62 protein-coding genes and 1 other annotated feature (2 of these 63 cut by a window edge) are annotated in these 56,393 nt (G+C 48.6%); of the genes, 49 read left to right on the forward strand and 13 right to left on the reverse strand.

Going from position 1 to position 56,393, the window contains the following annotated elements; genetic code table 11:
- The 3 genes from thiD to ACKTR5_RS00550 all read left to right on the forward strand — a co-directional run.
- Positions 1-73, forward strand: the 3' portion of a protein-coding gene (thiD, locus tag ACKTR5_RS00540) for a bifunctional hydroxymethylpyrimidine kinase/phosphomethylpyrimidine kinase (protein WP_407878282.1). It extends 719 nt beyond the left edge of the window; the window shows 73 of its 792 coding nt (coding positions 720-792); the start codon falls outside the window, past its left edge; the stop codon is at positions 71-73.
- Between the two features lie 235 nt (positions 74-308).
- Positions 309-530, forward strand: coding sequence for a hypothetical protein (locus ACKTR5_RS00545; protein WP_407878283.1), 222 nt, complete (start codon positions 309-311; stop codon positions 528-530).
- Positions 531-542: 12 nt separating this feature from the next.
- Positions 543-785, forward strand: a complete 243-nt coding sequence (locus tag ACKTR5_RS00550; RefSeq protein ID WP_407878284.1) for a hypothetical protein — start codon at positions 543-545, stop codon at positions 783-785.
- A 122-nt stretch (positions 786-907) separates the two neighbouring features.
- Here the strand turns inward: ACKTR5_RS00550 and ACKTR5_RS00555 are convergent, their stop codons facing one another.
- Positions 908-1,957, reverse strand: a complete 1,050-nt coding sequence (locus ACKTR5_RS00555; RefSeq protein WP_407878285.1) for a hypothetical protein — start codon at positions 1,955-1,957, stop codon at positions 908-910.
- 378 nt (positions 1,958-2,335) lie between these two features.
- Here ACKTR5_RS00555 and ACKTR5_RS00560 point away from each other — a divergent pair, with 378 nt between their 5' ends.
- The 4 genes from ACKTR5_RS00560 (at position 2,336) to ACKTR5_RS00575 (ending at position 5,857) form a co-directional block, all read left to right on the forward strand.
- The gene (locus tag ACKTR5_RS00560) at positions 2,336-3,289 is read left to right on the forward strand and encodes an alpha/beta hydrolase (RefSeq protein ID WP_407878286.1); all 954 of its coding nucleotides are present in this window, start codon (positions 2,336-2,338) and stop codon (positions 3,287-3,289) included.
- A gap of 156 nt (positions 3,290-3,445) precedes the next feature.
- The gene (locus tag ACKTR5_RS00565) at positions 3,446-3,667 is read left to right on the forward strand and encodes a hypothetical protein (RefSeq protein ID WP_407878287.1); all 222 of its coding nucleotides are present in this window, start codon (positions 3,446-3,448) and stop codon (positions 3,665-3,667) included.
- A gap of 291 nt (positions 3,668-3,958) precedes the next feature.
- Positions 3,959-5,146 carry an MFS transporter gene (locus ACKTR5_RS00570; RefSeq protein ID WP_407878289.1) on the forward strand — a complete coding sequence of 396 codons (1,188 nt, stop codon included), beginning with the start codon at positions 3,959-3,961 and terminating at the stop codon, positions 5,144-5,146.
- A 207-nt stretch (positions 5,147-5,353) separates the two neighbouring features.
- Entirely contained in the window at positions 5,354-5,857 is a 504-nt protein-coding gene (locus ACKTR5_RS00575) for a hypothetical protein (protein ID WP_407878291.1), read from the forward strand.
- An 86-nt stretch (positions 5,858-5,943) separates the two neighbouring features.
- Here ACKTR5_RS00575 and ACKTR5_RS00580 read toward each other — a convergent pair whose 3' ends face one another.
- Positions 5,944-6,690 (reverse strand): glucose 1-dehydrogenase, encoded by a 747-nt coding sequence (locus tag ACKTR5_RS00580; RefSeq protein ID WP_407878292.1) that lies wholly within the window; start codon positions 6,688-6,690, stop codon positions 5,944-5,946.
- A gap of 195 nt (positions 6,691-6,885) precedes the next feature.
- Here ACKTR5_RS00580 and ACKTR5_RS00585 point away from each other — a divergent pair, with 195 nt between their 5' ends.
- Positions 6,886-7,488: a nitroreductase family protein gene (locus tag ACKTR5_RS00585; RefSeq protein ID WP_407878293.1), complete on the forward strand. Its 603-nt coding sequence runs from the start codon at positions 6,886-6,888 to the stop codon at positions 7,486-7,488.
- Positions 7,489-7,761: 273 nt separating this feature from the next.
- On the forward strand, positions 7,762-8,298 hold the full coding sequence (locus tag ACKTR5_RS00590; RefSeq protein WP_407878294.1) for a hypothetical protein: 537 nt from the start codon (positions 7,762-7,764) through the stop codon (positions 8,296-8,298).
- A 71-nt stretch (positions 8,299-8,369) separates the two neighbouring features.
- Here the strand turns inward: ACKTR5_RS00590 and ACKTR5_RS00595 are convergent, their stop codons facing one another.
- The 4 genes from ACKTR5_RS00595 to ACKTR5_RS00610 all read right to left on the reverse strand — a co-directional run bounded on the left by ACKTR5_RS00595 (position 8,370) and on the right by ACKTR5_RS00610 (position 10,570).
- Complete coding sequence (locus ACKTR5_RS00595; protein ID WP_407878295.1) at positions 8,370-8,555, reverse strand: hypothetical protein; 186 nt, start codon at positions 8,553-8,555, stop codon at positions 8,370-8,372.
- A gap of 342 nt (positions 8,556-8,897) precedes the next feature.
- Positions 8,898-9,146, reverse strand: coding sequence for a DUF2922 domain-containing protein (locus tag ACKTR5_RS00600; RefSeq protein ID WP_407878296.1), 249 nt, complete (start codon positions 9,144-9,146; stop codon positions 8,898-8,900).
- A 34-nt stretch (positions 9,147-9,180) separates the two neighbouring features.
- Complete coding sequence (locus ACKTR5_RS00605) at positions 9,181-9,384, reverse strand: DUF1659 domain-containing protein (protein WP_407878297.1); 204 nt, start codon at positions 9,382-9,384, stop codon at positions 9,181-9,183.
- 148 nt (positions 9,385-9,532) lie between these two features.
- Positions 9,533-10,570: a DUF3114 domain-containing protein gene (locus ACKTR5_RS00610; protein ID WP_407878298.1), complete on the reverse strand. Its 1,038-nt coding sequence runs from the start codon at positions 10,568-10,570 to the stop codon at positions 9,533-9,535.
- Positions 10,571-10,697: 127 nt separating this feature from the next.
- On the opposite strand from ACKTR5_RS00610, the gene ACKTR5_RS00615 reads away from it, so the two are divergent.
- The 18 genes from ACKTR5_RS00615 (at position 10,698) to recN (ending at position 23,918) form a co-directional block, all read left to right on the forward strand.
- Positions 10,698-11,033 carry a thioredoxin family protein gene (locus ACKTR5_RS00615; RefSeq protein ID WP_407878300.1) on the forward strand — a complete coding sequence of 112 codons (336 nt, stop codon included), beginning with the start codon at positions 10,698-10,700 and terminating at the stop codon, positions 11,031-11,033.
- Between the two features lie 101 nt (positions 11,034-11,134).
- Positions 11,135-11,920 carry an alpha/beta fold hydrolase gene (locus tag ACKTR5_RS00620; RefSeq protein WP_407878301.1) on the forward strand — a complete coding sequence of 262 codons (786 nt, stop codon included), beginning with the start codon at positions 11,135-11,137 and terminating at the stop codon, positions 11,918-11,920.
- A gap of 657 nt (positions 11,921-12,577) precedes the next feature.
- Positions 12,578-13,087 carry a hypothetical protein gene (locus tag ACKTR5_RS00625; protein WP_407878303.1) on the forward strand — a complete coding sequence of 170 codons (510 nt, stop codon included), beginning with the start codon at positions 12,578-12,580 and terminating at the stop codon, positions 13,085-13,087.
- 138 nt (positions 13,088-13,225) lie between these two features.
- Positions 13,226-13,369: a hypothetical protein gene (locus ACKTR5_RS00630; RefSeq protein WP_407878304.1), complete on the forward strand. Its 144-nt coding sequence runs from the start codon at positions 13,226-13,228 to the stop codon at positions 13,367-13,369.
- A gap of 175 nt (positions 13,370-13,544) precedes the next feature.
- Positions 13,545-13,630, forward strand: a sequence feature (ribosomal protein L21 leader region).
- Positions 13,631-13,648: 18 nt separating this feature from the next.
- On the forward strand, positions 13,649-13,972 hold the full coding sequence (gene rplU / locus ACKTR5_RS00635) for a 50S ribosomal protein L21 (protein WP_407878305.1): 324 nt from the start codon (positions 13,649-13,651) through the stop codon (positions 13,970-13,972).
- Between the two features lie 45 nt (positions 13,973-14,017).
- The gene (locus ACKTR5_RS00640) at positions 14,018-14,347 is read left to right on the forward strand and encodes a ribosomal-processing cysteine protease Prp (RefSeq protein WP_407878306.1); all 330 of its coding nucleotides are present in this window, start codon (positions 14,018-14,020) and stop codon (positions 14,345-14,347) included.
- 15 nt (positions 14,348-14,362) lie between these two features.
- Complete coding sequence (gene rpmA / locus ACKTR5_RS00645) at positions 14,363-14,656, forward strand: 50S ribosomal protein L27 (RefSeq protein ID WP_407878308.1); 294 nt, start codon at positions 14,363-14,365, stop codon at positions 14,654-14,656.
- A gap of 80 nt (positions 14,657-14,736) precedes the next feature.
- Positions 14,737-15,807: a M24 family metallopeptidase gene (locus ACKTR5_RS00650; protein WP_407878311.1), complete on the forward strand. Its 1,071-nt coding sequence runs from the start codon at positions 14,737-14,739 to the stop codon at positions 15,805-15,807.
- A gap of 79 nt (positions 15,808-15,886) precedes the next feature.
- Positions 15,887-16,447, forward strand: a complete 561-nt coding sequence (gene efp / locus ACKTR5_RS00655) for an elongation factor P (protein ID WP_407878313.1) — start codon at positions 15,887-15,889, stop codon at positions 16,445-16,447.
- An 18-nt stretch (positions 16,448-16,465) separates the two neighbouring features.
- Positions 16,466-16,933, forward strand: coding sequence for an Asp23/Gls24 family envelope stress response protein (locus tag ACKTR5_RS00660; RefSeq protein WP_407878314.1), 468 nt, complete (start codon positions 16,466-16,468; stop codon positions 16,931-16,933).
- Positions 16,933-17,361, forward strand: a complete 429-nt coding sequence (gene nusB, locus ACKTR5_RS00665) for a transcription antitermination factor NusB (protein ID WP_407878316.1) — start codon at positions 16,933-16,935, stop codon at positions 17,359-17,361. Before ACKTR5_RS00660 ends, nusB begins: the two co-directional genes overlap by 1 nt.
- 187 nt (positions 17,362-17,548) lie before the next feature.
- A complete protein-coding gene (locus ACKTR5_RS00670) occupies positions 17,549-18,418 on the forward strand; it encodes a bifunctional 5,10-methylenetetrahydrofolate dehydrogenase/5,10-methenyltetrahydrofolate cyclohydrolase (protein WP_407878318.1) in 870 nt (289 codons plus the stop codon).
- Positions 18,418-19,770: an exodeoxyribonuclease VII large subunit gene (xseA, locus tag ACKTR5_RS00675; RefSeq protein WP_407878319.1), complete on the forward strand. Its 1,353-nt coding sequence runs from the start codon at positions 18,418-18,420 to the stop codon at positions 19,768-19,770. The genes ACKTR5_RS00670 and xseA overlap by 1 nt, the downstream gene beginning before the upstream one ends.
- Entirely contained in the window at positions 19,760-20,014 is a 255-nt protein-coding gene (locus ACKTR5_RS00680) for an exodeoxyribonuclease VII small subunit (RefSeq protein WP_407878321.1), read from the forward strand. The genes xseA and ACKTR5_RS00680 overlap by 11 nt, the downstream gene beginning before the upstream one ends.
- Positions 20,004-20,894, forward strand: a complete 891-nt coding sequence (locus ACKTR5_RS00685; protein WP_407878481.1) for a polyprenyl synthetase family protein — start codon at positions 20,004-20,006, stop codon at positions 20,892-20,894. The genes ACKTR5_RS00680 and ACKTR5_RS00685 overlap by 11 nt, the downstream gene beginning before the upstream one ends.
- Positions 20,895-20,911: 17 nt before the next feature.
- Entirely contained in the window at positions 20,912-21,748 is an 837-nt protein-coding gene (locus ACKTR5_RS00690; RefSeq protein WP_407878322.1) for a TlyA family RNA methyltransferase, read from the forward strand.
- Positions 21,741-22,202, forward strand: coding sequence for an arginine repressor (locus ACKTR5_RS00695; RefSeq protein ID WP_407878324.1), 462 nt, complete (start codon positions 21,741-21,743; stop codon positions 22,200-22,202). The genes ACKTR5_RS00690 and ACKTR5_RS00695 overlap by 8 nt, the downstream gene beginning before the upstream one ends.
- 12 nt (positions 22,203-22,214) lie before the next feature.
- On the forward strand, positions 22,215-23,918 hold the full coding sequence (recN, locus tag ACKTR5_RS00700) for a DNA repair protein RecN (RefSeq protein WP_407878326.1): 1,704 nt from the start codon (positions 22,215-22,217) through the stop codon (positions 23,916-23,918).
- A gap of 81 nt (positions 23,919-23,999) precedes the next feature.
- On the opposite strand, the gene ACKTR5_RS00705 is transcribed toward recN, so the two are convergent.
- On the reverse strand, positions 24,000-24,386 hold the full coding sequence (locus tag ACKTR5_RS00705) for a hypothetical protein (RefSeq protein ID WP_407878328.1): 387 nt from the start codon (positions 24,384-24,386) through the stop codon (positions 24,000-24,002).
- Positions 24,387-24,691: 305 nt separating this feature from the next.
- On the opposite strand from ACKTR5_RS00705, the gene gmk reads away from it, so the two are divergent.
- The 5 genes from gmk to ACKTR5_RS00730 all read left to right on the forward strand — a co-directional run bounded on the left by gmk (position 24,692) and on the right by ACKTR5_RS00730 (position 27,856).
- A complete protein-coding gene (gene gmk, locus ACKTR5_RS00710) occupies positions 24,692-25,315 on the forward strand; it encodes a guanylate kinase (protein ID WP_407878330.1) in 624 nt (207 codons plus the stop codon).
- Positions 25,316-25,352: 37 nt separating this feature from the next.
- Positions 25,353-25,613, forward strand: a complete 261-nt coding sequence (gene rpoZ, locus ACKTR5_RS00715; protein ID WP_407878331.1) for a DNA-directed RNA polymerase subunit omega — start codon at positions 25,353-25,355, stop codon at positions 25,611-25,613.
- Positions 25,614-25,746: 133 nt separating this feature from the next.
- Positions 25,747-26,424: an MmcQ/YjbR family DNA-binding protein gene (locus ACKTR5_RS00720; protein ID WP_407878332.1), complete on the forward strand. Its 678-nt coding sequence runs from the start codon at positions 25,747-25,749 to the stop codon at positions 26,422-26,424.
- Between the two features lie 84 nt (positions 26,425-26,508).
- Entirely contained in the window at positions 26,509-27,342 is an 834-nt protein-coding gene (locus tag ACKTR5_RS00725) for a Cof-type HAD-IIB family hydrolase (RefSeq protein WP_407878333.1), read from the forward strand.
- A gap of 4 nt (positions 27,343-27,346) precedes the next feature.
- A complete protein-coding gene (locus tag ACKTR5_RS00730; protein ID WP_407878334.1) occupies positions 27,347-27,856 on the forward strand; it encodes a YbhB/YbcL family Raf kinase inhibitor-like protein in 510 nt (169 codons plus the stop codon).
- Positions 27,857-27,916: 60 nt separating this feature from the next.
- On the opposite strand, the gene pgmB is transcribed toward ACKTR5_RS00730, so the two are convergent.
- Together pgmB and ACKTR5_RS00740 are read right to left on the reverse strand one after the other, a co-directional pair.
- Entirely contained in the window at positions 27,917-28,597 is a 681-nt protein-coding gene (pgmB, locus tag ACKTR5_RS00735) for a beta-phosphoglucomutase (protein WP_407878335.1), read from the reverse strand.
- A 38-nt stretch (positions 28,598-28,635) separates the two neighbouring features.
- Positions 28,636-31,353: a glycoside hydrolase family 65 protein gene (locus ACKTR5_RS00740; protein WP_407878337.1), complete on the reverse strand. Its 2,718-nt coding sequence runs from the start codon at positions 31,351-31,353 to the stop codon at positions 28,636-28,638.
- A gap of 256 nt (positions 31,354-31,609) precedes the next feature.
- Between ACKTR5_RS00740 and priA the strand changes: the two genes are divergently transcribed.
- From priA to ACKTR5_RS00780, 8 genes are read left to right on the forward strand one after another with little or no spacing between them, the layout of a single operon-like run.
- A complete protein-coding gene (gene priA, locus ACKTR5_RS00745; protein ID WP_407878339.1) occupies positions 31,610-34,036 on the forward strand; it encodes a primosomal protein N' in 2,427 nt (808 codons plus the stop codon).
- Between the two features lie 18 nt (positions 34,037-34,054).
- A complete protein-coding gene (fmt, locus tag ACKTR5_RS00750; RefSeq protein WP_407878340.1) occupies positions 34,055-35,026 on the forward strand; it encodes a methionyl-tRNA formyltransferase in 972 nt (323 codons plus the stop codon).
- Entirely contained in the window at positions 35,019-36,383 is a 1,365-nt protein-coding gene (gene rsmB / locus ACKTR5_RS00755; RefSeq protein ID WP_407878341.1) for a 16S rRNA (cytosine(967)-C(5))-methyltransferase RsmB, read from the forward strand. Before fmt ends, rsmB begins: the two co-directional genes overlap by 8 nt.
- A 12-nt stretch (positions 36,384-36,395) precedes the next feature.
- Positions 36,396-37,145 carry a Stp1/IreP family PP2C-type Ser/Thr phosphatase gene (locus ACKTR5_RS00760; RefSeq protein ID WP_407878343.1) on the forward strand — a complete coding sequence of 250 codons (750 nt, stop codon included), beginning with the start codon at positions 36,396-36,398 and terminating at the stop codon, positions 37,143-37,145.
- Positions 37,142-39,124 carry a Stk1 family PASTA domain-containing Ser/Thr kinase gene (gene pknB / locus ACKTR5_RS00765; protein WP_407878345.1) on the forward strand — a complete coding sequence of 661 codons (1,983 nt, stop codon included), beginning with the start codon at positions 37,142-37,144 and terminating at the stop codon, positions 39,122-39,124. Before ACKTR5_RS00760 ends, pknB begins: the two co-directional genes overlap by 4 nt.
- 10 nt (positions 39,125-39,134) lie before the next feature.
- Positions 39,135-40,034, forward strand: a complete 900-nt coding sequence (rsgA, locus tag ACKTR5_RS00770) for a ribosome small subunit-dependent GTPase A (RefSeq protein ID WP_407878347.1) — start codon at positions 39,135-39,137, stop codon at positions 40,032-40,034.
- 21 nt (positions 40,035-40,055) lie between these two features.
- Complete coding sequence (rpe, locus tag ACKTR5_RS00775) at positions 40,056-40,709, forward strand: ribulose-phosphate 3-epimerase (RefSeq protein WP_407878349.1); 654 nt, start codon at positions 40,056-40,058, stop codon at positions 40,707-40,709.
- A gap of 5 nt (positions 40,710-40,714) precedes the next feature.
- Positions 40,715-41,437 (forward strand): thiamine diphosphokinase, encoded by a 723-nt coding sequence (locus tag ACKTR5_RS00780; protein WP_407878351.1) that lies wholly within the window; start codon positions 40,715-40,717, stop codon positions 41,435-41,437.
- 130 nt (positions 41,438-41,567) lie between these two features.
- Here ACKTR5_RS00780 and rpmB read toward each other — a convergent pair whose 3' ends face one another.
- Positions 41,568-41,753, reverse strand: a complete 186-nt coding sequence (gene rpmB / locus ACKTR5_RS00785; protein WP_017261785.1) for a 50S ribosomal protein L28 — start codon at positions 41,751-41,753, stop codon at positions 41,568-41,570.
- 261 nt (positions 41,754-42,014) lie between these two features.
- Between rpmB and ACKTR5_RS00790 the strand changes: the two genes are divergently transcribed.
- From ACKTR5_RS00790 to ftsY, 8 genes are all read left to right on the forward strand, one after another.
- Positions 42,015-42,377 carry an Asp23/Gls24 family envelope stress response protein gene (locus ACKTR5_RS00790; RefSeq protein WP_407878352.1) on the forward strand — a complete coding sequence of 121 codons (363 nt, stop codon included), beginning with the start codon at positions 42,015-42,017 and terminating at the stop codon, positions 42,375-42,377.
- Positions 42,378-42,451: 74 nt separating this feature from the next.
- Entirely contained in the window at positions 42,452-44,107 is a 1,656-nt protein-coding gene (locus tag ACKTR5_RS00795; protein WP_407878483.1) for a DAK2 domain-containing protein, read from the forward strand.
- Positions 44,108-44,328: 221 nt separating this feature from the next.
- The gene (recG, locus tag ACKTR5_RS00800) at positions 44,329-46,374 is read left to right on the forward strand and encodes an ATP-dependent DNA helicase RecG (RefSeq protein ID WP_407878353.1); all 2,046 of its coding nucleotides are present in this window, start codon (positions 44,329-44,331) and stop codon (positions 46,372-46,374) included.
- A gap of 50 nt (positions 46,375-46,424) precedes the next feature.
- Positions 46,425-47,453, forward strand: a complete 1,029-nt coding sequence (plsX, locus tag ACKTR5_RS00805; RefSeq protein WP_407878355.1) for a phosphate acyltransferase PlsX — start codon at positions 46,425-46,427, stop codon at positions 47,451-47,453.
- Positions 47,454-47,531: 78 nt separating this feature from the next.
- Positions 47,532-47,783 (forward strand): acyl carrier protein, encoded by a 252-nt coding sequence (gene acpP, locus ACKTR5_RS00810; protein WP_407878356.1) that lies wholly within the window; start codon positions 47,532-47,534, stop codon positions 47,781-47,783.
- A gap of 71 nt (positions 47,784-47,854) precedes the next feature.
- Positions 47,855-48,592, forward strand: coding sequence for a ribonuclease III (gene rnc / locus ACKTR5_RS00815; RefSeq protein WP_407878357.1), 738 nt, complete (start codon positions 47,855-47,857; stop codon positions 48,590-48,592).
- 14 nt (positions 48,593-48,606) lie between these two features.
- Complete coding sequence (smc, locus tag ACKTR5_RS00820) at positions 48,607-52,164, forward strand: chromosome segregation protein SMC (protein ID WP_407878358.1); 3,558 nt, start codon at positions 48,607-48,609, stop codon at positions 52,162-52,164.
- 26 nt (positions 52,165-52,190) lie between these two features.
- Positions 52,191-53,627, forward strand: a complete 1,437-nt coding sequence (gene ftsY / locus ACKTR5_RS00825; protein ID WP_407878360.1) for a signal recognition particle-docking protein FtsY — start codon at positions 52,191-52,193, stop codon at positions 53,625-53,627.
- A 78-nt stretch (positions 53,628-53,705) separates the two neighbouring features.
- On the opposite strand, the gene ACKTR5_RS00830 is transcribed toward ftsY, so the two are convergent.
- A complete protein-coding gene (locus ACKTR5_RS00830; RefSeq protein ID WP_407878362.1) occupies positions 53,706-54,251 on the reverse strand; it encodes a GNAT family N-acetyltransferase in 546 nt (181 codons plus the stop codon).
- 47 nt (positions 54,252-54,298) lie between these two features.
- Positions 54,299-54,898: a TMEM175 family protein gene (locus tag ACKTR5_RS00835; protein WP_407878363.1), complete on the reverse strand. Its 600-nt coding sequence runs from the start codon at positions 54,896-54,898 to the stop codon at positions 54,299-54,301.
- Positions 54,899-55,130: 232 nt separating this feature from the next.
- On the opposite strand from ACKTR5_RS00835, the gene ACKTR5_RS00840 reads away from it, so the two are divergent.
- Positions 55,131-55,529: a DUF805 domain-containing protein gene (locus ACKTR5_RS00840; RefSeq protein WP_407878365.1), complete on the forward strand. Its 399-nt coding sequence runs from the start codon at positions 55,131-55,133 to the stop codon at positions 55,527-55,529.
- Positions 55,530-55,681: 152 nt separating this feature from the next.
- Here the strand turns inward: ACKTR5_RS00840 and ACKTR5_RS00845 are convergent, their stop codons facing one another.
- Positions 55,682-56,393, reverse strand: partial view of a hypothetical protein gene (locus ACKTR5_RS00845; RefSeq protein ID WP_407878367.1) — the end only. The gene runs 947 nt beyond the window's last position; only the last 712 of its 1,659 coding nucleotides appear in the window; the start codon falls outside the window, past its right edge — the gene reads right to left on this strand; its stop codon occupies positions 55,682-55,684.

The following is a 56,393-nucleotide window of genomic DNA, read 5'->3' on the forward strand; positions in this document are numbered from 1 at the left end:
TAAAGAGTTCGTAACAGTAGCATTAAAATCAGCTGTTCAAGTTAGTAAAGCAGTTAAAGCACTTAGTTATTGAAGAGGATATTCAGTGCTCAAATAGCGTCCAGCGTTTGTCAGATATAGTCTGACAAACGCTGGACTTTATTTGTCTTTGGTAAGCCGTTATTTGACGCGCAAAATTGATTAATATTTATTTTTAATAATATTTTTGAATAATAGCATGTATACAAGCATATAGCGCACATGTGTTATCATTCACAATCGTGTGCTACAATTTATTTGAACAACATTGATGTTAAGGAGGAGGGGTTATGGAAATTTCAGCATTTAAGCCAATTATTAACGATGAGACAGAAGTGACATTACCGCAGATTGGCGCCATTAAAGTAACAACACGTAAACTTGGAAGTGACTTTTATCAATTTGACATTGTAACATCTGACGATAAGGTCCAAGTGGTTGAAAAGGTGATCAACGATCATTGCATGCTCCATATCCACGAAATTCCTGTTATCGCAGCATTTTCAGATTAGGGAGGGTGAATAATGGAGAAGGTAACCATTCAAGTTGGCGATTACACCTGTATAGGGACAGTTGCTGGCAACGGCATTGAAGTCATTGATCATCGCTATGCCATTAGTGAAGCCGCTTATGATGAAATTCTTCATAATGCTGGACCAACGATTGATGTTGATGGGCGGACCTATGAACTATGGAGTCTGAGTAGTTTGGACATCCGTTATCCCGGTATGCCAGCGTTCTTCATTAATGTCTTAAAGCAATCCTGATGTTTCTGCTAGTGCAATTATTTTTATATTCGGATCCAACAAAAGGCCATGTTCATGCGAACATGGCCTTTTGTTGATGGCACATAAAACCCCCGTCTTCGGTAAAGGACGGGGGTTCAGGGTTAATGTTTGTAATGTGTGCGTTTCTTAAAATGGAAGTAGCCGATTCCAGATAGGAGCGTCATCCCAAGTAGCATGAGCATTTCAGCAAAGCCTGCTGAGCGCTCGACTGTTTGACCAGTACTTGGTAATTCAGCGTGTTTTGCGGCTAATGTTCCGGTACCAGAGTTACTGCTAGAAGAGTTACTCTGTGCAGGAGCGACCGTAGTTGTTGATTGACTTGAACTGGTGGCATTACTGACAGTGGATGACTGAGTGTTACTATTAACGCTCGATTGATCGGCGTTTGTTGTTGAACTCATTGATGAAGAGCTGCTTGAACCGTTCGATCCAGGGGTCGAGCTCGTTGACGAGGAACTACCACTGTTGGAAGACGAACTTGAGCTAGAACCTGAACTACTTGACGAGCTGCCGGATCCGCTTGAACTTGATGAGGACACCGGATCGTAGTTGACAGTAACAACGTTTGCACCAACGCCATCTTTGCTAACAACGTATGATGTCGGTTGGTTTGCAACAACGGTGTAGCCCTCAAATATTGGTTGGTCAATGGTGATGGTCCGGCTAAACTTCGTTGCGACCGTCTTTGTATCAAGTGTTTTACCATCGGTAGAAACATACTTGATTGTGACCGTTTCATCGTTTGGAATTAACACGCTATTGAACGTGGTGGTTAGGCCGAGTTCGTCTTCTGTGACAATACTTGGATTTTGGTTGTTCAATGCGAGGAATCCATTGACTGAATCGACATTAAGTGAGGAAAAAATATCGGCGTAGAATTGTGTATCATCGCCAGGGAACTTAACGAAGGAGTTAACGGGATCGATGGTGTACCCCGTGTAGTCCATTAACGGCAAAATGGTCTTGTCACCAAGCTGAAAGTTAGTGACGACCGGCTCTGGTGTCTTTCCCTCAGAATCTGAATTTGACCAAGAGTAGATAAATGTTTCAACAGTTGGGTCTGCCCGAGCGGGTGAAGCCACGGTTGAGAAAACTAACAGTGCTAAAAACATGGTCAGGGTAACTGCGAGTAGCGGCTTGAATGTTTTCATATCCTTTCCCTCTCCTAAGAAGTATTTGTATAACAACGAAACGATAAATTAAAAGTTATCTTGATGATTAATTAAGTATACATGATGGAAAATGGGTTCACAAAAGTTCCTCCTCGTAAACGTGTCTATTTATGGAAAAAGTTAAGGCTGTTGATAAAACGGTATCAATAAAAGCTAATTCTAGCTGTGATGGGAGAAATGGTGAGGGTTAATGCAAATGGTTCAGACAATAGAATATTTTAAGGAGTTAACTTATTTCTAATGTTACCAAAACTTTTTATTTGACGTGCAAGTGAAGGTGTCTATAATATTCATTGTGCAAAACGTTTTGTGCCAGGTTGTTCATTATGTCAAACGAATATCGGAGAGGATTAGAACATGTCAAAGAAGATTGTTTTGGAACCTGCTGCTCAGGAAGTTAGTAATGATAGTAAAGCGCACCCAAGAATTTATGAACTGGTGCCCACTAAGGGGCGTGAAGTCCTGGAACAGGCCCAGTCAACCGACGTTGAAAAGGCGCCCGCTACTGATGATGTCGTCGAGATTTCGACAGGGGAATGGGGCACGATCAACGTGCACTTCATCCGCCCAGTCGGTAATGAAGACACGTTGCCCGTTATTTTTTACATCCACGGTGCCGGTTGGGTCTTTGGGAGTGAACATACACATGACAAATTAGTCCGTGAGTTGGCTGCGCGGACACAGGCTGTGGTCGTCGTCCCAGAGTACACTCGGTCACCAGAAGCGAAGTACCCAACGGCCATTGAGCAGAACTACGCCGTTTTGCAACAGTTGCCAGACTTTGCGGCAGCTCATCGGTTTAATGTTGATCAACTCACGGTCGCTGGGGACTCTGTCGGAGGGAACATGGCCATTGTCATGACCCTCATGACAAAGAAGTGCCAAGGGTTGCCAATTCAACAACAATTGTTGTATTACCCCGTAACGGACGCCAACTTTGAGACCGAATCATACATCCAATTTGCAGATGGTTATTACTTAACGAAGGCGGGGATGGAATGGTTCTGGAATCAGTACACAAACGTTCCGGCCGAGCGCGCAGAGATCACAGCTTCACCATTGCGGGCAACCCTTGATGACCTGAAGGGGTTACCAGCAGCGATGATTTTAAACGGTGAAGCGGATGTACTCCGTGATGAAGGGGAAGCCTACGCAAATAAATTACGTGAGGCCGGTGTTCCCGTCACACAAGTACAGTTCCAAGGCATGATTCATGACTTCGTGATGTTAAACTCACTTGATCAAACGCACGCTACCCGTGCTGCGATGGACCTTTCAACGACCTGGCTCAACGAAAGAAATCACGCGTAAGATCAAAATGACATTTAACCAGAATTTTTCCTAATCACACGCCATTTTGATGACCGCTAAACGCCGCCAGTATCGTGTTTAGGCACATCTGTATGTGTGTGCATGATTGAGCGATATACTTACCCATGCAAAACATTAACTTTGGAGGCGTTCGTTATGGATATACAGAAGTTCCGTGTGATTTTGGATGATGTCATTGAAACCGTGGTCCCAGACGTGGGGCCAATTCGGGTGATCACCCGTAAACTTGGCAGTGAGTATTATCAATTTGATATTACGACAACCGAGGATCGCTTTAGTGCCGTGGAACAGATCGAAAATAATCAGTGCATTTTGCACATTAATAACGTCCCAGTGTTAGCAGCATTTGTAGATTAAGGTGAAGATTGAAAGACGGTTGGCCATGACGGCTGACCGTCTTTTTGTGTTGGTTGATAAAATGCGGATGAAAAGTCGGAATGATATCACGTTGAATCTTTGAATCGAGATAGGGATGAAATGTTATATCGCGCCCATTTTGAATGATTATGGGTCATGGTTTTACATCCGGGATGCCATGTAGATGATATACTAGTTCTTAAGGAACCTACCATAGGAGCAATGGCAAGTTTTGGCCATTTTGTTCTCTACAATTGGGTCGCTCAATAATATTCCCTAGGATGGCTCACGATGAATCGACACCTAACCCTCAAAAGAATCTTGATCATGGTCTTTCTGATCAACACGATCTATAGCCTGATGTGGCCGCTCAGTACGCTGTACCTGACGGCAGAGTTTGGCCGCTCGTTGACACAAATCGGGCTAGTGCTACTGGGTTATTCCGCAGCCAACGCGCTAGGTAGCATGGCGGCGGGCGCCTCGTTTGACCGAGCAAATCCGTGGTGGGTGGTGATGAGTGGTCTGTGTGGCCTAGCTACGGTGGGGCTTATCGGCCTTTTGTGGCACAGTCTCGTTGGATTCACCGTTTTCCTAATTTGTTTTGGCTGGGCAACTGGTTGGGCACTGACGACTCAGTACGCACTGGTCAGTTATCTAAACGCCGGTCGGGATGCACGCCATGATTTCAACGTGCTGTACCTGTGGATCAACCTCGGCCTCGTGGTGGGGACAGGAAGTCTTGGTTTATTGTATCGGGGCCACGGGGTCACCATGGTGATGGTGGTCATCATTGGCCTTGCGGTGGCTGCTGCATTGGTGGGTGGCCGCTTGCCTCGACGGTTGCCGCGCTTAGCAGCAACTGTCACAGATGACGCACACAACCAAGCAACCACAGCGCCATCCGCGCAACAAGTTTCTGTCGCCCGGCCAGTTGGCCAGCTATTTATTGCCTTGCTGATCGTCTGGCTGGCGTACTCCCAGTGGATGACCAATTTGTCGGTCTATGTGGTTCACTCCGGATTCACGGCCGGCTTTTATAGTCGACTGTGGGTGATTAACGGCATTGGAATCGTTCTTGTGCAGATGACGTTATTACGTCATCCCCACGTGTTTCGGCATGTGATGACACAAGCGCGCTGGGGTGTTTTATGCCTGGCCGGGTCGTTTGCCCTTTTGTTAATGGGGCATGAAGCAGTCATTTTCATTGTGGCGATGTGCTGTTTAACACTGGGCGAAGCGCTGTTTGTGCCGGTAATTCCGGTGTTGGTGGATGAACGGACATCCGTGGCCATGAAGGGGCGCAACCAAGGGTTGATCAATGTCTTTTCCTCGTTGGGAAAAGCGGTTGGCCCACTTATTGGCGGGGCATTCATTGAGGTTGCCGGCTATCCGCACGTCTTTTTTGGGGCGGTGGTACTACTATTGATTGCTGAGGGTACATTGTGGTGGCAACGCCGTCATCACGGGATTAAAGGATAAATGATTGAACGCCAAAAGCGCCAACAGGTTTCATCGAGAGGATGAGCCTGTTGACGTTTTTAGTTTGATTAGGATTACTTGGTTAAGAGGTCAATGGCGTAGTGAATTTCAGCGTCTGTGCATTTTTTGAAAATCTCCGGTTATCCTGAGAAATTTCTTCTATAATAGAAACTATTATAGTGGCTTTGAAATGGGAGTGAACGACTAGTGGCAACAATCACGACACAATTGCAGATAAACGCAAAGCACCACCAACGGTTTGTCCTGAGTGGGGAAGACGGTCAGGTTCTTGGGTGCGTTGAAACCCACGGGCTAATCGGGACGTGGAACATGTTTTTGGGGTGGCTGGTGTCACTGCCAATTCATGACGAAATGCAGGTCATGGAGAATCATTTACTGGTCGAATCAAAAGTGCGCTGGTTGGGCGCGAAGTACCGGATTTCGGTCAATCATCAGCCAGTTGCGGTGGTGGTGACGCATAATTTTCGGGCCGGGTATCTGATTAACATTAAGAATGAATATTATCAATTAACGACAGGCCCTGGGGAAACGTCCTTTACCATTACTGCACCGGGCGTAACGCAGCCGTTATTGGCCCTGCGGCAATTACCGGGAACTGATGATCGATTTGTGATGACGGTCGGGCCAACGTTAGGCCTGTTAACTGGCACTGGGTTGGCTATGGCAATTCTGGCAGGTCACGGGAAATAGCTTTTACTGACAATTAGAAGAACAAAAAACCGGGCGCAATGGATAATTATTACATCCACTGCGTCCGGTTTTTATTGGCGCTTTGTTTATTGAGCTGTGTATCCGCCGTCAACGACAAATTCTGAGCCAGTTGCAAATTTCGATTCATCTGAAGCAAGGTAAACACAAATGTTGGCAATATCATCAGGTTCACCGATGTGGCCAACTGGCGTTAACTTCGCTTGCGCTTCTTCCATACCAGGGTGCGCATCAACCAATGGGGTCTTGATGTAACCAGGGTGGACCGTGTTAACACGAACACCGTAGTTTTGTTGAGCGGCGTACAATGCGGCTGACTTACTGAACAGCCGAACGCCACCCTTTGAGGCATTATAAGCGGCCAGTTGAGGATCACCAATGAAGCCTTCGATGGAAGACATGTTGATGATGGAACCACCGTGATCCTTCATGGCGATCATGCCGTACTTTGTCCCGTAAAAGACACCATCGAGGTTGATCCCCATTAATTGGTGCCATTCTTCGGCAGTTGTGTGTTCAACATCTTTTGCGATGGCGATTCCGGCGTTGTTGACGATGACGTCAAGTTTGCCAAAGACGGCCACCGTTTCGTCAATGACCTGTTTAAACCGTGCTTCGTCTGCTGCATCTTGTTGTAAATAGATGGCGTTATCGCCACCATTCAGGCCGGCAAGCGCTGCTTGACCATCCGCGTCATTGCGTGAGGTAATCACCACTTTTGCGCCTTCACGCAAGAAAGCGGCGGCACACGCGAGCCCAATACCCTTTGTCCCACCGGTGATGATTGCGACTTTATCCGTTAACCGTGCTGACATGAATAAATCCTCCTCAATTGTAAGTGATTAGTGTAACCGCTTTTATTATCGCAGATTTATGCTGAGAATGGGAATGAATTCACAAAAAATAAATTTTAAATTTGTCTTGCTTACTTTTCATAAGTAGGGTAAAGTATTCTCATCGATATACATAACCCGCTCTCGAACGAGAGCAAGTAACGGAGGAACAGGAATATGAAGACAGATTTATTGGATTTGATGAAGCAACGGCGTTCAGTTTACAACTTGGGGAAGGACGTTAAGTTATCTCAAGATGAACTGACAACGATCGTACAGGACATTGTGAAGGAAGCCCCATCTGCCTTTAACAGCCAAACAACCCGTGTCGTTTTCGCTTATGGTGAATCACATAACAAGGTTTGGCAAATTGTTGAAGACACCTTGGAAAAGATCGTACCAGCAGATCAATTTGAAGGTACAAAGGCAAAGATTGAAAACTCATTTAAGGCCGGTTACGGCACGCTGTTATGGTTCACAGAAATGGACACAGTTGCTAACCTGGCCGAACAGTACCCAGCGATTGGCGAAAGCTTTGGTGACTGGTCTGAACAACACGTTGGGAACGCCCAATTTGCAGTGTGGACTGCCTTGGCTGAAAATGGTGTTGGGGCCTCAATCCAGCATTACAACCCATTGATTGATGACGCCATCAAGGAAGCCTTTAACATCCCAGCTAGTTGGCGGTTGCGTAGTGAAATGCCATTTGGTTCAGTTGAAACCATGCCTGAAGACAAGGATTACATGGCAACGGACGACCGTTTCAAGATTTTTAACTAATGTAAAAGGGAGCAATCGACGATTGGGTCGGTTGCTTCTTTGCGTTATAAACCAAACGTTAGTGCTGAAATCAGTAAATTGGTCTATTTTTTTAAGCGGGATGATTAGCACAGTCGCTAAATAGTTTTGTTGCTGAAATTAATTGGTTAAGAACCGCTTTAATAAACCATTGCAAACAATTTAATTTTGTAATATGTCATTTTGGTCTATAAAAATTCTGGTGAAATCGGTATAATAATAGTAATTAAATGACAATGTTGGGGGGAATCGATCATGCGAACATTGTTGATTGTAGCTGATGACCAGACGAACGTGCATCAATTAGTGGACCGACTCCAGAAATTTGGGAGCGGGTTCCGGTTCCGTTTGGCAACCGCTGATCCACGGGTTGCACGAAGCTGGCGGCAAAAGGGCCTTGAGGTCATGATTGGTGACCCAACGGACTTGCTATTTGTGGCCCAAGCACTGGTTGATGTCGAGATGTGGTATTTGGCTGTTTCAGACCACGTGAGTCGCAGCTGGTTAAAGGCGGCGTTATGGGTCCAAGCCCACTTCAACCGCCCGTTACAACGACTTGTCATTGCGGCAGTTCCGTTTGCACCGGCACTAACACAACAACTCCGTCAAAATGGCCTTCAGTTTACGTTTTTATATGAAGTTCAGTCGTTACCGTCAGGCGCGCTGATCGAAATTGCGGATGAACAGCGGCGGGTCGCCCGGCAGACAATGAGTGTTGCCGAACAGATTGACTTAGTGGCGACGTTATTGATCAGACCAGTGGTTGCAACGACCCTGGAAATCGCAAATTAATTTGTTTATAAACGAAAATCGGCGCCACCCCACTAACTGCTGTGGGGTGACGCCGATTATTTAATTGTTGATTAATTATTGATCCGGGCAAACTGTAAGCTCAGTAAGCTGTTTGCTAAGGACCGATCGAACCGAGTGTTTTCAGGCCGGACGGTTTGAGGTACAAGGACAGCCCGATCTTGCTTAACGGCTGGCTTTGATGTAAATAGCCGGCGTAATTTTGTTGTGATGAGATTGCGGTGTTCTTCGGTTTCCATAACAGGTCCCTCCATTGAAAATAAAATTACTCCTTATAAATACCATCTTTTAACCGTATGGTCAATCAATAGCATTGCGAAAAGTCAAAATAGGTCAAAAATTTATAAATTGAGTGATTCATCTGAGTTGATTATCCTCAATTTGGTTGGGCATGTCGACCATTTTGCTCTGACATGGGCAGCTATGCTCAATGGGAAAGCTCTCTGAGGTCACAAGTTGGTGGCTAAACCAACCAGAACCTAATAATAGTAGTGATACACAAATCTGTTTAAACATGGAGCCTCCTGGCAAAAAAAGACGGCCGCCAACAGTAAGTGTCGGCGGCCGTCAGTAGGTTGATGTTAGTGTGCTGTGGTGGCAGGGGCGGGTTCCTCATCGAAAATGGGGGTGGTGACAGTTTCACTATAGTGTGCGCCAACGGCCTTTGCGTATAGCAACTGACCGTTTTTATCCACGATGATGCCGGCTGCAATCATGTTTGCCATGGCCGTCTTGACGACCTCTGGGGTCAACGATTCGTTAACGGTCCGCAACTTGAGCCGGGCTGTCTTACCGGTTGCTGTTTTAAATTTCAAGTTAAGCTCTTTCATGTGGGTGCTCCTCCTTTTATGTGAACGAAAGCGGTTAGTCAGTCAACGTTTGCTTGGATAAAATGGTGGTGTCCGTGACCTGGTCATTTGACAGTGACGCGATGGCCTGACCAAATTGACGTAACTGAGCATCCGTTGCCGATTGGCTAACGCCAGCGTAGCTCCGTTTCAGTGGTGCAGGGTGGCTATCGCCGGTTAGTTCGAATTGGACGGTGCTTTTAAGCCATTTTTGAGCCATGAGAAGTCTCCTTTGCCTTGTGGGTGAGTGGGTGATGGATTGCAAGTGTGGCCACGCTTACAGTAATAGTAACGATTGAACCACGTCAAAGTGTAAACATAAAAAACACGACGCCTAAAGTAACTGGCGTCGTGTCTGATCAAAACGTTTATTGTTCGAGTCCTGCTTCGTATTGTTGTTGTAGCATGGTGATTGCCCGTGGCTCAACTTTTGGACTCACGTAGGGCTTGAGGGCCAACCGTCGCACCATGGGGTCGTTATCGCCGTACTGAAGGTCAAAGAGAACATGAACGCTGTTTGGTTCACCATGGTCGTTACTGTCGGCATAATTAAATGAAGCCCCGTTGACGAGGGCATTTCGTTCCGCCAGTGGGAGGGCCCGCACGTAAGCCGGGACGTCATTCACATTAGCAATCGTGGCCAACGGAACCGTTAAAAACGTTGGGACGGGAATTGTCGTAATGATGAACTCACTATGAAAATTGATGACCCGTTTAAAATTAGCCATTGGCAGTGCGGGGAGGACCCCGCGGACTAAAGTTTCTGGTTGCTTGTTGTGTAATCGTGACGAACTGGCCGTTGTGGCGGCTTGACCATGACGACGAGCGTCGCGGTCAAAGGCCATCAGGGCGCCGAGATCGGTTGTTTCGTCTTTGCCAAAGTGTTGGCGGATGAAGGCAACGTTATGATTATCAATGACGTAGCGCAACTGGTGGGTCATGCGGACATTTGCATCGTCTTGGGCCAGTCCTGATGGATATGCGGCCCGGACTGTTTGGGCCAGGGCGTGCCAAAACGGATCATTTGGGGCAAGGTCATCGGCAAACGGATTATCACTGATCAGATCACCGGTCGTCGTGCTCAAATGGGCGCCAAGCCCCGTGAACAACCGGTTTAATTTATCGCTGGCAGGGAGCGTGCTGGCCGTAAACAGGGTTTTAAAGAGCACCCCGCCAGCGGTTCGACTGCTTGTCTGCCAGTCACTGAACCCTGTGACAACGTTTGCGTCGTTGACGGTGGTTGCAATTCGTTTGGCAAGTGCCGTGAGGGCGGCTTCATCCCATCGCTGGTGATCGGCTAATTGAGTGAGCAAGTCGAAGGTTCCGTTGACATACTGTGGCATGGCGTCACCGGAAAGACTGGTGGGCGGTTGAATGAGTGAAACTAAAGTTTTGTGTTGAACCATAGGAAAGTCCTCCGTTTTAGCGTAAGGTTAACATATAATCGTGGGTGACGGAAAATAAACGCTGACAATGGTTGACATTTTGAAAGAACACTATAAAATAGTAAGTAAATTAATGGAGGGCACAACAATGACACCAATGGAAAATTTAAGTAATGCAGAATTGGCTGCGGCCATTAAACAACCCGGGAAGAAAATGCTATTCTTTACCGCAACATGGTGCCCGGACTGTGCTTTTATCAAGCCAGTAATGCCAGATATTGAAAGTAAATATGATCAGTACCAATGGTTACACGTTGACCGTGATGCTAACTTGGACTTTGCTCAAGAACTTGGTGTAATGGGAATTCCAAGTTTTGTTGCGTTTGAAGATGGGCAAGAACTTGGCCGGTTTGCCAATGCAGACCGGAAGACCCGTGCAGAAGTTGAAAGCTTCATCGACACACTCGAAGGTCAACCAGCATAAATGACTAAATCGGAGTCACCCAGCTAAATTTGCCGGGTGACTTTTTTATTTCAACGCGCACCGTGTGGTATGCTAAGTGAAAATAGGAGTGGGGTGCCGGAATGTTTTTTACAACAAGTGATCACGTACGATTGTCATATACAGATGAGGGGAGCGGGCAACCAATTGTCATCTTGACCGGCTTTGGCGGTGCTAAAGAAATTTGGCATGCACAAGTGCCCGTTTTAGTGGCAGCAGGTTACCGGGTCATTAATGTGGACGCAAGAAATCAGGGTACCTCGCAGCATACAAGTAAGGGGTGCCGAATCAGCCGTCACGGAATGGATCTGGCGGAAATCATTGACCAATTGGCGTTGAGAAACGTCATCTTATTGGGGAATTCAATGGGCGCCGCAACCATTTTTGCTTACCTCTCACTATTTGGTGATGAGAATGTTGCCGCCGTTATCGACGTTGATCAGAGTCCAAAAATGATTAACGAACCGGGGTGGTCGTATGGCTTTAAGGATGTGACGTGGGCGGAATTTCCAGATTACTTCCGGATGCCGTTAGGGTCAGCGACATTTAAGCACATTGACAACGATACGTATGCGCTGGTGCAACAGGTAGCGGCAACCCATCCGTTTGACGCGGCCATAAATGAACCCTTTTTATTCGATCATGCGTTCGCTGACTGGCGCGATGTTATTCGGCAATTAACCGTGCCACTACTGGTTATTGCAGGTGCCAAGTCGCCGTATTTCAATCCGGAATTTGCTCCCGTTGTGGCGGCGATGGCGCCAAAGGGTGCGGCGGTGATCATCCCTGATGCAGGTCACATTGTGATGGCTGAACAAAGTGGCGCTTTCAATGAAACACTGATGCCCTTTTTGGCGACGCTTGTTTAAGAGCTGTTGAGCAAAACGTTTGTCTCAGTGACTACTCGTGATATACTGAACAAGATGAAGGCAGGCATGTTTAAAATCACGGAGGGTGTGTTTCGTCATGAGTGAATCAGAATTGAATTATGCAGAACAGGTATTGGCAGATGCACCAGACGGGAAGGACTATGTGTGGACGTCTGAGTATACGGGGGCATAAGACAATGCCCATGAAAATTAAGCACGTTGATAACTGTGGGTTTGAATTTGATTTATCGCCAGCAGACTTTGCGGCAGGAAAGCGGTGCTACATCCATCTGCATTGTGGCTGGGTCGGATAGCATTTTATTGAAAAACGGTCGGCAATTACCGGATGATCAGGGACTCCGGAATTGCCGACCGCTTTAATTAATTGTAAGAAAAAAGACGTCCTCAACGGGACGCCAGCAAATGATAAACGACTGCTCGCTCACAGTTGGCGTTCATCGTGGATAGAAAACCTCTCCTATACCAATGACATTGTAACACGATAGTCTTGCTTATACAAACGATAGACCAATTTTAATAGTAATTTTGATTGTCTAAAATCAATAATCAGTAATTGTGGGTCTTAACTAGCGGCACCGTGAATTTCTGGTACAATTGAATTACGGGTTAAGTTTGCTGAAATAAGGAGAATGGATTATGTGGAAAAAAGTTGCGGCAGCAGTGACTGTTTTAATGTGTTTAGTGGTCTTAACTGCTTGTGGACGGAAAAGTTACGCAGGGGTTCAGTTATCGGACAAAAAGTATGAACGGGTCCAAACCTCAAACAAAAACATTGAGGCGTTAGTGACTGCGCTACAGAAGTTTCGTTATGATGATGATAAAAGTGCCCAACGGGTTTACAATGCCGCTGATAAATTAAACAAATCGTTGCAACCAGGATTAAGCACGAACCAACGGCACCATTTGGATGTTGCTTTGGGTTCTGGCACAACGGGTGTCAAAGGGATCGTTCAAAACGCCGCTAGCAAAGAATACGACTTTGACGATGAAGTTGCATCACAATTTCATGCGAACTTCCGGATTGTCTTTGATTTAGCTGCCTTCCCAATTGGCCATTCTGAACAGCAACGCAATAAGGTTGAGACGCAAATGCGGAAAGACACCAATGCGGACACAGAATTGTACAAAATTGGTGGTCAGGACTAGATTGTTGGCGATCAATTTATAATGATTTAGTAAAGAAAGAGCCATAAACCTTAAGAAGGCTTATTAATTGCGACTTCGCCAAATAAATTGCTACACTAGATTTAATAAAGAGCGGCAATTTAGTCAGGAGGGGTTTAGATGATTGCAGTTGTAATCCTAGTTGTTGTGTTAATTGGTAGTGGTGTATGGGAAATGATGAATCATTCATCTGCTGCCCATTTGACGACAAATAAAACAACGACGCGACCAGAGGGCCCTAAGCAACGGTCATTACGTCATTAATAATGAATAAAGCTTGATAAAAGTGGACCCGCCGCTGGTGGGGTCACTTTTTTGTTTTTACGCCGCCGCGTGCCCAAAGGAGGCGGGATTAACTAAACTGATTTAAGAAAAATCTGGTGATGTGTTGACGCACCAGTTGTTATTTGGTAAACTCGTAACGTTGTAATTGTGGACTTCCACACTGCAACCGCACATGCTAAGTCTTAAGTTTAGTTCATTTCGGTGGGCTGGCGCTTAGTTTTGGCGAGTCTGAGATTCTAATTTAAGGAGGTGCACAACGTGTACGCAATTATCAAAACTGGTGGTAAGCAATACAAGGTTGAAAAGGGTTCACCTATCTTTGTTGAAAAACTTGATGCAAAGGAAGGCGACAAGGTTACCTTTGACGAAGTTGTTTTGGTTGCTAGCCGTGCCATTAAAGTAGGAACACCTTTTGTTGAAGGTGCTTCAGTTACTGGGACTGTTGAAAAGCAAGGCAAGGAAAAGAAGGTTGTTACCTTCAAGTACAAAGCCAAGAAGAACCAACACACTAAGACGGGACACCGTCAACCTTACACGCGTGTTATGATCGATGACATTGAAGGCGCTGCAGCCTCAAAGTAATGTCGTTTGTTTCAGAACCGCTCGCTTAAACCACGCTAAGAAGATATGATAAAAGTTGATATTTCAAGAAATGCCCAGCACCAGCTGACCACGTTTACCATGACGGGTCACGCTGGCGCGGGGGAATACGGTGAAGACATTGTGTGCGCTGCTGTGTCAGTGCTCGCAATAACCACTGTTAATGCTTTAGATGCAGTGGCCGGGGTTCACCCGGAAATTACATCAGATGATGATAACGGTGGCTACTTGAAAGTGGTCATGCATGATCGCAATCAAGCCGCGGAGACGATTCTCGCAACGTTCACATTGGGACTAACGCAGGTCGCTCAGAAATACTCACAGTTCATGACGATTAGTGATGGTCACTTTATTTAATGGAGGTGTAACCACATGTTATTGGATATGAATTTACAATTCTTCGCTCACCATAAGGGGGGCGGATCAACTGCCAACGGTCGTGATTCAGCTGGTCGTCGTTTAGGGACTAAACGTGCCGACGGTCAACAGATCAACGCCGGTTCCATCATCTACCGTCAACGCGGTACGCACATCTTACCAGGCCTTAACGTAGGTCGCGGTGGCGATGACACGTTATTTGCATTGACTGATGGTGTTGTTAAGTTTGAACGTAAGGGTAAGGATCGCCGTCAGGTATCTGTTTACCCAGCTGTTGAAGCTGAATAATTAAGCAGTCAAACGGGTTTAATGTGCAAACATTAAGCTCGTTTTTTTTATTTTGTTAAGTCGTGAGAGGAGTGGGGTTAATGATCAGTGAACAACGCACAGCCCTGGTTCAAACCCAGTTGGCTAAGTTTCGGATCGATGCACTATTGGTGACGGATGTGACTAATTTGCAGTATCTAACCGGACTGGCTGACTTAGAGGGTTGTTTAGTGATTACCCAAACGTCAGTGGCCCTCATTACCGACCGCCGGTTTGAAACGGTGGCGCAAACGGTCCTTCCAGCAACAGTTGACGTTATTTTGACGCGAGACTACTGGCAAGCCGTGGTGAATTTCACCCAATCTGCACACATTGATGTGCTTGGCTTTGAAGATTCAATGCCGTATGCGGTGTGGTCGTGGCTGGACGAAATGCTCCTGGCGGACTTTGTCGGGTTAACGGGTGTTGTTGAGGCCGTTCGTCGCTTTAAGGCACCGGCCGAGCAAGCGGCGTTACGTAAATCGTGTGCGGTGGCCGTTGCTGGTTACGCAGCTCTCATGGCTCATGTTCATGTGGGGATGACGGAACGCAAAGTGGCTAACTGGCTGGACGCGTGGATGCGTGATCATGGGGCGACACACGCCTCGTTTGAAACGATTGTCGCTAGTGGTGTCCGGGCAGCTGAACCCCATGGTGCGGCAACGACCAAGCCGTTAGCACTAGGGGGGCTTGTCACAGTCGATTTCGGTTATTATGTTGATGAGTACACGTCGGACATGACGCGGACGTTTGCCTTAGGGACCCCCGCACCAGAATTGGTGACGATCTATAAGGCCGTTCAGACGGCAAACGAAGCCGTGATCAATGCGGTGAAACCGGGGGTTACTGGGCCAATGTTGGACCAAACCGGTCGTGAACTCATCGAAAATGCCGGTTATGGCGCAGCATTTAATCACGGGATGGGGCACGGAATTGGGTTGTCGATCCACGAAATGCCGGTAAGCTACAGCGCCATGAGTGATTATGTGGCTCAAACCAATGAAATTCTCACGGTTGAACCCGGAATTTACGTTCCTGGCCTTGGTGGCGTGCGGATCGAAGACGATGTACTGGTGACGGCAACCGGTGTTGAAATCCTCACACCAGCCCCAAAAACGTTACAAATTTTGTGAGTGATTGAATCCCCTGCTATTGCAACGGCGGGGCGCGTTACTGTATACTGAACAAGAATGAATTTTAGGAGGAACAATTATGTCAATCTCAACTGCAGATTTTAAAAACGGCCTTACGATTGAAGTCGATCATGCTATCTGGCGGATCGTGGAATTCCAACACGTTAAGCCCGGAAAGGGTGGCGCGTTTGTCCGTTCTAAGTTAAAGAACTTACGGACTGGTGCCGTTCAAGAAAAGACTTTTCGTGCCGGTGCAAAGATGGAATTAGCTGAAATTGCCCAGGCAAAGATGCAGTACCTGTACAACGATGGTGCTAACTACGTGTTCATGGACACGGATACGTATGACCAAGTTTCCATTCCAAACGATCAAATGAAGGATGCTTCTAAGTACCTGTTGGAAAACATGGAAGTCAGCGTAACGTCATTTGGTAACGAAATCTTGGGTGTTGAAGTGCCTAACACCGTTACATTAGAAGTTGCTGAAACAGAACCCGGCATCCGTGGCGACACGGCTACTGGTGGCTCAAAGCCTGCAACCATGGAAACTGGTTTGGTTGTTCAAGTGCCATTCTTTGTTAACGCAGGGGACAAGTTGATCATTAACACGCAAGAAGCTTCGTACGTTTCTCGCGCGTAGTTCAGATTGGAGGCCATTATGCCTGAAGTCAATAACATTACATTGAACCAACCGGCTGATGCTTTAGGAACCATTGAAATCGCGGCGGACGTTTTGGAAATTATTGTTGGTGCAGCGGCAAGCCAAGTAGACGGTGTGAACCGGATGCGGGGCACGATTGCAAACAACGTTTCCGAACTGTTCGGCCGGACGGAACTTAGCAAGGGTGTTAAACTCAGCATCGATCACGACACCATTTCTGTCGATGTGTTTGTTTACCTTGACTATGGGGTTAATGTGCCTAAGGTTGCTTTAGCAATGCAGGATAAAGTGAAGCAACAAGTTTCATTGATGACTGAATTAGCCATCAACGAAGTGAACGTGCACATCGTTGGCATCGTTCCAGAAAAAAATGACTCAGAGATTGACCCTGACGATATTTTTGGCGATCATGCACAGGCCACGGATGTAACGGGGACCCAGTCTAGTAAAGATGGTGACCGGTAGTGGAGTTAACGAGACATCAAATTAGAGCAATCGCGTTTCAAGTTCTTTTTGCAAAGAACGCGAACGCCGACGCTGATTTAGACGCGTTGTATCGGCAATTATTGTCGACAGCAGACGATCAGCCAACCATTGTGCCAGAGTACCTCGTAACCTTGGTTAACGGTGTTTTGGCGAAAACGCCAGAGCTAGATGAACAAATTGGTCAAAACTTGGCTGACAAGTGGACGGTTAAACGACTGTCAAATCCCGATTTGATCATTCTCCGGTTAGGTTTGTACGAGATGGAATTTTCCGCAGAAGTACCAACCCGGGTTGCGTTAAACGAAGCCCTGGAGCTTGCTAAAGAATTTTCCGATGATACATCACGCCGTTTTGTTAACGGGGTGCTTTCAAAACTCTTCGATGAGGCTGATCGCACCGCTGAATAGTCGGCTTAACACCAGTTTTTGTTGTAACGAAGTTCCGTTGATGAAATTCGCGGAGCCGTTATGAGAAAGACTGGTGTTTTTGTGTCAACTGGGCATAATTGAGCGAGGAGATTGGTCCGGAATGTACATTTATCGGGGCTGAATGTGGTAAAATTTATGCAGTATAAAATAATAAAGGGGCGATGACATGACGGCGACAATCATTGATGGACGGCAAATTGCCAAGGAATTAAACGAACAAACAGCTGTCCAAACGGCAGCATTGACGCAACAAGGTGTCATTCCTGGCTTAGCAGTCATTATGGTCGGTGATGACCCAGCAAGTGCCATTTATGTCCGTAACAAGGAACGACGGGCGGCTAAATTGAAATTTAATTCAGTGGTTAAGCGGCTCCCGGAAACTGCTTCGCAGGCGGAAGTAATTGCCCTGGTGGAACGATACAATCAGGATCCTGAAATTCACGGAATTCTTGTTCAGTCGCCAATGCCAGCGCAGATTGATGAGGCGGCGGTGGTGCTCGCCATTGATCCGAAAAAGGATGTCGATGGCCTTCACCCAACTAACTTGGGGCGGCTGTTTGCTGATATTGGGGATCATTATCCAGTGGCTTGTACCCCAAAGGGGATCATGACGATGCTTCACCATGAACAGGTGCCACTGGCAGGTAAACAGGTCGTGATGATCGGCCGGAGCCGACTGGTTGGAAAACCCATGATGGCACTACTGAATAATGCAAACGCAACGGTGACACTGGCGCATCGGTATACGGATGACTTAGCATCACTTACCCAAGCGGCGGACGTGGTGATTGTTGCCGTTGGTCAGGCAGATTTATTAACGGCGGCCATGGTGAAACCTGGTGCCACGGTGATCGACGTTGGCATGAACCGGCGTGAAGACGGAACGTTAACGGGTGATGCTGCCGCTGATGTTGAAACAGTGGCTGGTCGGCTAACGCCCGTTCCCGGTGGGGTTGGCCCAATGACGATCGCAACGTTAATGCAGCAGACCGTGCAGTTAGCGGCGTGGCAAACGGGTAAGCAGGTGACCGACTAATGTCAGAACCAGAGTATTTAACGGTCACCACGTTGACCCGGTACCTCAAGCGTAAGTTTGACGCTGATCCATACCTTGGCCGGGTTTACCTAACGGGTGAAATTTCTAACTTTCGCCCCCGGCCCAATGCCCACCAGTACTTCAGTTTGAAGGACGACCACGCAAAAATTAGTGCCATCATGTTTAAATCAGCGTTTAGCAAGGTGAAATTTCAGCCTGAAGAAGGGATGAAGGTGCTGGTGACCGGGCGGATTTCCTTGTACGAGGCGTCTGGGAGCTACCAAATCTATGTGGAGCGAATGGAGCCAGATGGGGTTGGGGCACTGTACCAAGCGTACGAGCAGCTGAAGAAGAAGCTGGCGGCGGAAGGCTTGTTTGCACAGGCCAAACGACCACTTCCCCGTTATCCAAAGCGGATCGCAGTCATTACGAGTCCTTCCGGTGCCGTGATTCGGGACATCATTACGACAACGAGACGCCGGTATCCCATCGCGCAGCTGGTGTTATTTCCCGCCCAGGTTCAGGGGGATGCTGCCGCCGCAGAATTAACTGCGCGCATTCAACAGGTAAACGCCCGTGGCGATTTCGATACGCTAATTATTGGCCGTGGTGGTGGGTCCATCGAAGACCTCTGGCCGTTTAACGAGGAAATAGTGGCGCGGGCAATTGCTGACAGTGTGATTCCAGTGATTTCATCCGTTGGACATGAAACGGATACAACAATTGCCGATCTTGTGGCCGATGTACGGGCGGCAACTCCGACTGCGGCGGCCGAATTAGCCACACCGGTATTGAGTGAAACACTTTTGGGGTTAACCCAATTACGGAACCGTTTATTCCAAGCCCTTGAAACAAAGGTGAAGGTGGGGCGGCAACAGTTGGCCCGGGTCCAACAGGCCTACGTCTTTACGCAACCCCAGCGGTTGTACGAAGGGTACGCCCAGCGTGTGGGTCAATTGACCGACCAATTACAACACGCGCAGCAACAAATTCTTGCGGGGAAACAGCAACAGTTTGTCACCGTCCATGCCCGTTTAAATAGTCGGTTGCTATCGACACGACTAACGCGGTTACAGGATCAATTGACCCGGCAACAGCAACAACTTGACCGCGTGCAAACAACGTTTATTCAGGAGCGGCAGACGACAGTGGCTGGTTTAATTGAACAACTCGATCTTTTAAGCCCGCTCAAGGTGATGACCCGTGGATATAGCTACGTGACGCAGGATGATCAGGTGGTTAAATCTGCCCGCCAATTAGTTGTTGGCGAACAGGTAACGTTGCACCTAGCTGATGGTCAAGCACAGGCAACCATTAAAACAACAACAGAGGAGCAAACAGATGGCAAGTGAAGAAAAGAAGCAGCCGACCTTTGAAGAAAATTTAGCGACCCTCCAAGAAATTGTGAATCAATTGGAACAGGGTGATGTGCCGTTAGAAACGGCGTTGACGCAGTTTCAAGCGGGCGTTAAATTAAGCAAGCAGCTGCAAGATACCCTGACTAATGCTGAACAGACATTGACCAAAATGATGGATGAAAATGGCGATGAGACCGCCTTTGAAACGGCACAACCAGCGGATGGCAATGATGAATGAGCGACTAACGACGTTTGAAACAACCTACGGCCCGCAAATTGAGGTCTGCTTAGCAGACCGGATGGCATCAGCGGCAAACCAAGAACAATTAGCGGCGGCCATGCGGTACTCGGTTATGGCGGGTGGCAAACGGTTGCGACCGTTGCTGACACTTGTGGTGCTGAGCAGTGCTCAGGTTTCGGTAACACCAGCACGGTTGCAGGCGGCCTGTGCGTTGGAGTTGGTTCACACGTATTCCTTGATCCATGATGATTTGCCAGCCATGGATAATGATGATCTTCGCCGTGGTAAGCCAACCAATCATAAGAAATATGGTGAGGATGTTGCCATTTTGGCCGGTGACGGGTTGCAAACGTTGGCATTTGATTGGCTGGCCCACGTTGAACTCCCTGCTGACGAACGGTTGGCGTTAGTTCAGGCATTAGCGACTGCTGCCGGTCCGTTTGGGATGGTGGCTGGTCAGGCCGAAGACGTCACCACAACGGGCCATCGGATCGACTTGGCGCGGTTACAAGCCTTGCACCGCCGCAAGACCGGCGCGTTACTGATTGATGCCGTGGAGGCTGGGGCCATCATGGCCCATGTAACAGCAGCCCAGCGGCAGCGCTTGGTGGCGTTTGGTAATGCGTTTGGGCTAGCCTTTCAGATTTATGACGACATTTTGGATGAGACCAAAACGGCGACTGAATTGGGGAAGACACCGCATAAAGACGAGGCAGAGGGGAAGAATACCTACCCACAACTGCTTGGGATGGCTGCGGCACAAGCAGCGTTACAAGAAAGTCTGGCTCAGGCTGAGGCAAGTTGCCGTGAGCTAACAGCATTGGGCTTAGACGGGGCCGTTTTGGCCGCCTTCTTGAGTTATTTTGAGGTTAATTAAGAGAGGAAAAATCAGTAATGGAAAAGCAACGGGTGGACATTCTCCTAGTTGAACAGGGGCTCTTCACATCGCGTGAACAGGCTAAACGGGCCGTTATGGCTGGTGAAGTGTTGGGTAAAAATGAAGAACGATTAGATAAACCAGGAGAAAAGATCCCAACGGATACGGAGCTGCACATCAAAGGTGCACCCATGCCGTATGTGAGCCGTGGGGGCTTTAAGCTGGAAAAGGCACTGACTGTGTTTGACATTAGCGTTGCCGACCAGGTCGTGTTGGACATTGGGTCATCAACTGGTGGATTTACGGACGTGATGCTTCAAAACGGGGCCAAGTTATCATACGCCCTGGATGTTGGGAGTAACCAACTGGTGTGGAAGCTCCGTGAAGATCCCCGGGTGGTCGTGATGGAACACACGAACTTCCGTTACGCTAAGCCAACAGACTTTACCCACGGATTGCCAACGTTTAGTAGTATCGACGTGTCGTTTATTTCACTGCACCTGATCCTACCGAACCTTAAAACGATTTTACAGCCTGAAGGGCACGTGGTGGCCTTGATCAAACCGCAGTTTGAAGCCGGAAAAAACAAGGTCGGCAAGCACGGGATCGTGAAGGATCCAGCGGTTCACGAAGCCGTCTTGAACGACATTGTCGCGTTTGCAACAGAAACAGGGTACGATGTGGCCGGTCTTGATTTTTCACCCATTAAAGGTGGCGGCGGGAACATCGAATTTTTGATTCACCTGGTGAATGCAGAAACGACCGGGACGGTTGCGGCAAACGTTTCGGTAAAAGAGACCTTGGCAGCGGCCAACACACAGTTAAATCAAAAGGTGAATGAAGCGGATGATTAAAAAACAGGAACGACAAGCAGTGATTCGCCGGGTGGTCGCCAACAACGTTGTGCGCACCCAAACGGAACTTGTGGGTTTACTTGGTGATGAGGGCCTGGATGTCACGCAAGCGACCGTGTCGCGGGACATCACAGAGCTACAATTAATTAAAATGCCGGATGACGAGGGCCACACCTACTACACGTTTGCTGCTGACCGGCCGGTTGATGGTGAAGCCAAGCTGCGCCGCAACTTAAACGGAAACGTCATCAACATTAGCGTGAATGACCACTTTTGTTTGCTCAACGTCTTGCCTGGTAACGGACCCGTTATTGGTAGTTTGATCAAACAATTAAAGTATCCCGAAGTGTTTGGCGTCTTGAGTGACGATAGCACCGTTTTGGTCATCGCCACGGATGCTGCCAGTGCGCAAAAGACACAGGACCGGTTCATCACCCTGGGGACACAGCGATAAACGGAGGGCGCAATGTTACAGGAATTATCGATTAAAAACTTTGCAATTATTGAACAACTGAACATTGCCTTTGACGACGGAATGAGCGTTTTGACGGGAGAAACTGGGGCCGGGAAATCAATCATTATTGATGCTGTGGGTCTTTTGGCCGGCGGGCGGGCTTCCAGTGATTTTATCCGGAAGGGCGCGACTAAGGCGGTCATTCAGGGACTGTTTGTCCTTCCTGACACGTCACCGACGTTTGCGCTGTTAACCACCCTGGGCATTGATTACGAGGATCACCAAATCGTCATTGACCGCGAATTGAACCGCAACGGGCATAACACAAGCCGCGTTAATGGGTCGTTGGTCAACACTACCACGTTGAAACAGGTGGGTGAGACGATGGTCGACATTCACGGGCAAAATGAACATCAGGAACTGATGCAGCCGGACAAACATCTTGCCCTCCTTGATGAATTTCAACCACAGGCGCTGGCTGACTTAAAGGCAACGTACCAAACGCAGTATGCCGAGTATCGGCGCCTATCTGCGCTTGTGACGAACAAACGGGAACACGCGCAGGAATGGGCACAACGGTTTGATATGCTAACGTTCCAGGTTCAAGAAATTGATGACGCACAGCTGCAACCGGATGAAGAGGATGCGCTAATTAGTGAGCGAGATCATCTTGCGAACTATCAAAAGATCGTGACGGCACTAGAAATTAGTCACGAAGCCATTGATGGGGGTGAAGATCAGTCTGCTTTGGACCGCATCGGAAGTGCAATGACGGCAATGCAAGACATCGAACCGTTCGATCCAGCTTACGCCACGTTATCGGAAACGTTAGCAAATGCGTATTATGGCCTTCAGGATGTGGCTAACGGCCTTTCGACCCAGTTAGACGCACAGGAATTCGATGAAGGGCGTTTGGATGAAATTGAAGCCCGACTAGAAGTGATCCATCAACTCAAACGAAAGTATGGGGATTCGATCACTGCGATTTTGGCCTACTTCGATAAGATCAAGCATGAACGTGACAATATGCAGGGCGCCCAGGCGGATGATGACACACTAACGGAACAATTGGCCGCTGCGAAAGCTGCCCTGCAGGATTCTGGTGCCCGGCTAAGTGAGAAACGTCATGAGTTAGCCGGGCAATTAGAAACGGCGATTCACGAGCAACTGGCAGCGTTGTACATGGCGAAAGCTGTCTTTAGTGTTTGCTTTTTAGCGCACCCAGACACGACGTTTTACAGCACGGGGATCGATCAAATTGAATTTTACATTCAGACCAACCCTGGGGAAGACCCCAAGCCATTGGCCAAGACGGCTTCTGGTGGGGAACTCTCACGAATGATGTTGGCATTAAAAACGATTTTTTCTGAAACGCAGGGTGTGACCAGCATCATCTTTGATGAAGTGGATACCGGCGTGTCCGGGCGTGTTGCTCAGGCGATTGCAGAAAAAATCATGGTTATTGGCCGTCATTCGCAGGTGCTTTGCATCACCCACTTACCACAAGTGGCCGCCATTGCGGACCATCAGTTCTACATTCAAAAGCAGATCGTTGGGACACGGACCAAAACGACGGTTGAACGGCTCACAACAGCTAACCGGGTCAATGAACTTGCCCGGATGTTGGCGGGCACAACGGTCACTAAATTGGCAACTGAACATGCCTCAGAGCTCTTAAAACTCGCTGATGCCGAAAAGGCAGCACTTGAGGATTAAATGCCCACGATAAAAAGCCCACAACCGCATGTTGAAGCGGTTGTGGGCTTTATTTTGGTTTTATTATCGTTAGCGGTGTGATTAAGCCACCATCATGCCATAGCAAACATCACGAATTTGTTCGGGTAAAATGATGTAGACGACTTGGCTCGCATGGTTAGTTAACGTGAGGACCCCGTGGTCTTGACGTAACGTGCCCGTGACCGTTGTGAGGTGCCGGGCGAAGACGTCTGCTTGGTTGAGCATGATGGAGACGACTGCATGATGGGCAAGTGCGTCATCTAACGTCTCGATGATGGCATCAGCTGACAGTTGTGGGTGGGTTAAGGTATCACCGCGTTCAGCTGTAAAGAAACTGCGGAGGCGTTGCTTCATTGTTGGTTGAGTGTGCCGCTTTGCAACCTTAGCTGGGCGAACCAACCGGTGCTTGGCGTAACTAATGTAAGTGTTGGGTAATAATTGATCCATGATAACTGACCTCCGCAAGAATGTTCGTTTAATGCGAACACGTGTTTGAATAAATTCATTATACGAACAACCGTTCGAAAAAGCAAGCCGCAATTAACAATAAATTTTTGGTTCAAACATAAGTCGATTGATGCTGAGCTACTGATGGTGAATTGATAAGTTGCCAGGCCGGCAATGAATGAAAACCTGTTGAGTGAGAAAAAACGGTATTGGGCACGGAAAAGCGCTTGAAATTAAGGCTAAAAAAGTTCAGAATGGTTATTAAATTCTTTTGATGAGCGCTTTTGAAAGGAACGAAGTTGTTGATGTCGAAACAGGGAATGTTGATCGTCTTATCTGGGCCATCTGGCGTGGGTAAAGGGACGGTTCGTAAAGCAATGTTTGAACAGGGGGGCACTGACTTTCAGTACTCCATCTCCATGACCACGCGACAACCGCGTGATGGGGAAGAAGACGGGAAGGATTACTTCTTTGTCAGCAAGGCCGAATTCGAGGATCATATTGCCAATGGTGGGATGCTTGAATACGCGAAGTACGTGGACAATTACTACGGCACACCACTTGGCTACGTTAAGGACACGTTAGCATCCGGTAAAGACGTCTTTTTAGAGATTGAAGTCAACGGTGCGATGCAGGTTCGTGAGAAGATGCCAGACGGGGTCTTCATCTTCTTAACGCCACCAGATTTAATGGCATTAAAGCAACGACTGATTGGCCGGGGCACAGAACCCATGAACATCATTGATGAACGGGTGCACCAAGCTGTTAATGAAATTAAAATGATGCGTAATTACGACTATGCGGTGGTCAATGATGAAATTGATTTAGCAGTCGGCCGGATTCGTGAAATTATCCGTGCAGAACGTTTACGTGTGCCACGGGTTTACCCAGAGTATGCTCAAATGTTAGAATCAAAGGTAGAAGATTAATACCGCAATAGTGAAATGAGAAGGGATCTTACACATCATGATTTTATACCCATCAGTTGATAACTTATTAAAAAAAGTGGATTCACGGTACTCCTTGATCATGTTGGCCTCTAAGCGGGCCCATGAACTGGACGCCGGTGCTCAAGAATTATTGCCACGTTACCAGTCAGACAAGTCTGTTGGCCGTGCGTTAGAAGAAATTGAGGCTGGTGAAGTCACGATCGATCCTGATCACGAAGAAGACTTAGGGACAATGACACCACTACCAGAAGCGCCTAAAGCACCAGAAGCTGAGTAATAATTGAAAGAGGCATAATTGAAGCGACTAATTTTCCGAAGCTATTTTTGGAGAGTTAGTCGCTTTAATTTAGCTGTCATTGTGCCGTTTTGGTAGGGCCCAATGGAACTAGGAGAATGGGAGGAGACACGAGATGAGTGACCGGTTCATTGATGAAATTTTTAAAAATCGGCAACTGGATGTGAGTGCACTACAAACGTTTGGTTTTCATGAAAAGACGAAGGGTGAGCTCTTGTTGACGCAACCGTTAGCGCCACTGACATTGATCGTTACGTTAACGGTGACCGCCGCTGGCCAGTTAACGGGGGTGTTGACTGATCCAGAAACGGCGACACCCTATGTGCTGCATGTGAGCGAATCACAGGGGCGTTACGTTGCGAAGGTTCGGAAAGCGTATACCAGTTTATTGACCACCATTGCTGATCAGTGCAGTCACCCGCAGGTCTTTACCAGCCCACAAGCACAGGCAGTTATTGCGGCGTGTGCTGATCAGTTTGATAGTCACCCTGAATTCTTATGGGCAAGAACGCCAAATAATGCGATTTTCCGCAAGGCCAGCAATCAAAAGTGGTTTGCGGCGCTGCTAACGGTCCCCAAAAATAAGGTTATCGGGACCGATTCGACACCTGTTGAACTGATTGATGTCCGTGTCCCAAGTGACCAACTAACGACCCTAGTGGACCACCAGACGGTGTTTCCAGGTTACCACATGAACAAACAGCACTGGGTGACCGTGTTGCTGGATGGGTCAATGGCAACGGAGCGACTCTTGACGTTAATTGCCGCCAGTTATGAATTAGCCGTTAAATAATAACGGGCGGCAAAGCGTCTCGGTGGCTTTTTCATGAGAATGCGCTATGCTTAATTAGTAGTCAATCGTGAAGGAGCTGAGGATATGGAAACAAAAGCAGTTGTATTCTTTGATCTTGATGGTACGTTATTTGATGACGATAAGCGGGTGCTACCTGAAAGCATCGCAGCCATTAAGGAAATGCAGGAAAATGACATTTTGCCAGTCATTGCCACGGGACGGAATATTTTTGAAATTCAGGATGTCTTGGACCAAACGGGCATTGATTCTGTCGTGAGCGCCAACGGGTCTTATGTCCAATACCAGGGTCAAAAGCTGTTTCAGGAGACCATCGACCCAGCACTGATTGCTGAATTCACAGCCTTTGCACAAAAGCAAGGCGACGTGGTGGCGTACTATAACAATGAAGGGTTCGCCGTTACGGGTTCGACACCAGACGTTGTGCGCAACTATCAGGCATTGCGGTTGGCTGTCACGGTTGATCCAGATTACTACAAGACCCGGGCAATCAACTTTATGAATGTGTTTAACCACGATAAGGAAGATCTGTACAATGCCCAGTTTGCTGGTCAGTTAGCGTTGGTTCGTAATAACCGGGTATGTTTAGACACCATGAATAGCGGCATTACCAAACGAAGTGGTTTGGAACGCTTGCTAAAGGAAGCCGGGCTAGTGGGCGTACCCACCTATGCGTTTGGTGACCAACTGAATGACCTGGAGATGTTTGCTGGTGTTGATACCGCAATTGTGATGGGCAACGGGCACCCACGGGATAAGGCCGTGGCCGATTACATCACCACAACGAACACGACGGATGGCATTGTTAATGGCTTGCGGCATTACCACCTGATTGCGGCGCCCGAAGTTGCTAACCAGGCCACTACGGGGGCTTCACTGAAAATGGCTGAGGGAGAGTAGTTGCATGAAATTAACAATTCCCACTGAAAACGGGTTTATTGACGAGCACCACGGGAACCAGGCACAACCGGCGGATCGTTACGCTGGCTGGCCAGCTGTTTCAATTCCGATGACGTTTAGTGATGTGCCGGAAGATGCCAAAACACTGGCATGGACATTAATTGATTTTGACGCGGTGCCGGTGTCTGGCTTTGCGTACATCCACTGGCTGGGCGCAAACTTACCGGCTGATCAGTTGAGTGTGCCGGCAGATGCCAGTCGACATGCGGATGGTCAGTTTATTCAAGGGCGCAACAGTACTGCTGGTCGAGTGGTGCACGCCACTGATCCGCTAACGACCCAGCGCTACGTTGGGCCGATGCCACCAAACGGTCCGCATGAATACCTCGTGACTGGTTACGCACTGGACACCACGTTACCGCTGACGGAAGGGTACTGGTTAAACGAGTTCCGCCGTGCCATTGACGGCCATGTGGTGGGTTACGCAACGGCCACGTTCTTAGCTAAACCATAATGACACCAAACAAAAAGACCAATCACTGTGATTGGTCTTTTTGTTTGGTGTCATTAAAGCTTAAGCGTTCGCATCCATTTGTGCTTCGATGTTTGCTAGTGTAAGGGTACTTGTGTCGGCGAAAAGGACGTCAGCTTCGCTGAGTTCATCGCGGTCACCGATCCCGATGGATGTTTCATGGGCACCATTGATGCTGGCAACACCGGCTGCGGCATCTTCAACACCAGCACAGACGCGCGGATCCAGAGCTAAGATTTCAGCTCCCCGGGTGTAGATTTCGGGATCTGGTTTCCCCTTCGTCAGGGTTGCGGGATCAACGATCTTTTTGAAGTAATCGGCAAGACCGATGTGGTCCAAGATAACGGGCGCGTTCTTAGAGGCAGAGGCCAGCGAAATTTGGTAACCATGCGCTAACAAATCATCCAAGAATTCTTTGATGCCAGGGAAGACATCGGCGGGGGTCATGTTTTTGATCAATTCAAGGTAGTTATCGTTTTTCTTGGTGGCGTAGGCAACCTTTTCTTCTGGCGTGTAGTCATTTTCCTTGCCACCAGCGGCTAAAATCATTTCCAAGGAGTCCATCCGTGAGACGCCTTTAAGGCCATTCGCTAGTTCCGTGGTCCACGTAACGCCCAGTTCATCGGCCAACTGGTGCCAGGCTTGGCCGTGGTACTTGGCAGTCCCGGTGATGACACCATCTAAATCAAAAATGAACCCCTTTAAATCTGCAAATGCGGTCATAAAAAATTGCCTCCTAAAATAATTGAATAAGTGACTGATTACTTGTTTGAAAGCACTAGTGGCGTGTCTGGAACCACAGCATGCTCAGTGCCATTAACCGTTAGCGTTGCTGGTTTATCAACGGTGATCGTGATTTGATCATGGGTGAAAGTAAAGCCGTAGCGGACACCCTTGAACCGTTCGTGGAAAGCCAGCCGGTGCCATGATTCCGGAAGGTGAGGATTAACACTAAGTTGGTTTTCAAATTCACTGACCCCGCCGTAGTTCCGGCATTCGAGCATTAACACGGCCCCCATAACACCTAAGTGGATCCCTTCAGCAGTGGTTCCACCCTGAATGTCGTAATAATCTGAACGAAGCGCCGTGTTGAAAAACGCAAACGACTGATCCATGTTGTTGTCGATCAAACTCAGTTGAGAGTACACGATTCGTGACAAGGTGGAGCCGTGCGTTGTCCGGGCAAGGTAATACTCGATGTTTCGGGTGAGGTAGTGCTTTGGTAATTTATAGCCAAGGGTCGTTAGGACGTTGGTGATGGTCCCAAAGCTGAGGTTATAAAACGCCATCAGGGCATCAGCTTGCTTAGCGACCTGGTAGGAATCTGGTGATTTACCCTCGGCCTTTAATAACCGGTCGATTCGGGAAATGTTGCCGTATTTCTTTTGGTACTTGTCAAAATCAAGGGTCGGTAGTTTGAAGTACCCCTCAAATTGACCAATGATGCCATCGCGGTTAATGTCGAGGCTTAAATGATGAGCAACGTCATTGAACCGGTCGATATCGGCGTCACTAAGGCCAGTCTTGGCTAAAATAGCCGTCCAGATTGCTGGTTTGACCGTTTTTTTGATGTTCGCCAGGGTGGTAAACAGCCAGCTGACCATGATATTGGTGTAAGCGTTGTTTGTTAGGCCGGGCTCATCAGCGTTAGGATAATCCTCATGAAATTCATCGGGGCCCATCACGTTTCGAATGTCGTAGCGATCGGTTGCCGGGTTTTTAACGGCTTTACTAGACCAGAAGTGCGCGATTTCCAGTAGCATTTCTAAGCCGTATTGCTCCATAAATGCCTGGTCATCCGTGGTGTGGACGTAAAGCCAAACGTTGTAAGCAATGGCTAGAGAAACGTGGCGTTGCAAGCGGCTGTTATCGGGATCGAACTTACCGCTATCTGGATTGAAGTGAACCAGCTGTGATTGTTCATCACCAGTTTGGGCAGACTGCCAGGGGTACATGGCGCCAGCGTAGCCCTCGGCCGTAGCACTTTCTTTCGCCGCCGCAAGTCTGTGATAGCGGTAGAGGAGTAATTGCTTGGTGAGGTCCGGCGTGTGCAACGTGTAAAACGGCAGAATGTACAGTTCGTCCCAGAAGACGTGGCCCCGGTAAGCTTCACCGTGGAGACCGCGGGCACCAACGGAGGCGTCAAGGTGGGGGTTACTGATTGGTGACGCAGAGACAAAGAGGTGGTAAATGTTGACCCGTGTCAGTTTTTGGGCGGTCAGGTCGCCGTCGATCTGAACGTCGCTATCAGCCCACGTTTTCTCCCAGAAGGCAGCATTACTGGTAACGATGTCACTGAACGAAACGGTGGCAAGTTCCTTTGTGACCGCGTCATTCAAATCGGTGGCGGTCTCTAAGGTGGTGTTGATGGCGATGAGCTTTTCGACCACGTAGGTCGTTTCACTTTGAGCCTTAAACGAAAAGCTTTGTTCCACCACATCGTTATCGACACTTTCGGTCATGCGGGTGGTTGGCGTTAACTCTTGACTGGTCAGTTGTGAACCAATGGCAAACGCGATGTTCGAGGTCTTTGTTTCACCACCAAGAATGGCCGTTCGCCCATTAATGGTTGTTTCAGTGACGTCAAAGTGACGGTTTGCAAAGGCTTGGTACCGTTCAACGTTGGCATTCGTCACGCTCCCATCAATGCGGGAGAAGATGGTCACATCGCCCTCAAAGTTAAGCGGTGTGACCTCGTAGTGGATGGCAAACCGGTGCCACTCGTTCATGTCAGCGACCCGCTGTTCACAAAGCTTCAGTGAATGACCGGTGGGAAGTGACACGAGCATGGTGGTGGTTAGGACACCTGTATGTAAATCAAGTGAGCGGTAAATGTCCGCAATGTTTTCTTTTTTGATGGTAAACGGATCTTGATGATCAATGCTAAACGACAGGTATTGCGCGTTTGGCAGGTTAACAAGATCTTCATTAACGACGTCATGGCCGTTAATGGTCGTTGTTAACTGATTGTACAACCCAGCAACGTAGGTTCCCGGGTAGTTATCCGCGTCGGCGTTAGCGGCTAGGTAGGCGCCCCGAAGGCCGTAAAAACCGTTACCAATCGTTAGCATGGCTTCTTGCCCGTAGTTTCGTTTTGACGCGTATTCGCCGTAATAATCAAGGTGCCACTGATTATACTGCCGTTTGTGCTCAATGGCTTCTAAAAGACCGTCACGGTCGGCCGTTTCATGGCTAACAACCGGAATGTTAAGCATGTTTGATAGGGCCAGACCAAGATCGATTCGTTGGTGGTTGACCGCAATAATGGTGTCGGAAAAATCATAGGTGAGTGGATTTTCAATGATGGCCGCGTCAAAATCAATCCCGGCCAGCTTTTCACGAATCTTCTCCAAATTTTCACCAATTGGCACATCTGGATCACAAACAATCGTGATTGTCTTGGTTGAATTGGTCTTCGAATTTGGTTCATACGAAAGTTCAAACGCGTCATCTAAGACGCGGACGGAAAACGTACGCATAATGACTTACCTCCCCAAAAAAGTGATGATTCTGAAAGCATTCATCTATTATCGTAATTTTTATGGGCCAAGTTCTCAACCTTAACGCCTTAAATTCGTCAAAAAAACGTTTGTTAGGTAAATTGAACATTAGAAACGGCTTCTAAGCCGACAGGCCTTGCCAGGTCTGGTACAATTAATGAGATAGTCTATATAATGAAGAGACGTTTTTAATCGTAACCGCCACAAGTACTGTGGTATGAAAGGAGCTTAACGAATGGCAACCATTGCAGAAGTTATTGTGGATGTCCCCACGATGCAAACAAACCGCCCGTACACGTATTTGGTCCCAGAAACACTGGTTGATGCGGTTGAACCAGGCATGCGGGTGTCAGTGCCGTTCGGAAAGGGTGGTCGTGAAGTCGGCGGCATGGTCGTTGGGGTTCAGTCCACCGTTGACCAGGATGAGTCATTTGGTGGACCACTAAAACCACTTGCAAAGCTCTTGGATCTCGCACCTGTTTTAAACGCCGAATTGATGCAGTTAAGCGATTGGCTTGCGCAAAAAACGTTTGCGTTTCGAATTTCGACGCTCCAAACCATGCTACCAGCCGCCTTGAAGACCAAGAATCATAAACTACTGGTGGTGGATGGCGAGATCAGTGAACCGACGCTTGCCGGTTTATTCGATGATCAAGGTCGGTTGGACTTTACAGAAGCGTCATTGACCCCGGAAGTGATCGATCAACTGGCCCAATTGCAACGGCAGGGGGTCCTTCACGCCGATTACCAGGTCGAAAATAAGGCCAAGGTTAAAACGGCCACGTGGGTGGTCAGTACGTTAACGCCAGCCCAGATTAATGAACAATTAGCCCAAACGCGCGCGAACGCCCTGAAGCAACAGCGGGTTTTAGAACGGCTACGGGATTGTCAAACGCCACAGGCACTGCACGAATTACTTCAGGATGAACGGTTAAGCCGGGCGGACTTTACGGCTGCCGTGAAGAAGGGCTGGGCAACGTTTACAGAACGGGAAGTTTACCGGGAACCATACGCGGCAAAAACGGTGCCACCAACCAGTCCGTTAACATTGCAGCCAGCGCAACAAACAGCCGTGACGGCCATAACCACTGCGGTAACGGCCGCCAAACCAACGACATTTTTACTGGAGGGTGTGACTGGCTCCGGGAAAACAGAAGTGTATTTGCAAAGCATCGCAGCGGCCCTGAAACAGGGGAAAACGGCGCTGATGCTGGTCCCAGAAATTGCCCTAACGCCGCAGATGGTCAACCGGGTTCGCGGTCGGTTTGGTCAACAGGTGGCAGTCTTACACAGTGGATTGAGTAAGGGTGAAAAGTACGATGAATGGCGCCGAATCGAGCGGCACGAAGCCACGGTGGTGGTCGGCGCGCGGTCGGCGGCCTTTGCTCCGCTGACTAATCTCGGGCTGATCATCATGGATGAAGAGCATGAAACAAGCTATAAGCAGGATGACAATCCCAGGTACCACGCACGGGATGTTTTGGCATGGCGGGCGCAGTTTCATAACGCGCCGTTAGTGTTAGGATCCGCGACGCCCTCGCTAGAAAGTCGCGCCCGCGCCGAACGGGGTGTCTACGAGCAGCTTGTTCTACCGGAACGGATCAACCACCAGCCCTTACCATCAACGCAAATTATTGATATGCGTGATCAGCTCAAAGCCCACACGGAAAGTAACTTTTCCACTCAGATGTTAGCCGCATTGAAACAGCGGTTAGAGCGGGGGGAGCAGAGCGTCCTGATGTTGAATCGCCGCGGTTTTTCTTCCTTTGTTATGTGTCGTGACTGTGGTTTTGTGTTGAAATGTCCAAACTGTGACATTTCGCTGGTCCTTCATATGGATACCCACGCGATGAAATGTCACTATTGTGGCCACGAAGAAGCGATTCCACGGATTTGTCCAAACTGTCATAGTCACCGGATCAGTTACTACGGCTCCGGGACAGAAAAGGTGGCCGCAGAGCTAACCACGCTGTTGCCAGACGCCCGGATCATCCGGATGGATGTGGATACGACCCGCCGAAAGGGCATGCATGAAATGCTGCTAACGGCGTTCGGCAACCATGAAGCGGATATTTTACTGGGCACGCAAATGATTGCCAAGGGTCTGGATTATCCTGATGTGACCCTGGTGGGCGTTCTAAATGCGGATACTGCATTAGGCCTCCCAGATTTTCGTGCGAGTGAACGCACCTTTCAATTGCTCACACAGGTTAGTGGTCGGGCCGGCCGGGCAGATAAACCAGGTGAGGTCTTGATTCAAACGTTTAATCCGGACCACTACGCCATTCAGTTGGCGAAGTCACAAGACTACGAACGGTTTTTCCGGGTTGAGATGGGAATTCGGCACATGGGCAATTACCCGCCGTATTTTTATACCGTGCTCATTACTGCCAGTGATCAGGATGAAAATGTTGCTGCCAAGAAGATGTTTGCGCTTCATGAACAGTTGGCCAAGCAGTTAGCGCCAGAGACAATTATCTTAGGCCCAACGCCCCGTTCCATTGCCCGGGTGAATAACCGGTATTACTATCAAATTGTGCTGAAGTATAAACGGGAACCAGGACTTCAACAGGTCCTGGCACAGATCCTGGATGACGCACAGCGTGAACAACGGCACGGGTTACAAATTACGATTGATATGGAACCCCAAAGTTTTATTTAAAGATGAGGAAAGTTAACGATGACAAAAATTGTTTTTATGGGAACCCCGGCGTTTTCAACGCCAATTTTAGAAGCACTCATTAAGGACTACGACGTGGTTGCGGTGATGACCCAGCCTGATCGACCAGTGGGGAGAAAGCACGTCCTGACGCCATCACCCGTTAAACAGGTGGCGTTAGCCCACAACATTGAAGTCCTTCAACCGGAACGGGTCAGCAAGTCACCAGAAATGCAGCGGGTGATCGATTTAGCACCAGACTTCATTGTCACGGCTGCCTTTGGCCAATTTTTGCCAACTAAGCTATTGAAGGCTGCACGGTTGGGCGCAGTCAATGTGCACGCATCATTATTACCACTGTACCGTGGTGGTGCACCGGTTCATTATGCAATTATGAATGGTGATGCAGAAACCGGTGTGTCGATTATGTACATGATTCGGCAGATGGATGCTGGTAACGTCATCGCTCAAGAACGGGTGGCAATTGGTGACCATGATGACGTGGGGACGATGTTTGACAAACTAAGCCTCGTGGGGCGGGACCTCCTGCTGAAGACACTGCCTGACCTAATTGCGGGACCAGTTACGGGAACGGTTCAGGATGAGGCATATGTTAGCTTTTCACCAAACATTAGCCGGGCCCAGGAAGCGATTGATTTTCGACATACAGCCGCAGAAATCGATTGGCAAGTGCGGGGATTGCGGCCGTTTCCAACGGCGTACATGATTCTAAACGGCGTTCGGACGAAAATCTGGGACGTAACCGTTTTGACGGATCAGCAGACCAATCAAGCCCCCGGGACGGTTGTGAACCGGACCAAACACGAGCTGGACTTAGCGGCCGGTGCCGGCACGGTGATCCGAATCAACCGACTTCAACCAGCAGGTCATCCCCAAATGGCCATTACTGACTTTTTAAACGGGGTGGCAGACCAACTGGCAGTTGGCAATGCGGTTGTCACATTACCTGATGGAGGATCAATGAATGCCTAGTAAAGAACAAGCGACGCCGGTGACGAACCCCCGGTTATTAGCCGTGGATGTGCTGACAAGCGTTGCCAACGGTGGTTACTCAAACTTGGCCCTGAATTCGGCAATCAATGATGCCAAACTAACGGACCGGGACGCTGGGTTAGCCACAACCATCGTGTACGGCGTTTTGCAACACCAATTGTTACTGGATTACTGGTTAAAACCGTTTTTGAAACGGGCCGACCGGGTGAAACCGTGGGTCTTGGTGTTGCTGCGGACTGCGTTATTTCAAATGCAGTATTTGGACAAGGTGCCAAAGCGGGCCATCTTTGACGAAACGATCAACATCGCAAAGCTCCGCGGTCACGAAGGCATTCGCCGGTTTGTGACGGGTGTTCTGCATGCGATTGCGCGTGATGGAATTGCCGATCCAGCCGCGATTAAGGATCCGTTGACACGGACCAGCATCACGTATAGTGTTCCAATGCCATGGGTGCAACGGTTACGGAAAGAACTTGGCGACGAAAAAGCGCACCAAATTTTAGCAAGTATTAACGAACCAGCTGTGCAATCAGTCCGGGTGAACGCGGCGTTTGGTCAGCGTGACGCCGTTCTTGAAGCGTTGACAACAGCAGGTTTGACCTATGTAGATAGTCCAGTCAGTGCGGCTGGACTGCGCATTACAGGTGGTCATCCGGCTTCATCGCAAGCATTTCGTGACGGGGCCATCACCATTCAGGATGAAAGTGCGATGCTCCCTGTGGAAGCGTTAGCCTTAATGCCAGACGATCAGGTATTAGACGCCTGTGCAGCACCTGGCGGAAAGACTACCCAAATTGCCGAAGCATTAACCGGTACGGGTCACGTGACGGCACTTGATCTTTACGCGCATAAGGTTGCGTTGATCAAAGCAAATGCGCGCCGGATGCACGTCGGCGACCGGGTCAGTGCGGTTCAACTGGATGCCAACCAGGCGGGTGATCAGTTTGCACCAGAAACGTTTGATAAGATCCTGGTGGACGCCCCCTGTTCAGGGCTGGGGCTTCTTCGCCGGAAGCCAGAAATTCGTTACGCAAAAACGTTAACGGATAGTGCCGCACTTCAGAAAATTCAGCTGGGAATTCTTGATGCAGTTGCACCACTCGTAAAGAAAACCGGTATAATAGCTTACAGCACCTGCACAATTTTGAAGCAGGAAAATGATGATGTGGCAGCGGCGTTTATCGCAGCACATCCGGAATTTGAACCAGTAATGGTCCAAACTACCCGGAACTTAAAGGCCGATCGGACGACCCCGTGGTTGACGATCTATCCCGATGATTTTGGTTCGGACGGCTTTTTTGTGAGTGCGTTTAGACGGCGTGAGGCGCACAATTAGGGTGATTAAGATATGCAAGTAGCTTACTTAACGGATGTCGGTCGACGCCGTGATAACAACCAGGATTTTGTTGGGACGTTTAAAAACCTTGCGGGTCTTGATTTTGCAATGGTTGCAGACGGGATCGGTGGTCACCAGGGTGGGGACGTGGCCTCGTCAATGGCCGTTTCTCACATGGGGAGCCGGTTTGAAGAGACCCGTTTTACGGATCCAGGCACTGCGGCCAAGTGGCTGTCCAGTGAGGCACAACAGGAAAATGACACGATTGTTGCAAAAGCGCAGCAATACCGTGATTTGAACGGGATGGGGACCACCATTGTGGCCGCCATCATCTTTGATGAACAATTCTTGTTGGCAAACATTGGTGATTCCCGCGGATATTTGCTGCGAAATGGCAAGCTGGATCAGCTCACTGAGGATCATTCTTTGGTGAATGAGTTGGTTAAAATGGGGCAATTGAGCATTGAGGATGCACAACGGCATCCCGATAAAAATATCATTACAAGAACGTTGGGGATTAATGACGAAGCTGACATCGACATTAACTTGTATCATGCGTTACCTGGTGATCTTGTGATGTTGTGTTCTGATGGGTTGACCAACATGGTTCCCGATGACAAGATCCATGAAGTGTTGACAGCTACGACACCAACGTTACAAGAAAAGTGTCAAACATTGGTCAACCTGGCCAATGAAGCCGGTGGTCGGGATAATATCACCGTGCTGCTGATGGCAGCAGATCGTGAGGTGTCAACATCATGAGACCTAATTACACGGTTGCGGGTCGCTACCGAATCATCAAACCACTTGGTGAAGGTGGAATGGCAGATGTGTACCTCGCACACGACCTGATTTTGGATCGGGACGTGTCCGTGAAACTATTACGGTTAGACCTTCGCGATGATCCGGCAACGGTTCGGCGTTTCCAGCGTGAAGCGATGGCGGCTAGTGAACTTGTTTCGCCCCACATTGTGAGCGTGTACGACGTGGGTGAAGAAAATGGTATGCAATACCTTGTTATGGAATACGTGCCAGGAATGGATCTAAAGACTTACATTCGGGCCCACTTTCCCATTCCGTATCCCACGGTTGTTGATTTAATGGAACAAATTTTAGACGCGGTGGCCGTTGCACATAGTCACGACATTATTCATCGTGATTTGAAACCGCAAAACGTCTTGGTTAACGATCAGGGCCTTGTGAAAATCTCTGACTTTGGAATTGCGGTCATTAGTAATGAGTCGTCCATGACCCAGACCAACACGGTGCTGGGCTCTGTGCATTATCTGTCACCGGAACAAGCGCGTGGTGGCATGGCGACAAAGAAAAGTGACCTGTATGCGTTGGGAATCATCCTGTACGAGCTCTTGACGGGGAGTGTTCCGTTTGAGGGTGAAACGGCGGTGTCCGTTGCATTGAAACATTCACAAAGCGAAATGCCGTCCGTTCGTGACTTTGATGACCGGATTCCCCAGGCGCTAGAAAACGTGGTGTTACAGGCGACAGCTAAGGATCCGGCAGCGCGGTATGCTTCTGTTGAAGCAATGGCGGCCGACCTTTCGACAGCACTATCACCTGAACGAAGTGGTGAACGGCGGTTTGAGCCAATCGTGACGGATGGGGCAACCAAGGTGATTCCCATTAAGGACATCAAGGCGGCCGCACAACAGATGGAACGAAGCACAACACAAGAAACCGGTCCTGTGCCAACGGTGACCGAAAAAGCACCAACCAAAAAGCGAAAGCGAATTGGTTGGTGGATCGCTGGCATTATCTGTGCGCTTCTTGTCATCCTCTTAGCCTGGTTGTGGTTCCAGCCTAACCAGGCAACGGTCCCAAACGTGGCCGGAATGTCGACTAGCCGCGCTGAAACAACGTTAAAAAATAGTAACCTCACGATTGGTAAAACGACAAAGCAAACGAGTGACACCATGGCCAGCGGGAAGGTCATTAAGACGACACCGAAAATTGGTCGCCAGGTGAAAGCCAATGCCAAGATTGATCTTGTGGTCAGTTCAGGCGTTAAAAAAGTGAGCGTGGATGATTACACCGGTGAGGATTACAGTACGGCCCGTCGTAAATTGATTAAGCAAGGACTAAACGTTAAGAAGGAAACGACGGCGTCATCGACAGTGGCAAAGGGCGTTGTGATGGAACAAGACATCCTGCCAGGCAAAGCAGTTAAAAAGGATTCAACCATTACACTGACGGTGAGTTCTGGGGTGAAGCAGGTCACCGTGAAGACGGTTAAAATGCCAGACTTCGCTGGTAAATCAAAGAATGACGTGCAGGACTGGGCCGACGACCACGACCTCAGCGTTTCGTTTAGTACCCAAAATTCGGATAGCGTTGACGAAAACAAGGTCATTAGTCAGTCACCAATTAGCGGAACAAAGGTCCTTGCTGGGGCGGCGTTTGCCGTGGTCATCAGTAATGGACCGGCGTTGTCGACCACGCAAGCGACGATAACCATTCCGTATAAGGCGCCTGATTCATCATCAAATTCGGATAGTGGTAGCAGTAACAGCAGTTCCTCGAGCAGCAGTCCGGCCGAAAACGATGTTAAAATTTACATTGAAGATCACGACAAAAAGATCAGTGATGTTTATCAAGAATTACAGATTACAAAGGATACAACCGTGACGCTGCCATTTACATTGGCCCACGGCAAGAGCGGTCGTTACACGGTGGTTCGTGACGGGAAGACCATCATGACCAATAACAACGTATCCGGAAATTAGGAGGTGAGTTATGCACGGGCAAATACATCAATTACTAGCAGGCTTTTATGATGTTCAGACGGCAAATGGCGACCTCTACCGAACCAGAGCACGGGGAAACTTTCGGAAACGAAAGATCAGCCCGATGGTCGGCGACTTCGTTGAATTTAGTGTCGAGGGTGATCAAGACGGGTACATTTTGAGTATTGATGACCGTCGCAATGCGCTTGTTCGGCCACCGGTCAGTAACGTGGATCAGGGCGTTGTGGTTACGGCGGTGGTTGAGCCAACGTTTTCCGCTAATTTACTGGATCGCCAGTTGGTTGCGCTAGAGAGCCAAAACATCAAACCGATCATTTATTTCACCAAAACGGATCTAGTGAGTGACGAGCAGTTTGCACATCTGGAAACAGTTGCGACTGGTTACCGGGCGGTGGGGTATGACGTCTTTTTGGTTAAGGATGCGTTTGAATCACAGGCGCTTGCTGATTTATTGGCGTTATTTAAGGATCAACTGACGGTGTTTATGGGTCAAACCGGGGCCGGGAAATCGACGCTTTTAAACCACTTGGCGCCGGAACTTAACTTAGCGACCGGAGAAATTTCGCAAGTCCTTAACCGTGGGAAGCATACGACCAGAAAGGTTGGGCTTCTTGCAGTTGGTGGTGGATTGGTGGCGGACACGCCTGGATTTTCTTCTTATGAAGACTTCGGGATGGACGCCCGTGATCTTGGCGCATACTTTCCAGAAATGGCGACCTTAGCGCCATCTTGCCGGTTCCGGGGATGCCAACACATCAATGAACCGGGGTGTGCGGTAAAGGACGCCGTGGCCGCAGGGACCATCATGGCGAGCCGTTACGACGATTATTTACAATTTCAACAGTTGATTGTGTATCAAAAACCGCGTTATGATAAAAACAAAAAATAAGCTCTTGTGGAGGAGAATTTTATGATTAAGGTAGCCCCATCAATTTTAAGTGCAGATTTTGTGAACTTTGAACGTGACATTAAGATGATTGAAAAGAGCGGTGCTGACTTGTTGCACGTGGACGTTATGGACGGAATGTTCGTTCCTAACATTTCGTTTGGATGGACAACGTTAGCAGCCATTCGGCCAATTACGAACCTCTTCTTGGATGTTCATTTGATGGTTGAAAAGCCTGAACGCTACATTGAACAATTTGCCAAGGCTGGTGCTGATTTGATCGGTGTTCATGTTGAAGCAACAGAACACATTCACCGGGCGCTCCAAATGATTCGAAATGCCGGCGTTAAGGCAGAAGTTGTGATTAACCCAGGCACACCAGTTAGCCAAATTGAACCACTATTACCATTTGTTGACCAAGTGTTGGTTATGACAGTTAACCCTGGTTTTGGGGGCCAAAAGTTCCTGCACGAAATGGTTGAAAAGATTCAATTACTGAATGACTTAAAGCAAGCCAAAGGGTATGACTTTGACATCGAAATTGATGGTGGGGTCAACGACAAGACTGTTGTTGATTGCTATAACGCCGGTGCAACGGTGGCCGTTGCTGGTTCCTTTGTTTACGGTGCTGACAACCCAGCTGATGCGATTGCTTCCATTCATAACGCCACGCGTTAAGCCACATGAAATCAATCATGGATGAGCGGTTGCGTGTGCCCCGGGTCAACATCCTGGTTGGTGGTCCAACAAGCGACTGGCCGCAATCATTGGTGACCGGGCAGATTTCTGGGCCGTGGATCGGGGTTGACCGTGGGGCAGTTCGCTTACTTGACCTTGGCATTACGCCCGGGGTGGCTGTTGGTGATTTTGATTCTGCCACGCAAGCTGAATTTGAGCGGGTTCAATCCCAGGTTCCAGAATTAAAGCAGGTGAGTTCCGTTAAAGATGAAACGGACACCCAGCTGGGCGTGAAAACGGCAATGACCCGTTATGATGCGGCAGAAATTGTCATTTACGGGGCAACCGGTGGGCGCCTTGATCATTTTCTTGCCAACCTTTTTTTACCCCTGGAGCCACAGTTTGCCGCGTTAACGGAACGGTTGGTTTTTGTGGATCGGCAGAATACGATTCGCTTTTACCATCCCGGTGAGCATCAGCTTGCTAAAGAGGCAGATAAACGCTACCTGGCGTTTGTCACGCTTGGGCCGGTCACTGGCTTAACGTTAGCTGACGAACGGTATCGGCTGGATCATGTTGACGTGGCACGGCCAGTTTCATACGCTAGCAATGAGTTTGTGGGCACGACTGCGCACTTTTCCTTTACGAGTGGGGTGGTGTGCGTGATTCAAAGCACAGACCAGCCAGATAATCGTGCTGAACGGTATGATTTAAATGCAGACCTGTGATCAACACGAGCAATAAACAAAAAAATCGTTGTAATTGACTAATGAATAGTCAGTTACAACGATTTTTTTGTGAATTAAGGGTAAGAAAAAACGTCACCCATAAATGGATGACGTCAGCCGGTTTAAAAAATTAAACCCGCGTAACTTTTCCTGATTTCAACGTCCGGGCTGAGACCCAAACACGCTTAGGCTTGCCATCAACTAAGATGCGAACCTTTTGCAGGTTAGCCTTCCAGCTACGACGGCTGCTGTTTAAGGCGTGGGAACGGTTGTTACCGAAATGCGTCCGTTTGCCAGTAATAAAATCTTTAGCCATTGTTCATCCCTCCTCTAAGCGGATTTCCAAAGGGAACCACTTTTTTCTCACCTGACTAATTTACCATAGCGACCAAATGAATGCAATATCTAAATGCCAAGGAAATTTACTTGACAGGCAAAAATGCTGATTTAATCGTGGTCGCGAGAAGTAATTAGTTAGATTTGCCTTTTTTCGTGAGTGGTTTTATGATAGCATGATTGAAGATTACATTGCGTAGTTTTACGTAAATTGACTGATAAAGTTGAGGAGGCCTTCTTCATGGCTGTGAAAATCAAAACGCAATATGGCACCATTGACATCAACAATGATGTCATCGCAACGGTCGTTGGTGGTGCTGCCACTGATAACTATGGTGTTGTTGGAATGGCGTCAAAGAACCAAATCCGTGATAACGTCAATGAAATTCTGCGACGCGATAATTATTCACGTGGCGTCGTTGTACGCCAAGAGGAAAACGGCGTGGCCATTGATGTTTACATCGTGGTGGTTTACGGCACGAAAATTTCTGAAGTTTCAAAAAACGTACAACAAAAGGTTCGTTACAACTTAGACAGCATGCTTGGCATTGCAGCCAACTCTGTTAACGTAACCGTCCAGGGCGTTCGGGTCCTGGCGGATTAGCTGATTGTAGCGAAGTGGGGGAATTTGAATTGGAAGCAACTTTAACAGCCATCACAAACCTCGAATTCGGCAAGATGGTTCAAGCCGCCTCAAAACGGTTAACGAACCAGGCAGAATTCATTAATTCACTGAATGTCTTTCCAGTGCCTGATGGTGATACAGGAACCAACATCTCACTTGCCTTTGCGAGTGGGGCAAAGTATGAACGTGACGTAACGTCAACTGCTGTTAGTGACCAAGCGGCTGCCTTAGCCAAAGGGTTGTTGATGGGGGCTCGTGGGAATTCTGGGGTCATTACATCCCAGATTTTCCGCGGCTTTTCAAAGAGCGTTGAAGGGAAGGCCACGTTAACGGCGCAGGACTTTGCTGAAGCATTGGCTGCGAGTGCCCAAACAGCCTATAAGGCAGTAATGAAGCCCACTGAAGGGACAATTTTAACGGTGATTCGTGAGGCTGCTAAGGCGGGCCGCGATGAAGCTGAAAAGACAGATAACGTGGTGCAGGTCATGGATGCAGTGTACGACGCTGCTAAAGTGGCATTGGCGTCAACGCCAGACTTACTGCCTGTTTTGAAGCAGGTTGGTGTTGTTGATTCTGGTGGCCAAGGGCTTGTGTTCATTTTTCAATCATTTGATGATGTGTTGAACGGGCGGACGAGTGAAGATGACATTGACACGCCGGATGATGCCCAGATGGATGAGATGATCAACGCTGAACACCACAGAAGTGTTCAGGGCGAACTTGACCCAAGTGACATTAAGTACGGTTACTGTACTGAAATCATGGTGCGCATCGGTGGTGGTCAACAAGTTGATCGGAAGTTTGATTACGATGAATTTTATGGTTACCTGGCAACGTTGGGTGATTCACTATTAGTCATCAACGATGATGAAATTGTGAAGGTTCATGTTCACACGGAACATCCTGGTGATGTGATGACATGGGGTCAACAATTTGGTGATTTAATCAAAGTTAAAGTGGACAACATGCGGCACCAGCAGGAAGAAATTATGGAACAAGATGAAGATGAGTCAGCTGCCGTTTCTAAACCAGCGACGGCCCCTGTTGCAGCACCTGAGACAGCCGTTATTTCGATTTCTGCTGGTGATGGTGTCGCTGACCTCTTCAAGAGTCTTGGTGTCACAAACGTTATTAGTGGTGGTCAAACGATGAACCCAAGTACTGAGGACATCGCGAACGCCATTAAGAATAGCGGTGCCAAACGGGCCATCATTTTACCAAACAACGGGAACATTTTCATGGCTGCTGACCAAGCCGCTGAAGTGGCTGAAATTCCAACGGTCATTGTTCATAGTAAGACGATTTCACAGGGAATGACGGCGTTGCTTGCCTATAATCCTGATGTGGACCTGACGGAAAATCAACAAGCGATGGAAGAAAACCTGAGTACCGTTAAGAGTGGTCAGGTGACCCATGCCATTCGTGACACGACCTTAGATGGGATCACCATTAAAAATGGTGAGTTCATGGGGATCGTGGATGGCGACATTAAGGTGACGGACCCTGATTTATTGGGGGCAGCAACCAAGATGGTGCAGTCTATGTTGGATGAAGACAGTGAAATTGTCACGATTATCTTTGGTGCGGATGCGACTGAAGCAGATGCGTCGGCCTTAGAAAACGCGATTATGGAGCTGGATGATGAACTTGAAGTTGAAATCCATGAGGGTGATCAACCCGTTTACCCATTCTTGATTTCGGTAGAATAACAATAACGCGTGACCAATGGCGGGTAACCCTGCTTCGGTGATGCAAGTCGGCGCCCATGGACAGTTTTTGTTCATGGGCGTCCTGCGTGCATTGGGTGAACGGGTGGTCACGCGGGTACATAGTTGTAAGAACTACGAAAATTGCACGTTCCTGTTGTTTTAACGTGCTTTTTGATACCATGGAGTGAGAACTTTGATGCTTAAAAAGGGGGTGATTGATCATGTCAGAACCATTGAAATCGTTGGAAGATCCGATAACGGTCCTAACGGGTGTGGGCCCGCAAAGGGCGAGTGCCTTAAGAAGTTTAGGCCTTGTCACGGTTGGCGATTTGTTAGAAAACTACCCGTTTCGTTATGAGGATTTAGAGGCTCGGGATCTGGCGACCGTCACGGAGGGGGAAAAAATCACCCTAAAGGGCACGGTGGCCACGGAGCCAACAACAGTCCGGTTTGGACGGAAGAAAAGTCGGTTAAACTTTCGCTTATTAGTTGGTCATGACGTGGTCACTGTGACCTTTTTCAATCAACCCTGGCTTGCTAAACAACTAACGGTTGGCCAACAAACGGCGGTGTACGGTAAATGGGACGCCACCCGCAAGAGCTTGTCCGGAATGAAAGTGATTACCAGTGCCGGTGATGCGGCGTTTGGTGCGATATACACCACCAATAAAAGTGTGCGGCAGTCCACAATCGCCCAACTGGTCAAGCAGGCGTATGAAGGTTACCATGACGTGATTTATTCCATCCTGCCGGCGTCACTAATCACCAAGTACCGGTTACTGGACCGGCAAACAATGATTCATGACCTTCACTTTCCAAAAGATCCAGAAGCGGCTAAACTGGCGCGCCGAACGGCCGTCTTTGAAGAATTTTTCCTGTTTGAACTCCGGCTGCAAATGATGCGGGTCAAGGATCATCAGGAAGCGGGCATGAGCATTGAATACGATAATCACGCGCTCAAGACGTTTATTGAAACGTTACCATTTGAATTAACGGCCGCTCAAAAACGGGTCGTGAATGAAATCTGTGCTGACATGAAACGGCCCCTCCACATGAACCGGTTGCTACAAGGGGATGTTGGGTCTGGGAAGACCATTGTGGCAGCAATCGTCATGTACGCTGCCATTACGGCAGGTCATCAGGCGGCCCTAATGGCACCCACCGAAATCTTAGCGGAGCAACACGCGAAGAACCTGGCCGAGGTATTTAAGGATGTCCCCGTAAACATTGTGCTCCTGACCGGGTCCACCAAGACAAAAGCACGCAAAGAGGCACTCAAACACTTAGAGAGTGGCGAGGTCAACCTGATCATTGGGACGCATGCACTGATCTCAGATGACGTGGTGTACCATAACTTGGGGTTGATCGTCATCGACGAGCAGCACCGCTTTGGGGTTAATCAACGGCAAGCGCTCCGAAAGAAGGGTGCCCATCCAGATGTGTTGGCAATGACGGCCACCCCGATTCCGCGGACGTTACAAATCACGGCGTACGGGGAAATGGACGTTTCAATTATTGACGAACTGCCTGCTGGTCGGCAACCGATTACCACACGGTGGATTCGAAGTAACCAGGTCGAACCCGCCATGGACTTTATTCGGCAGCAGTTAAAACATGGTCAGCAAGCGTACGTCGTGACACCCCTGATCGAGGAATCAGAGGCCCTTGACGTTAAAAACGCTGAGGCCATTTACGAACATCTGAGCGAAAATTTTGCACCTGATTTTCGGGTGGGCTTACTCCACGGACGTCTGAAAAATGACGAAAAGGCCGCGGTGATGGCTGCGTTTAAGGCAGATGAATACGATGTTCTAGTGTCCACCACGGTTATTGAAGTTGGGGTGGATGTGCCGAATGCAACGGTCATGCTCATTTTTGATGCCGATCGGTTCGGTTTGGCACAGCTGCACCAACTGCGGGGCCGGGTTGGCCGGGGGAAAATTGCTTCCACGTGTATCCTGGTGGCCGATCCGAAGACGCAAGATGGGATTGCGCGGATGCAAGTCATGACGGAGACAACTGATGGTTTTCTTTTGGCGCAAAAAGATTTAGAATTACGAGGATCCGGTGATGTTTTAGGGATTAAACAATCGGGGGTACCTGTCTTTAAGGTCGGGGATCCTGTTGCCCAACTGAACATTCTCCAGATTGCCCAACAGGAAGCCCTGACGTTGGTCGAGACACCTGATTGGCAGAGCCAACCGGAAAACCGGGAGTTGGCGGGGTATGAACAGCACCAACTCAAACGCCATTCAACCTTGGATTAATCATTTAATTAATGACATGAACTTAGTTTAGGAAGAGAAGGTCAAACACTGTGAAAATTGCTGTAGATGCTATGGGTGGCGACAACGCCCCCGTTGAAATCGTTAAGGGTGTTGAACTTGCCCGCGATGCGTACCCTGACATGGAGTTTCAATTGTATGGGTTAGCAGATCAGGTCACCCCGCTGGTAACAAATAATGAGCGCATTACGGTTGTCCCCGCTGGCTCTGTGATTGCCATGGAAGATGAACCGGTTCGCGCGGTTCGGACGAAAAAGGATTCATCAATTGTGTTAGCGGCGACCGCCGTCAAGAATGGTGAAGCAGACGCCTTCTTTTCAGCCGGGAACACTGGTGCCGTTTTAGCCGCCGGGTTATTTGTTATCGGGCGCATCAAGGGAATTGACCGGCCGGCGTTGACGACCACGCTGCCAGTTGTCACCGGCGATGCCACGGGTAGTTTTACCATGCTTGATGTGGGAGCTAACGCTGATTACAAGGTGACCAACCTTGAACAGTTTGCCGTGTTAGGAAACTTTTACGGGCAAACGGTCATGGGCTTAACCAAGCCACGGGTTGGGTTGCTGAACAACGGAACGGAAGCTGATAAGGGTGACAAGGTCCACCGGGAGGCTTACGAACGGTTGGGACAAATGCCAGGGATTAACTTCATCGGAAACGTGGAGTCACGTGAATTGCTCAACGGAGCAGCTGACGTGGTTGTGACGGATGGTTTTACCGGGAATGCGACGTTGAAGGCCATTGAAGGAACTGCACTATCAATGTTGTCCTTGATCAAGGCAAAAATCATGGCCTCCACAGCAGCGAAAATGGGTTATGTATTGAGCCGCAACGCGTTTCATCAGGTTGGTCAAGTGATGGACTATTCCAAACATGGTGGTGCCGTCTTGTTGGGATTAAAGGGGGCCGTGGTCAAAACCCACGGATCATCCAAGGCCGAAACGGTGCGCAACACCATGGGCCAAATCCACCAAATTGTTGCGAGTGGTTTGATTGAACAAACGGTGACGTACTTTGAACAGGACGCCGCCAAGGCTACCACAACAGATGGCGATAAATAGCTCGTGCCCCCTAGACATTAGGGCACGAAAACGATAAACTAAATGACTGTAAAACACTACTGAGAAACTAGGGAAATCATGACTAAACAAGAAATTTTTGATAAAATCGCTAGCATTATTGCAGACCGATTTGAAGTTGAAAAAGATAAGATTACAAACGAACTGAACCTTCGGAATGATTTGGATGCTGATTCAATCGATTTTGTTGAATTTATCATGGAATTGGAAGACACGTTTGGTGCCGAGATTTCTGATGATGATGCTGAAAAATTAAGTACGATTGGCCAAGTGGTGGATTACATTTATAACCATCAGGAAACCGCTGAGTAGGTCCAGAATGAAACCGCCTGTTAAAGGCGGTTTCTTTACTAATAACAATCACACGACAAGGAGTGACCATTTTGATCCCAGGATTACAAACAGAATTAGCGACACGGTTTAACATTCATTTTAAGAACCCAGCTTTACTGGATGAGGCGTTTACCCAAGCAAGCTATGTTAATGAGCACCCCAATCAGGGACTCAAGTTTTACGAACGCATTGAATTTTTGGGCGACGCTGTTTTACAACTGACGGTGTCCGAATACATTTATCGGCGGTATCCAGAAATGCCACAAGGTAAGTTGACCCGGTTACGCGCGGCCATGGTCCAGGAGGCCAGTTTTTCAAAGTTTGCCCTTGAATGTCATTTTGATCAGTACATTCGGTTAGGCAAGGGTGAAGAAAAAGAGGGTGCCCGCCAGCGTGCGTCATTACTTTGTGATATTTTTGAATCGTTTATTGGGGCACTGTACCTCGACCAGGGGAAGGACGCTGTGGTGGCCTTTATCAGTAAGGTCATTTTTCCAAAGCTTGACGCTGGGTGGTTCGATCATGCTATTGACTATAAAACGGCACTTCAAGAGTGGCTACAGCGCAATGGCGATGTGAAAATCGACTATGATTTAAAGGCAGAAGATGGTCCCGAAAACGACCGGGACTTCACCATGACTGTTGCCGCTGATGGGAAAATCATCGGCGAAGGGACAGGGAAATCAAAGAAAAATGCGGAACAAGCAGCGGCATTACGAGCGCTGACTGACCTTCGGGGCCAACAAGAGACACTGGTGACCCACGGGGACAACGCAACCGCTAAATAACGGATGGACGATCAATGAAACTAAAGACGTTAGAAATCAGTGGGTTCAAATCCTTCGCTGATAAAACGAAAATTGAATTTATGCCTGGAATGACCGGCATCGTTGGTCCGAACGGAAGTGGGAAGAGTAACATCATCGAAGCGATTCGTTGGGTCCTTGGGGAACAATCCGCTAGAGACCTGCGGGGCACCAAGATGACCGATGTTATTTTTTCTGGATCGGCCAATCGGAAAGCGTTAAATCGGGCAGAGGTCGCGATTACGTTTGATAACTCGGATCACTATTTGAAGAGTGATTTTACCGAAGTTCAGGTCATGCGCCGGCTGTTTCGGAACGGTGACTCACAGTACTTGATGAACGGACAGGACTGTCGGTTACGCGACATTTTAGAACTGTTCATGGATACCGGATTGGGTCGTGAATCATTTTCGATTATCAGTCAGGGCCGTGTTGAAGAAATCTTCAACAGTAAACCAGAAGACCGCCGCAGTATCATTGAAGAAGTGGCGGGCGTTTATAAATACAAGCAAAACAAAGATAAGGCTGAGCGGGAATTAGGAACGACCCGCGATTATCTGAACCGGGTCAACGACATCATTGCGGAGCTGGAAGACCAGCTAGAACCATTGGCTAAACAAAGTTCACTGGCCAAGGATTATCTGGAGCAAAAGCGCCGGTTTGATGAGTTAGATCAGACCCGGTTGGTGATTGAGATTCGCGATCACCGTCTTGAAAAGCAAACGGTCGACCAGCGCGTTGAGCAGGTTCAGACAGCGGTGACTGACGCCGAAGCCCGGGTCAATGACCAGTCACAAACGGTTAGTGAGCGGAAGGCGCGTCGTGACGAATTGATGGCCGAAAAGGATAAGCTGCAAGCAACACTGCTGCGGTTGACCCAGGAAGTTGAGCAACTCTCTGGGTTGCAAGCGAACGCGGCGACCCGGACGGAGTTTCAGGCGCAACAGGTTGCTGAATTAACGGCTAGAATTGAGGCTGCTAAGGCGGCCCAAAAAACGGCGACCGCTGAACTGGCGACAGTAACAGCTGCGTTAACAGCGCAACAGGCTGAGGTGGCAGAAGTCAACCAGCTGGTGAAGACGCTCTCAGCTGACAAAGTTGAACAGCAAGAGGCCCGGTTACGCAAACGGCTCACAACGCTCCAGGATGATTACGTGGAGCAGATGCAGGCATTGACAACGCTGCATAATGAACGCCACTTTTTGACCCAGAATCATGAGCGTGGGGGCCAACAAAGTGCACGGTTAGACGTTCAAACCGAAAAACTGCAGACGGCAGTGACCGACCTTCTCACACAACAAGAACAGTTAGCCCAAACGCAAGCGGATGCAGAGCAAAAGCAGCAAGCACTGACGGAGCAAGTTCAGTCCGCAACAAATGAACATGCAAAGCTAGTTAGCGATGCAGAACAGGCGCAAAAGAACTGGTATAACGCATTAGGCGTGCAGCAGCGGGCCCAAGCACGTGCCGAAAGTTTGGCCGCCTTGAGCGACGATCACGCTGGGTTTTACCAGGGGGTCAAAGCCATCTTGAACCAACGAAGTCAGTTTGACGGGCTCATTGGACCAGTGGCCGACTTGATCACGGTTTCAAAGGACCTCACAAAGGCCGTTGAAACCGCGTTGGGAGCTCAGCTTCAACAGTTAGTGGTTCGTGACGAGCAGACGGCGCGGCAGGCGGTTGCTTATTTAACGAAGCAACGTGCCGGACGGGCCACCTTTTTGCCATTGACCACGATTCATGGACGCACACTTAGTCAAAGTCAACTTGATGCTGTGGCAACCATGCCTGGTTATGTTGGGTTAGCGAGTCAATTGGTTCAGGCAGAGGCCCAAATCAGTCCCGTTGTGGATTACTTGCTGGGGACCACGGTTATTGCAACCGGTTTACCAGCCGCAATTGAAATTGCTAAAGCTGGTGGTCACCGGTTCCGCATCGTCACGACGGATGGCCAGGTGATGAACGCGAGTGGTTCCATTACTGGTGGGGCGAACCGGAATCAGCAAGCGGGTCTTTTAAGTCAACGCACGGAAGCAACGGAGCTTACCGCCGCCATTAAGAAGATGACGGCAGAATTGACGCAACAAGAACAGCACGTTGCGGCCCTTCAAAAGGCAGCGGTTGCTAAGGCAGATACGTTAAAGACACTGCGGCAACAACTCGCCACTGCGACGGCTGAGGCCCAGCAAGTTACCGGGCAAGGTCAGTTATTGACGGAACAAATTACTGTCGCAAAACGGCGGTTGGAAGCCAGTCAGTTTGAGCAACGGCAACAGAATGATCAAGCGGCTGACTATCAGACCCAACTTGCGGCCAATGAGAAAAAAACGGCGGCAGTAACGGCCGAACTGGACGCCCTTAAAGCAGAACAAGCGGCGCGACAGGTGGAACTCACAACGCTGACCGCGGATGTTAGTACAAAGGCTGCTCAGCTACAAGAAAAACAGCAGTGGTTAGCTGCCGCGACGGCGCAAGTAACGGCCCGGCAGGCCGATCAGCACCGGTTGCAAGAAACGGTGACGGCCCAAACCGCTCAGTTAAACGCTGACCAACACCGCTTGACCGTTGTGACGGATCAACAAACCGCCCAGGGGAAAGACAAACGGTCGACGGCTGAGCAGTTGGCGGACGCTCAAAAGAAGCAACAAACAACCAGTGATCGTTTGACCCAAACGGAAACCGAATTAACGGGCATCGTTGAGATGGTTGCGGCTACAGAGCAGGACTTAGAACGGGCCCAGGGATTGCAGCAGTCTGCCCTTCGTGAAATGAATGATCTTCGGGCAACACAGTCACGGCTGGCAACCCTGTTAGATGGTGCGTTAACACGGCTTAGCGAGACCTACCACGTGAGTTTTGACGACGCCCAGGTTGATTTGAGTGATGCTGATCTTGATGATATCAAGAAGCAGTTGAAGTTACTTAAGTTGGGGCTCGACGAACTTGGTGACGTGAACATCGGCGCCATTGAAGAATATGAACGGGTCTCTGAGCGATACGACTTCTTGGATCGTCAGCGAAAGGACCTCTTGACCAGTCAACAGCAATTGGAAGAAACGATGGCTGAAATGGACGGTGAGGTTTCTGTTCGCTTCAAGCAGGCATTTGACGAAGTTGCCGTGGCCTTCAGTGAGATTTTTGGTGAAATGTTTGGTGGTGGGAAGGCAGAGCTTGTCTTAACGGATCCCGCCAATATTTTGACCACAGGAATTGACATCATGGCCCAGCCCCCTGGCAAAAAGTTCCAGCGGATGAGTTTGTTATCCGGTGGTGAACGGTCATTAACGGCCATCACGCTGTTATTTGCCATTTTGGCAGTGCGGCCCGTTCCGTTCGCAATTTTGGATGAAACAGAAGCTGCTCTTGATGAAGCCAATGTTGTTCGATTTGCACGCTACCTTAGAAACTTCGGCGGTGGCACCCAGTTTATTGTGATTACTCACCGAAAGGGAACGATGGTGAATGCAAACGTCCTCTATGGGGTGACGATGCAGGAATCTGGGGTGTCAAAGATGGTTTCCGTCTCGCTGGATGATGTCGAGAGCGTTTCATAACAAGAAAACAAAGTGGGTGAAGCATAATGGGATTATTTGATATTTTCCGGCGGCGTAACGCTGCGGAAAAAGCAGCAACGAGCGCGGCTGAATCCTCACAAGCTGCCAGTGAAGCAGAATCAGCGACAAGTGTGGTCAGTGAGTCAGCTTCCGTTACCAGTAGCGTCAGTGAAGTCACTGAAGAACCGCACAGTGAAACCATAGCGACGTCAGCGACACCGGTTGTTGAACAATCAGCAGCTGAAGAACTAGTGAGTGAACCGGCCTCGGCCGCAACGAGTGCGAGCGAAGGGGTCACGGAGAGCCAGGCGGCAATGGATGATGTTGTCATGTCCGCGGGTGCAACGGAGGCAAGTCCATCGCAGGTAAGCCAGGCGGCCACGAGTAGTGCAACGTCCGCGGCACCAGCACCGACTTCTGACGCCGCGGTGAGTGCCGAACCAACGAGTGAAGCAGCCCCAACGTCGACGGAAGTGGACAATGACGAAGCGGCAGACGAAACTGCCACGCCTGAACCGGCACAAAAGAGCGATAGTGAGCTGTATGATAAGGGATTAGAAAAGTCACGCCAAACGTTTGGTGACCGGTTAAACGCCTTTTTGGCCAACTTCCGCCACGTGGATGAAGACTTCTTTGATGATTTAGAGGAAACGTTGATTGGCGCTGACGTTGGCTTTAATACGGCCGTCACGATCACGGATGAACTCCGCGACGAAGTTAAACTCCAACATGCGAAGAAACAGCAAGACGTTGAAAACGTCATCGTTGAAAAACTTGTTAACCTGTATGATCAAGAGGGTAACGGGGAAGATAATTCGATGCACATGGCAGCCAGTGGCCCGACGGTGATCTTCTTCGTTGGGGTCAACGGTGTGGGGAAGACCACGACCGTTGGTAAAATGGCCAACATGTATAAACAACAAGGTAAATCTGTTTTGCTTGCCGCGGCTGATACGTTTAGAGCTGGTGCCATTGAACAGCTCCAGGTGTGGGGCAAACGTGACGGGGTTCCAGTGGTGGCCCTGCCTGAAAAGAGTGATCCTGCTGCTGTCGTATATGACGCAGTGCAACGGGCCAAGGCAGAAAACGTCGACATCTTGATGGTTGATACCGCTGGGCGGCTTCAGAACAAGGTCAACTTAATGAACGAACTGGCAAAAATGAAGCGGGTGTTGGCGCGTGAAATTCCAGACGCACCGCATGAAGTGTTGCTGGTTCTTGACGCCACAACGGGTCAAAATGCGCTCAATCAGGCAAAGACGTTTGGTGAAGCGACGGACGTAACTGGAATCGTGTTGACGAAGCTCGATGGAACCGCTAAGGGGGGCATCGTGCTTGCCATTCGTAACGAAATGCACCTTCCCGTGAAGTTTGTTGGGTTGGGTGAACAGGTTGCGGATCTACGACCGTTTGATCCAAATGAATTTGTTTACGGCTTATTTAAGGGCCTGATTAAGGAATAACGTAAAAATTTAGGCAAACAAAAATGACTGGCTTTCCATGATTGTGGGAAGCCAGTCATTTTTGTTTGGTGAGATAGGTTAAACAGTGGTGCTCAACTGGGGCCGTGTGACCAGTTGTTCATAAACATAACTGGTTTCGTTGACGCGATACACACCATGAATTTCACCGACTTTAGTGAAACCCATCTTACTTAATAAATGTTGCATCGGTTTATTATCCTGATGCGTATCGATCCGCAAGCTTTCGATGTGCGGATACTCTGCCTCAACGTGGGCAATCAAGCCTTCAAACATGGTGGATGCGTAGCCCTTGCCGGCGTGATCAGAATGAATGGCAACCCGGTGAATGGTCAGGTAGGCGGTGGTTTCTTTCAACCAGTTACCCTGCAAATTAGCGTATGAATCGTCGGGAGCTGGCATCACAGTGACGGTGCCGATGGTTTCTTCGTCGTCAGAGGATAAGAGGTAGGCATAGCCGTGGTCGATGTCTTGTCGGATGTGTTCAGGAGCCGGATATTCACCCTGCCATTGGTCAATTCCTGATTCAGCAAGCTGGTTACGGCCGTCACTTAAAATGGCCATAACGGTGTCAAATTCTTCAAGTGTTGCGCGATGAAATTTCATAAAGCAATCTCCTAATTCATGTAAGGTTACACACGATCAAAGCCGTGCTATTCAATAAAACGGTCGCCATCTTTTGGGGTATCATACCCATTCATGCCGATTTGAATGGCGATAATGAGTAATTGCATTGCTGGGCAAAAAATGAGGGCCAGGACCATGGCACCAATGACAATAAAAAATGTCTGCCACTTGGTTGCCCGGCGGTAGACGTTTGTCGCGCGAATGTCCGTCGCAGCTTTGTGATAGCCGTATTTGTCATTTTCATTGACGATGGTGTGACTTAAAACAATGTACGAACTAAACCACAGGAAGTACACCAAACTGTAAAATAATTCTGGTCCGCGGGCGTTGATTCCTTCACCGACCCACGCCGTTGCAACGGGAATAAATGAGGTTGTAAAGAGCCAAAAGTTGTTTGACCAGTAGATCCGTTTGGTAATTCGCTTGGTTTTGCCAAACATATAATGATGGTTATACCAGGCGACCCCAATCATGAGGTAGCCGACCGCATAAACAATTAGGTGCGGTAATTCGTGGTAGATGGCGCTAAATTTGAGTGACGATGGTGTTTTAAATTCTAGCAACATGATGGTTAGAATCACGGCAAGTACGGCGTCTGTAAATGCCTCGACACGACTTTTATTCATGTGGGTTAAGATAGCCTCCTCGAACAAGTTTTAAAAACTAGCAAGTACACAATATGATAGCTGAAAACACGCAAAAAAGACAGTCCGGAAGTGATGAATTTATGTGCTGTGAATCGTTATGGAAACAATCGTTCAACCAAATTATTGCTGATGGGAAACATTTACTTTATTGACGAAATTAGTTGTGGGTGAAATAATGGGAGACAACCTAGTTATGAAAGGATGATGACCTATGTGGCAAGCATATAAGGAATTTTGGTCGCATTATGCGGATTTTGTTGGCGTTAGTAATCGACCCCAATATTGGTTTGTTTATTTAATTAATGCGGTGATTGAAGTGGTGTTGATGGGGACCGTGGTCTGGATGGCATTTTTATCAAACGATGGTCATTACTCAACGCCTGAATTAACGGTAACGGGGATTGCACTTGTCCTGTTATTTTTGTATAGCGCCGCAGCACTGGTGCCAGCACTCGCGTTGTCTGTTCGTCGCTTACGGGATGCGGGCTTTCACTGGGCACTGATTTTTATCATGTTGGTCCCATACATCGGGTGGATTCCGTTGGTGATTTTGCATTGCTTCCCAACGGGTGCCGGGGTGTACACGCCAGTAGAGACAACGAAACATTAGTCAACCGCTGTGAATTGTTAATGAGCCATTTAGTGGCATAATGTACTAACGTAAATTGGCAGTTAGTTGGTCCCTAATCGGGGGGCATCAACTAACTGCCAATTTTTTATTGCTGGGTATGTGCATTGGATGAATCTAAGTCAAACAATTACTTACAGCTGTTTCCGTAGAAATGCGACGGCTAATCCAAGGAGATTCAAGAAGATCGCACCGCAGCTAAGGGCAAAGAAAAGCGTTTGTGAACGGGGTGCGTGAGAAGAAATGGTAACCTGATTATTGCCTTTTTTAAGCGCCAGCTTCATATTGTGCGGCTCTTGGCTTCGTTGAGCGTGGCCGTTAACGGTAATGTCATACGGAACACCACGGTACTTTGCAATCATAAGGTTCGTGTTTTGAGACCGGTTAGAAGTGATTTGATAGGTAATCTGATTGAAGGAACTGTGGTAATGGCGAATGGTTACGCCCTTAGAACACTTCAATGCCGATTTTTTAGTACCATGATGAATGACTGCTGGTTTGTAGTCTGACGCATTTGCATTTTTATGGTTAATGATTTCTGAGTAGGCATTAACCGTAAAGGGTGTTTTACCCGCATCAAGGTTACTAGGATTTGAATAATCCCTTTCATATTGAAAAACTGAGACAACTGCGAGAATCATCAGAATAGAAGTAAAAATTAAAATGGGCTTAACGGGCGTTTTATTTTCAATCCAGTAGGTCAATAAGGCAACGGTCAATAAAAGTGCCGCTAAACCTAACGCCCGGCCCACAAATTGGAACTGAGCAAAGATGGTGTGACGAAGGAGAAACCACGGCCACCAACTGAACGTTAAAACAACAACACCCCCAGTCGCTAAACTCCAT

The sequence above is a fragment of the Furfurilactobacillus entadae genome, from assembly GCF_045862745.1.
Taxonomy (GTDB): Bacteria; Bacillota; Bacilli; order Lactobacillales; family Lactobacillaceae; genus Furfurilactobacillus; species Furfurilactobacillus entadae.

Bases quoted from the DNA above. Each gene is read 5' to 3' on its own strand.
- ACKTR5_RS00545 (WP_407878283.1), top strand. From the start codon at position 309: ATGGAAATTTCAGCATTTAAGCCAATTATTAACGATGAGACAGAAGTG.
- ACKTR5_RS00550 (WP_407878284.1), top strand. From the start codon at position 543: ATGGAGAAGGTAACCATTCAAGTTGGCGATTACACCTGTATAGGGACA.
- ACKTR5_RS00555 (WP_407878285.1), bottom strand. From the start codon at position 1,957: ATGAAAACATTCAAGCCGCTACTCGCAGTTACCCTGACCATGTTTTTA.
- ACKTR5_RS00560 (WP_407878286.1), top strand. From the start codon at position 2,336: ATGTCAAAGAAGATTGTTTTGGAACCTGCTGCTCAGGAAGTTAGTAAT.
- ACKTR5_RS00565 (WP_407878287.1), top strand. From the start codon at position 3,446: ATGGATATACAGAAGTTCCGTGTGATTTTGGATGATGTCATTGAAACC.
- ACKTR5_RS00570 (WP_407878289.1), top strand. From the start codon at position 3,959: ATGAATCGACACCTAACCCTCAAAAGAATCTTGATCATGGTCTTTCTG.
- ACKTR5_RS00580 (WP_407878292.1), bottom strand. From the start codon at position 6,690: ATGTCAGCACGGTTAACGGATAAAGTCGCAATCATCACCGGTGGGACA.
- ACKTR5_RS00585 (WP_407878293.1), top strand. From the start codon at position 6,886: ATGAAGACAGATTTATTGGATTTGATGAAGCAACGGCGTTCAGTTTAC.
- ACKTR5_RS00590 (WP_407878294.1), top strand. From the start codon at position 7,762: ATGCGAACATTGTTGATTGTAGCTGATGACCAGACGAACGTGCATCAA.
- ACKTR5_RS00595 (WP_407878295.1), bottom strand. From the start codon at position 8,555: ATGGAAACCGAAGAACACCGCAATCTCATCACAACAAAATTACGCCGG.
- ACKTR5_RS00600 (WP_407878296.1), bottom strand. From the start codon at position 9,146: ATGAAAGAGCTTAACTTGAAATTTAAAACAGCAACCGGTAAGACAGCC.
- ACKTR5_RS00605 (WP_407878297.1), bottom strand. From the start codon at position 9,384: ATGGCTCAAAAATGGCTTAAAAGCACCGTCCAATTCGAACTAACCGGC.
- ACKTR5_RS00610 (WP_407878298.1), bottom strand. From the start codon at position 10,570: ATGGTTCAACACAAAACTTTAGTTTCACTCATTCAACCGCCCACCAGT.
- ACKTR5_RS00615 (WP_407878300.1), top strand. From the start codon at position 10,698: ATGACACCAATGGAAAATTTAAGTAATGCAGAATTGGCTGCGGCCATT.
- ACKTR5_RS00620 (WP_407878301.1), top strand. From the start codon at position 11,135: ATGTTTTTTACAACAAGTGATCACGTACGATTGTCATATACAGATGAG.
- ACKTR5_RS00625 (WP_407878303.1), top strand. From the start codon at position 12,578: ATGTGGAAAAAAGTTGCGGCAGCAGTGACTGTTTTAATGTGTTTAGTG.
- ACKTR5_RS00630 (WP_407878304.1), top strand. From the start codon at position 13,226: ATGATTGCAGTTGTAATCCTAGTTGTTGTGTTAATTGGTAGTGGTGTA.
- ACKTR5_RS00640 (WP_407878306.1), top strand. From the start codon at position 14,018: ATGATAAAAGTTGATATTTCAAGAAATGCCCAGCACCAGCTGACCACG.
- rpmA (WP_407878308.1), top strand. From the start codon at position 14,363: ATGTTATTGGATATGAATTTACAATTCTTCGCTCACCATAAGGGGGGC.
- ACKTR5_RS00650 (WP_407878311.1), top strand. From the start codon at position 14,737: ATGATCAGTGAACAACGCACAGCCCTGGTTCAAACCCAGTTGGCTAAG.
- efp (WP_407878313.1), top strand. From the start codon at position 15,887: ATGTCAATCTCAACTGCAGATTTTAAAAACGGCCTTACGATTGAAGTC.
- ACKTR5_RS00660 (WP_407878314.1), top strand. From the start codon at position 16,466: ATGCCTGAAGTCAATAACATTACATTGAACCAACCGGCTGATGCTTTA.
- ACKTR5_RS00670 (WP_407878318.1), top strand. From the start codon at position 17,549: ATGACGGCGACAATCATTGATGGACGGCAAATTGCCAAGGAATTAAAC.
- xseA (WP_407878319.1), top strand. From the start codon at position 18,418: ATGTCAGAACCAGAGTATTTAACGGTCACCACGTTGACCCGGTACCTC.
- ACKTR5_RS00680 (WP_407878321.1), top strand. From the start codon at position 19,760: ATGGCAAGTGAAGAAAAGAAGCAGCCGACCTTTGAAGAAAATTTAGCG.
- ACKTR5_RS00685 (WP_407878481.1), top strand. From the start codon at position 20,004: ATGATGAATGAGCGACTAACGACGTTTGAAACAACCTACGGCCCGCAA.
- ACKTR5_RS00690 (WP_407878322.1), top strand. From the start codon at position 20,912: ATGGAAAAGCAACGGGTGGACATTCTCCTAGTTGAACAGGGGCTCTTC.
- ACKTR5_RS00695 (WP_407878324.1), top strand. From the start codon at position 21,741: ATGATTAAAAAACAGGAACGACAAGCAGTGATTCGCCGGGTGGTCGCC.
- recN (WP_407878326.1), top strand. From the start codon at position 22,215: ATGTTACAGGAATTATCGATTAAAAACTTTGCAATTATTGAACAACTG.
- ACKTR5_RS00705 (WP_407878328.1), bottom strand. From the start codon at position 24,386: ATGGATCAATTATTACCCAACACTTACATTAGTTACGCCAAGCACCGG.
- gmk (WP_407878330.1), top strand. From the start codon at position 24,692: ATGTCGAAACAGGGAATGTTGATCGTCTTATCTGGGCCATCTGGCGTG.
- rpoZ (WP_407878331.1), top strand. From the start codon at position 25,353: ATGATTTTATACCCATCAGTTGATAACTTATTAAAAAAAGTGGATTCA.
- ACKTR5_RS00720 (WP_407878332.1), top strand. From the start codon at position 25,747: ATGAGTGACCGGTTCATTGATGAAATTTTTAAAAATCGGCAACTGGAT.
- ACKTR5_RS00725 (WP_407878333.1), top strand. From the start codon at position 26,509: ATGGAAACAAAAGCAGTTGTATTCTTTGATCTTGATGGTACGTTATTT.
- ACKTR5_RS00730 (WP_407878334.1), top strand. From the start codon at position 27,347: ATGAAATTAACAATTCCCACTGAAAACGGGTTTATTGACGAGCACCAC.
- pgmB (WP_407878335.1), bottom strand. From the start codon at position 28,597: ATGACCGCATTTGCAGATTTAAAGGGGTTCATTTTTGATTTAGATGGT.
- ACKTR5_RS00740 (WP_407878337.1), bottom strand. From the start codon at position 31,353: ATGCGTACGTTTTCCGTCCGCGTCTTAGATGACGCGTTTGAACTTTCG.
- priA (WP_407878339.1), top strand. From the start codon at position 31,610: ATGGCAACCATTGCAGAAGTTATTGTGGATGTCCCCACGATGCAAACA.
- fmt (WP_407878340.1), top strand. From the start codon at position 34,055: ATGACAAAAATTGTTTTTATGGGAACCCCGGCGTTTTCAACGCCAATT.
- rsmB (WP_407878341.1), top strand. From the start codon at position 35,019: ATGCCTAGTAAAGAACAAGCGACGCCGGTGACGAACCCCCGGTTATTA.
- ACKTR5_RS00760 (WP_407878343.1), top strand. From the start codon at position 36,396: ATGCAAGTAGCTTACTTAACGGATGTCGGTCGACGCCGTGATAACAAC.
- pknB (WP_407878345.1), top strand. From the start codon at position 37,142: ATGAGACCTAATTACACGGTTGCGGGTCGCTACCGAATCATCAAACCA.
- rsgA (WP_407878347.1), top strand. From the start codon at position 39,135: ATGCACGGGCAAATACATCAATTACTAGCAGGCTTTTATGATGTTCAG.
- rpe (WP_407878349.1), top strand. From the start codon at position 40,056: ATGATTAAGGTAGCCCCATCAATTTTAAGTGCAGATTTTGTGAACTTT.
- ACKTR5_RS00780 (WP_407878351.1), top strand. From the start codon at position 40,715: ATGAAATCAATCATGGATGAGCGGTTGCGTGTGCCCCGGGTCAACATC.
- rpmB (WP_017261785.1), bottom strand. From the start codon at position 41,753: ATGGCTAAAGATTTTATTACTGGCAAACGGACGCATTTCGGTAACAAC.
- ACKTR5_RS00790 (WP_407878352.1), top strand. From the start codon at position 42,015: ATGGCTGTGAAAATCAAAACGCAATATGGCACCATTGACATCAACAAT.
- ACKTR5_RS00795 (WP_407878483.1), top strand. From the start codon at position 42,452: ATGGTTCAAGCCGCCTCAAAACGGTTAACGAACCAGGCAGAATTCATT.
- recG (WP_407878353.1), top strand. From the start codon at position 44,329: ATGTCAGAACCATTGAAATCGTTGGAAGATCCGATAACGGTCCTAACG.
- acpP (WP_407878356.1), top strand. From the start codon at position 47,532: ATGACTAAACAAGAAATTTTTGATAAAATCGCTAGCATTATTGCAGAC.
- smc (WP_407878358.1), top strand. From the start codon at position 48,607: ATGAAACTAAAGACGTTAGAAATCAGTGGGTTCAAATCCTTCGCTGAT.
- ftsY (WP_407878360.1), top strand. From the start codon at position 52,191: ATGGGATTATTTGATATTTTCCGGCGGCGTAACGCTGCGGAAAAAGCA.
- ACKTR5_RS00830 (WP_407878362.1), bottom strand. From the start codon at position 54,251: ATGAAATTTCATCGCGCAACACTTGAAGAATTTGACACCGTTATGGCC.
- ACKTR5_RS00835 (WP_407878363.1), bottom strand. From the start codon at position 54,898: ATGAATAAAAGTCGTGTCGAGGCATTTACAGACGCCGTACTTGCCGTG.
- ACKTR5_RS00840 (WP_407878365.1), top strand. From the start codon at position 55,131: ATGTGGCAAGCATATAAGGAATTTTGGTCGCATTATGCGGATTTTGTT.